Origin of the sequence: Solibacillus palustris (assembly GCF_022549215.1) — a bacterium.
In the GTDB taxonomy this organism is placed as follows: Bacteria; Bacillota; Bacilli; order Bacillales_A; family Planococcaceae; genus Solibacillus; species Solibacillus daqui.
The window spans coordinates 1-57,671 of the sequence record NZ_JAKZFC010000009.1 but is presented as its reverse complement, the minus strand read 5'-3'; the positions used below and the strand labels follow the sequence as shown (position 1 = coordinate 57,671).

The following is a 57,671-nucleotide window of genomic DNA, read 5'->3' as shown; positions in this document are numbered from 1 at the left end:
GCGAGCTTCATGAATGTGAAAACGGAGTTATTAATAATTGCACTCGTTATTTTAGGTGCGGCCTTTATTTATGGTTATCGATTATTACGTGATTTAGACGTAATGACTTTAGGGCGTGAAAATGCCATGAACCTAGGTGTTAACTACGATAATATCGTTTTAAAAGTATTAATTTTATCGTCTGTTTTAATTGCAACTTCTACCGCTTTAGTTGGTCCGATTACATTCTTAGGGTTAATCGTTTCGAACTTAGCATATCAATATTTTGCAACGTACAAGCATTCCGTTTTAATTGCGGGTGCAAGTTTAATTAGTATCATTGCACTTGTCGGTGGGCAGTTCTTAGTACTGCATGTCTTTGAGTTAAGTACAACAATTAGCGTGATTATTAACTTTGTTGGTGGTCTGTACTTTATTTATCTAATATTGAGAGAAAGTAGGAAAGCAGCATGATCGAAATAAAGGGGCTTTCTAAAAGCTTTGGAAAAAAACCAGTTGTTGAAGATGTTACATTAAAGATTCAGCCGAAAGCAATTACATCATTTATTGGACCAAACGGTGCAGGTAAATCAACATTACTATCAATGGTGAGCCGTCTGATGGATGCAGATACTGGTGAAGTATTATTAGATCAAAATAACGTCAAAAAAATGAAATCCAATGATTTTGCAAAGCGAGTAGCAATTTTACGTCAGTCGAATCATCTTAATGTTCGCTTGACGGTGCGTGAGCTTGTAGCATTTGGTCGTTATCCTTACTCAAAAGGTCGTTTAACACCAGAAGATGAAGAACATATAGACCGTGCAATTGAATATATGACGCTTGGTGATATGCAGGATAAATTTTTAGATGAGTTATCAGGTGGTCAAAAACAACGTGCATTTATTTCGATGGTTATTGCGCAAGATACGGAGTACATTTTACTGGACGAGCCGTTAAATAACTTAGACATGAAGCACTCAGTTCAAATTATGAAAATTTTACGTAAGTTAGTAGATGAGCTAGGTAAAACGGTTGTTATTGTCCTACATGATATTAACTTTGCCTCAGTATATTCAGATCGCATCGTTGCATTAAAAAATGGACGTCTTGTAAAAGATGGCCCGACACATGAAATTATTAACTCTGAAGCATTACGAGAAGTATATGACATGCATATTCCTGTTCAAGAACAAGATGGTTGTCGTATTTGCGTGTATTTTAATTCACATAGCTAATTAATGAATAAATGTATAAGTTTTTCTCGCTTATGCATTTATTTCTTGAAAATCGATTGAGAATGAATCTTGATTTCAAGAAAATGATTGACAATATTACACAGTTGCATTAGACTGACGTTAGTACGATGAAAACGATTATCACTATCAACTGGTGGTATCAATTTAGGAGGAAATAGTAGAAATGAAAAAGTGGAAATTCTTAACGGCAGCAGCCTTAACATTAATGTTAGCAGCATGTGGCTCGGATGAAGAGTCAAAAACAGAGGGTACAAACGATCAAGCGTCTACTGAGCAGAATGCAACTGATAGCAAAGAAAATGCAGCTACAGAAGCACCAGTATTCCCAATGACTGTATCTCCACTTACTGCAGGTAGTGAAACAGAAGACGGTAAATCAATTACTTTCGAAGATGTAACATTTGAAGAAGCTCCAAAAAACATTATCGTATTCGACTATGGCTTCTTAGATACACTTGATGCATTAGGCGTTGAAGGTATCGTTGGTATAGCAGCAAACGGTGGTAAAGGGAACATCCCAACTCACATTAAAGAAAAATACGTAAACGATTCAGTAGCAGACGTTGGTTCATTAAAACAAATTGACTTCGAAAAAGTAGCAGCTGCTAACCCAGATGCAATCTTCATCTCTGGTCGTCAAGCACCGTTCTATGAAGAATTAAAAGAGATTACGCCAAACGTTGTATTCATTGGTTCTGACAACGAAAACTATGTCGACGGTGTATTCGAAACTGTAGACTTAGCTGCTCAAATCTTCGGTAAAGAAGAAAAAGCAGAAGAGTTAAAAGCAAACTTACAAGCAAAAGTAGACCAAGTGAAAGAAAAAGCTGCTGGTTATGAAAATGCTTTAGTAGCAATGTACAACGACAAGAAAATCTCTGGTTTCGATAACGGTCCAGATTCTCGTTTTGCTTACGTTTACAATGACTTTGGCTTCAAACCATCAACAACTGAAATTACTTCATCTTCACACGGTTCGGATTTCTCTTATGAATCAATCCTTTCTGTAGACCCTGAAGTATTATTAATTATCGACCGTACAGCTTCTGATGTAGAAACAATCAAAGCTGATATCGAAAATGATATCATCAAACAAACTCGTGCTTATAAAGAAGGCAAAATCGTTTACCTTGATGGGGTAAACTGGTACTTCTCTTCTAACGGTGTAACAACTGAAGTTGACAAGTTAGATGAAATCTTAAACGAATTAAAATAATTTCATGAATACGGAGCATGTCTCAAACTTGAGGCATGCTTTTTTTAAAGGAGCGATTTTGATGTTCGTACAAATCCGTAAATGGACAGTAACAGAAGGCAATTCAGATAAAATTATTGAACGCTTTAGCAAAAAGCCCGATCAAGGTCCATCATTATTAGAGCAACGCGGAGGCTTCATCAGTCGCGAACTTTTAGTGAAAAATGTTCGTCGTGGGGAAGAAGAAGTTGTCATGATTATTCGCTGGGAATCAGAAGAGGCATGGAAGGCTTGGGAAAAGAGCCCAGAGCATATTGCTGGTCATAAAAAGAAAATTGCTGAGCACGGTGGTAAACCGCCGAAGCCAGAATTTGTGATTTCAATGGAACATGGTAACTATACAGTCGTAGAGTAATTTTATTGTCCAACTACTTCATCCGAACAAGAGGTGAAGTAGTTTTTTTATTTGAAAGGGACACTATGTTAAAATACATGTAAGAATTGTTAGTTTGGAAAGTAGGAAATAAATTTGAAAAAATGGGCATATCCATTAGCACTTGTTACATTCGCCGTTTTTTTAGTAATGGCATTTAATTTTAAATCATCAAGCTTTATGGCGTTTGACGAACGAATTGCATCTATACTGCGCGGTAATGAATTTATCGGGTTGTTTCATTATTTAGGTGAGACGGTGTTTGTTGTCATTGTGACTTTAATGGTGTTCTTTTATTTTTGGTTTAAGGAAAAAAATTACCGTGTAATGTTGTATGTTATGTTAACGATGGCAGCTGGAACGGCAATCAATCAGGGGCTTAAGGCATTTTTTGAGCGCCCACGACCTGAAATTGCAGAGCAATTAACATCTTATAGCTTCCCATCTGGACACTCGCAAATGAGTGTACTTTACTTGTTTATGTTAGCTTATTTATTTTCAAAAATAACAACGAACCATAAACGCACAACACTTGTATGGATTGCGGCCATTGTGTTAGCTTGCTTAATAGGTTTATCACGAATTGCAGAAAGCCGTCACTTTGCTACTGATGTGCTTGCAGGATGGAGTATAGGCTATACATGGTTTATTATTTGTGTGCTATGGTACGAGCTACGTGATCGAAGATATAAACAACTAAAAGAATGACGAAGAAGTAACTTTGACCACCGTAAAAAGAGGTTTATTATGGTATGAGACGAGACTGTTCAAAAGGGAAACACCTTTTGAACAGTCTTTTTTGCTATGAAATTTGGCTTATAACATAAGATGTTACCTTATTGAAAAAAGTTGAGTGAAGGAAACTTTGAGGTTATAATAAGACTAATTAATAGAATGGAGAAGGAGAATCATATGGATGATGACGTATTATTAGCGTTAGGTTTAACGCTCTTTGCTGGGCTTTCTACGGGGATTGGTAGTTTAATTGCCTTTTTTACTACCCGTACAAATAAAAGGTTCTTATCGATTGCATTAGGTTTTTCAGCAGGTGTCATGATTTATGTTTCACTTGTTGAAATCTTTGTGAAAGCAAAAGATGCATTAGTAAATGTTCATGGCGATAAAATGGGGTATTGGCTTACAATAGTTGGTTTTTTCGGTGGGATGCTTGTCATTGCAATAATCGACCGTTTTATTCCAAAGGGTAACAACCCACATGAAGTAAAATCAGTAGAAGATGTACAAAAAGCGCAAAGTCTTGGGCAGGAAGATATTGAAGCTGATCGTTTAATGAAAATGGGATTATTTACAGCACTTGCAATTGGGATACATAATTTTCCAGAAGGTATTGCGACGTTTATGTCAGTATTACAGGATCCTAGTGTTGGGATTGCAATTGCGATTGCCATAGCGATTCATAACATCCCAGAAGGTATTGCCGTGGCAATTCCAATTTTCTATGCGACAGGAAAGCGTATGAAGGCGTTTAAATGGTCATTCGCTTCAGGTTTATCTGAACCGATTGGTGCATTAATCGCCTATTTAATTTTAATGCAGTTTATGACTGATACAATGTTTGGGATTATATTTGCAGGGGTTGCAGGGATTATGGTATTTATTTCTATAGATGAATTATTACCTGCAGCAAAGAAATATGATGAAGCACATTCATCAATTTACGGCTTAATTGCTGGTATGGCCGTTATGGCAGTAAGTTTAGTACTGCTTGCATAATAAGGAATTTGAAAAAGCACAGAAATTTTACAGACTAAAAATTTCTGTGCTTTTATTTTTTAATAGTATAGAAAGTGTAAAATTTTCCAAAGTGCTTAGGTTAAGTCGCCAGCCCCTCGCACCATTAGAACCCTCCTGCTAAAGTGGTAGTACGTTTACCTTTGCGTCGGGCTCTCCAAAACTTGCGGCTCACACGATGTGAGTCATTGGGGGGGCATGCACATGGACGTGCGTTTTGCCCACTCGGGGCTGGAAGGGCGCTTTAGCGCTTTTCTTACTATTTAAGAAGCGGTCGTTACGTTTTCTGATGCAACGGTAAAGCTTGAGTTTTTATGTTCTTTATTTTCGATTTCATCTAATAAGGCTACGGCATAGTCTGCGTAACTTATATAACTATTAAATTGTGAGTTAACTAATAGTTTTTTATTGCCCGTTATATAATGTCCTGTACGTGGTCCATCTGAATCGAACATCGCAGAAGGAATGACAAAAGTCCAATGAATCGCGGAATTTTCTAAGTCTTGTAGATTTTGCAATTGTGCCTTAGCATTTGCGACGAGTTGTTCTGGATAGTCTTCAGTGTCCATCAAACGTTTTGTATGTGCCTTATCGACAAAGAGGCAGCCCGAGCTTCCAATGACAAATAGTGTTTTGTCGGTACCTTCTAATAACGATATTAAGTGCTTTCCAGCTGTAACATGTAAATGTGCCTCTCCTGGTAATGGGGCAAAGGCATTTACAATAATATTAAAAGGAGCAAGTTGTTCTTTTGTTAAATGGAATAAGTCACTTTCAATAATAGCTACATCCTCGACTTGTAACGTGGCGCTATTTTTAACGATGGCTGTAGCATCGTGGTTACGCATAATTGCCTCACGTAAAATATGAGTCCCTGCCTTTCCAGCAGCTCCAATCACAGCAATTTTCATATACATTACCCCTTTCAACTTGTAGATTACTTAATATACCCGTTTAGTAAGAGATGTATGCAAAAAGAGTAAAATGTCAGTCTTTAGTATGAGGAATGATTGAAGACGCATCAAAAAAGAAAGAGTGCATTAAAAGTTATAAAACCTCCAATGCACTCACACTTAATGTTTTTGTTCATATGCTACAACGCAAGAGCCTATAGCATCTGCTTGTGTTAAGACGATGCGATGTTCTGGAAACTGTGCGTTCATAGCTGTAAGGAATTGCTCTTGAATAGCGGTTGGTATAATAGAAATTAATGTTGGACCAGCACCGCTTAATGCTGTACCGTATGCGCCGGCTTGTTTAGCAGCTGAACGAATTTCAGAGTAGTTTGGAATTAGCTGTGCTCGAAATGGTTCATGGAACAGGTCTTGTTCCATATAATGACCGGTACGTACATAATCTTTTGCAATGAGTGATGCAGCTAGCATATTTGCATTAGCGCTTGCTCGTACTGCATAGCCCCGATTAAAGTCCTGAGGTAAAACCCCTCGTGAATCTGCTGTTTTTAGCTCAAAATTTGGAATGAACACGACAAAAGCTGCATCTACTTCTGGAATATGCAGTGTATCTACAATACCTTGTTCATCCATTGAAGAAATCGTTAATCCACCAAGAACAGAAGCTGTTGCATTGTCAGGATGTCCCTCAATTTGGGAAGAAATATTGAGCTTGTCTTGGATCGATAAGTTTAAACCTCCTAGAAGGTTTGCTAATTCAATCCCTGCAACAATTGCCGCAGCACTACTACCTAAACCACGCGCAAGTGGCAATTCGCTCGTCATTTCAACTTTACATGGTTTTAAGTTCGTATTGTACTGTGCGGCTACTTGCTGTGCAATTGTATAAATCAAATGTGTTTCAACTGTTGTGTCAGTAGGAACATGTTCACCAATATGAACAAATTCCCACTCGTTTTGCAATGTTACGTCTAACGTTAAGTAAAGAGAAAGTCCAAGTCCAATTGAGTCAAATCCAGGTCCTAAATTTGCTGTACTGCCAGGGACTTTGATTTGCCATTTACTCATAGATTAAATACGCCTTCGATGTAGTTACGGATTACTTGTTCATCGTTTTTAAGCGATACTAGGTCAACAGTTGAAACGCTCATTGCTGTATCAGGGTCTTTTAAGCCGTTACCTGTAAATACAGTAACAACGCGGCTACCCTCAGCGATTTTGCCTGCTTTTACAGATTTAATAACACCTGCTAATGATGCAGCAGAGCCTGGCTCAACGAAAATCCCTTCACGGCCTGCAATTAATTGATATGCTGCTAAAATTTCGTCGTCTGTTACTGAGTCGATGATACCGCCTGATTCGTCACGTGCGGCTTCAGCAAATTTCCAGCTAGCTGGGTTACCGATACGGATAGCTGTTGCGACTGTTTCTGGATTAGCAATAGGCTCACCTTTTACGATGGCAGCAGCACCTTCCGCTTCAAAGCCGTACATTTTAGGCAGGCCTGATTGTTTTACTTCATTATATTCCTTAAAGCCTTTCCAGTACGCAGTTATGTTACCAGCGTTACCTACTGGAATACATAAATAGTCTGGTGCTTGACCAAGTTGATCAACGATTTCAAAAGCAGCTGTTTTTTGTCCTTCGATTCGGTATGGATTGACCGAGTTAACAAGTGCGATTGGAGTAGTTTCACCAATTTTGCGCACAATATTAAGGGCATCATCAAAATTACCATCGATTTCGATAATTTTTGCACCGTACATGCACGCTTGAGCAAGTTTACCAAGCGCTACCTTTCCTTTTGGAATAACAACGATTGATTGAATACCGGCACGCGTTGCATAAGCAGCTGCTGCCGCAGATGTGTTACCTGTAGAAGCACAAATAACAACTTTTGAACCTTCTTCAATTGCTTTAGCTACAGCAAATACCATGCCGCGGTCTTTAAATGAACCAGTTGGGTTTGCGCCTTCGATTTTACCGTAAAGCTCAATTCCTAACTCTTTTGATAAGTTCACTAAAGGGATTAGAGGTGTGTTTCCTTCATTTAATGATAAAGTGGGTGTATTTTCTGTAACAGGTAAATACTGTTTATATTCTTCGATTAGACCTTTCCACATAGACAAATTAGCTCCTTATGTTCACACTAGGTGAACAGTTGTTTTTATATACAAGACATTTTAAACCTATAAGGTGTCTATTTCAATAGGAAAAAGTAAATTGTCTATACTATTCAATAAATTAGAAAGTTGTTGTCACTTTTGCGAAACAAATGTATGATAGATAATGTTAAGTCAAGTGTAAAGACACATGGAAGGTTGGGGAGTAAAATGGGGGAGCAAAAACAACAAGCACAGCCACTTTCACGCAATAAGCTGTTAGGTGTTGCAGGTGTTGGTTGGATGTTTGATGCAATGGATGTCGGTATTCTTTCATTCGTTATTGCTGCATTAGCGGTAGATTGGGGATTAAATAGTAGCCAAATGGGTTGGATCGGATCAATTAACTCTATAGGAATGGCTGTTGGTGCACTATTATTTGGCGTATTAGCAGATAAAGTTGGGCGTAAGCAAATTTTTATGTGGACGTTAATATTATTTTCTGTTGCAAGTGGGTTGTCAGCATTCACGACAACGTTAACAGCATTTTTATTGTTACGTTTCTTCGTAGGGATGGGGCTCGGTGGTGAACTACCAGTTGCTTCAACACTTGTTTCAGAAAGTGTAAAAGCAGAAGAACGCGGACGCGTCGTTGTATTATTAGAAAGCTTTTGGGCTGGTGGTTGGTTAATTGCCGCTATTATTTCATATTTTGTTATTCCAGCAGATTTCTGGCCAATTGAAGGCTGGCGTGTTGCATTATTACTAACAGCAATACCAGCGCTTTATGCAATATACATACGTATAAAGCTACCTGATTCACCGCAGTTTGTAGTAAAAGCTGAATCAAAAAAGCGTTCAGTTTTTCAAAATATTGCAGAAGTATGGAATAAGAAATATGCACGCAATACATTGATGCTATGGATTTTATGGTTTGCAGTTGTATTTTCATATTATGGTATGTTTTTATGGTTACCAAGTGTCATGGTTGGAAAAGGCTTCGATTTAATTTCAAGTTTTAAATATGTGTTAATTATGACGTTAGCACAATTACCAGGTTATTTTACAGCTGCTTGGTTCATCGAAAAGTTCGGACGTAAATTTGTACTTGTTACATATCTTTTAGGGACAGCTGCGAGTGCATTTGTATTTGGTGGTGCTGAAACGGCAACAACATTGCTTATTTCAGGCATGTTATTATCGTTCTTTAATTTAGGTGCATGGGGTGCATTATATGCGTACACACCAGAACAATATCCTGCAATTGTGCGCGGTACAGGTGCAGGGATGGCTGCGGCGATTGGACGTGTAGGTGGTATTTTTGGACCGCTACTTGTAGGATCACTGCTTGCGAAAGGCTATGATATTAGTTATATCTTTAAGATTTTCTGTGTAGCAATTGTTATTGGGGTACTGGCGGTTATCTTCTTAGGGAAAGAAACAAAGCAAACAGAATTACAATAATTGCTTTATTAGGGCTCATTTCATGCAGAAATGAGCCCTTTTAAACATCAAATATACACTATATTTAATCTAAGTATTTATATAAGAAAAGTGCACTCTTAGTAATTCTTTATGTATTCTTTTAACCTTTACAAAATTATGTCAATTTTATACATAAAAACATGGATTCTTTAGCTTGTTGAAGTTTTTTCTGAAAACTCATTGAATTCTATTAATATTCATGATAATGTATCCTTTATTATTAGGAATGTTGTACAGAATTTTACATAGCACTGTTAACTTACTCTAATTTAGGCGTGTACATATAAACTTGCTTAGGTTGGGGATTTATTTTATTCGAATTGGTAAGAGCCACAAATTTTATTGAGGTTAAATGGATAGTGAGAAAAGGAGAGGGAGAAAGTTGAGTATTTGTGATGAAATCAAAAGAAAGTACATTCATTTATCTAAAGGGCAGCGTAAAGTAGCCCAATTTGTAAGCGATAATCCGAATGTTGTAGCGACACAAATCGCTTCTGAAGTAGGCCGCTTAGCAGATGTTAGTGAGTCTACTGTTATTCGTTTTTGTTATGCGATGGATTTATCCGGTTTTAGTGAATTGCAAGATCAAATTAAGGCACACTTGATTGATAAAGGCGAAATGACCGCTGTAAAAAAAGCATTGCCTACGAAAAAAATAAAAAATCAACTTGGCGCACAAATTGTAAAACGTGATTTAGCGGGTATTTCAAAAACGTTTAACGGATTAGTGGAGCATGATGTCGAACAAGTGATTCAACTACTACATAGCGCTAAACGCATTCATTTCTTAGGATTTAGACAATCTGCACCAGCTGCGTTTTGGATGTACAATAATTTAAAGATGCTACGGGAGAACGTATTTTTTATACCCCATGAAGCAGACAAAATCGCACAACAGCTTGCGATGATGGATGAGCAGTCATTATTGGTAGTTTTTGCATTAGATGAAGAGTATGAAGATGTGGCGACTACAGTAGAAATCGCGAAACATAAAAATGTGAAGGTCATAGCTATTCGTGATAAACCTTTAAAAACAGATGAGCCTGCTAATATTGTTTTATACGTTCCGTCTGCGCAAGAAGGTGGCGCTACATGTACGATTGCGATTTTTGCATTATTACATGTGTTAGTTGAAGAAATGGTAAGTAAACAGCCACAGCAATATGAGGGATTTAAACTACAGCAAAAAAGAAGCCAATCAAAATTAATAGCGATTGGCCAATGAAAAAGACGTAAAGGTTATAGGGGACCTTTACGTCTTTTTTATTAAAAAATTTTACTATATAGTACTTCATCGACGAATTGTTCATCGATTTTAATTGCTTGAGTACGTGTTCCTTCTTTGGAATAATTTAACTTGTCGAACAAGTGATGTGCAATCGTATTTGTTATTGTCACACTTGCTTCTAAACGTGAAATCCCGTTTGTACGAGCCCATTTTTCAGCTTCTTTTAAGAGAACAGTAGCAAGGCCTTTTTGTTGGAAATCATTGTGGATAGCGATGCGCACGTTTGCAATATGTTTTGTACGAGAAGCTGTATTACCTAATAGCATTGTATAGCCCGCAAATTGTCCATTGTAAATGCAAATAAGTATGGTACTTGTTTTGTCTTTGCGCCAATCTGCAATTGTTTTGCGTACTTGTTGTACTGTTAAATTGCGTTCTTGAGGGGTATAATAGCCAAATGGAGACTGAGCGAATAATTCTTCTTGTAAATTGATATAAGCACGAGCATCATTGGCTTCAATTGGACGTGTAATATATGTACTTTGAGGCTTATCATCACTCACGACATCTTGTTCAGCGCATGAGAATGTTACAGAATGCCCTAAAGTTACATTAGTTACATAGTAATCACAGTTAATCCAAGCAAAAAAATGTGTTGAAGGTGCTTTTGTTTTTTTCCACCAGCTCACGTTTAAATACGCTGCATTTGGTAATTCATGACCCATAATATTTTGAATTTCTTCATATGTAAGAGTAAATGTACCTTGTGTACATGTTTCAAAAAACTGTGCCAATGGAATATATTTCTTTTCCATTTTTTTCATTTATTAATTCCTCATTTCTTTTCATTTCCAAAACCTATTGTATAACAAAATCATCAAAAATATCATAAATTTATCATAAAATATTAAATTTTAAACAGGAAACTACAAGAAAACTTCTATTCTTCTCTTCACAGCGTTATGTTAAAATGGTTATCGAAAAGCATTTCATATAGGAGGCTCAACTTATGAGTAAAACACTAGTTTTCGGACATAAAAATCCAGATACAGATACAATTACATCTGCTATCGTTTATGCATACTTAAAACAACAAGTAGGTGTAGATGCAGAAGCCGTACGTTTAGGTGAAATAAACAACGAAACACAATTCGCTTTAGATAAATTTGGTTTCGAAGCACCTCGCTTAATCGTTAACGTAAAAGACGAAGCAGCTCAAGTGATTTTAGTAGACCACAACGAATTCCAACAATCAGCTGATGGAATCGAAGACGTTCAAATTACCGAAGTAATCGATCACCACCGTATTGCAAATTTCCAAACAGCTGATCCACTATACTTCCGTGCAGAGCCAGTTGGATGTACAGCAACAATTTTAAATAAATTATTCAAAGAAAATAACATAGAAATTCCTGCAAACATAGCCGGTCTTATGTTATCTGCAATTGTTTCAGATACATTATTATTCAAATCACCAACTTGCACAGAGCAAGATGTGAAAGCAGGTGCTGAATTAGCAGAAATCGCTGGTGTAGAAGCTGCAGAATACGGTTTAGCTATGTTAAAAGCAGGGGCAGACCTTTCTGATAAATCTTTAGAAGATTTATTATCATTAGACGCGAAAGGCTTCGAATTTGGTGGATACAAAGCAACTGTTGCACAAGTAAACGCAGTGGATATCGAGGATGTATTAGGTCGTCAAACAGAGTTAGAAAGCTTATTAAACAAAAATGTAGCGGACAACGGTTTAGATTTATTCTTCTTCGTTGTAACAGACATTTTAAACAATGATTCAACGGCAGTAGCTACAGGTCAAGTGGCGGAAGCAGCTGCAAAAGCTTTCGGTGCAGAAATTGTAAATGGTCGTATTGCTTTACCAGGCGTTGTATCTCGTAAAAAACAAATCGTTCCAGTATTAACAGAAGGCTTAAAATAACAAGCAAAAAATCCGGTATTCCTTAAGTGGAATGACCGGATTTTTTTATGTCCAGTGGGTAGACAGCTGGCCCCTCGATTACTTGTCCTTCTTTATTGTATCGTGAGCCGTGGCAAGGACAATCCCATGTCTCATCGTTTTCATTCCATTTTGTTTTACAGCCTAAATGAGTGCAGCGCGGTGCATCTCTTCGCGTAAGATAACCCTTGATGAATTCCTTACCGATAAAGCTTCCGTTTTGCAACATAAAATATAATGCTTTCCCAAAATTAGACCGACTCGGTGAAAATAAGTCGCTAGCTGGATTTTTTATACCTTTGAATAAATCGCAAAATAATTGCCCCGCTACAAGTGATGAAGATAAGCCCCATTTATTAAAGCCTGTTGCAATATAGAGAGAGTCATCTGTATGATTCACTTGCCCAATAAATGGAATTTGGTCAAAAGTCATCATGTCTTGAGCGTCCCAGCAAAAGCTTGGTGCTGGCAATTCAAACAATGTCTGTACTTCTTGCTGAAGAGATTCATAGTAATTCACTTCTGAATGCGTTCCCACTATATGTGAATAGCCCCCGTATAGAAAATAAGGATTCCCATCAATACTTGCAGTACGAATTGTTCGACCGGGTGTATCAATGCTTAAATATTGGCCTTCAAGTAGTTCGTTGCATTTTGTGGCGGTTAAATAGGAACGGCTAACTTGTAATTTAAGCATAGTTAAATTTTTTATTGCCTCGATTGGGTAATGGGTGCATAAAATAAGCTTTTTGTAGTGAATAGAATGCGCCGAACTAGTTAATAAATGACGCTTTTTCAAGTCAATTCTTGTAATGCGTGTATTTAAGTAGAGCTCTGCCCCATGTTTTCTTGCCAATGATGCAAAGTGATTTGTAAAGGCGACTGGATTAATTTGCGCTTCGTCTTTTATACCGAGAGCGAGTTCAATTGAAAGTGAAAGCTCTGTGTCCTTTGTTGCGATGTGAGGGATACCTAATTGTTCATAGCGTCGCGCTTCCTCAGTCAATTGCTCTTTGCCTTGTTGAGTGGTGCTATATAAAAAGGATGTAGCGCGTGAAAAGCTCGCTGGGTTTTGCTCAATAACTTGTTCGATTGCTTGTCGATTTGCTTTGTAATAGAGTAGCCCATCTTCTAACGAAAGCTTGGAATAAATTAATTCGTGTTGTGTCGTTAATTTGCCAGTAGAATAGGCAGTTGTACCGTTAGCAAAGTGCGATAGTCCTTCGATTAGGACGACAGAAAAGCCTTGTTTAGCCAATAAATAGGCACTATAAACGCCATTAATACCCCCACCTACAATACAAATATCGCAAGTAATAGACTGTTGAACAGATGGGGCAGATATAGGTTGCTGGTCAGATAGCCAGAGCGATTGTTTCAAAGAATCACCTTTTATTTTCATTTTATTTTTCAGTATGATTATTTGAACGTTATTTTATACAAGTTTACTTAGTTGTACTTTTAAAGTGGACTCAGTACAATAAAATCGATAAGGAGTGAAGAAAATGAAAATAGAAGTATGGTCAGATTATGTGTGTCCGTTTTGTTATATTGGTAAGACACAATTAGAGCAAGTATTAGAGCAGGCGGGTTACGGAGAGGTAATTGAAGTAGAGCTGAAAAGTTATTTATTAGATCCAACAGTTAAAGAAGATGCGTCTGAGCCGGTTTATGAGAGCTTACAACAAAAGTATGGTATGCCAATTGAAGAAGTAAAAAAAATGACGCAAAATGTAGTAGCGCGAGCAAGTGAAGTTGGATTAGCTTTCAACTTTGACGACATGAAAAATGCTAATACAGTAAAAGCCCATCGTTTAGCTAAGTGGGCTGAAACGAAAGACAAGGGCAAAGCGTTTTCAGAGCGAGTATTACAGGCCTATTTTACAGAAGGTCAATTAATAGGACATGATGAAATATTATTAAATTTAGCTGAAGAAGTTGGTTTAGATCGTCAACAAGCACAATCAGTACTAGCAAACGATGACTATTTAGCGGAGATGCAACAAGATATTGCGATTGCACAGCAGCTAGGCGTGCGCGGCGTACCGTTTTTTGTCATCGATCAAAAATACGGTATTTCAGGAGCACAACCAAAAGAAGTGTTTGAACAAGCAATTGAAAAAGCAGCAAAAGAGGCAGGCTTACGTAAACCGTTAAAAATGCAGGGTGGAAATGGGATTACGTGTACGGACGAATCATGCGGAATTTAATTTCAGCCTAAAGTCTGAGGACAATCGTATTGATTTTTTACGGTTGTTCCTTTATTATATAAAAGTACCTCGAATTAGAGATACTTGTAACGGAGATATATAATTTCAAAACAAAAATATATGATATAGGGAGTTTTAAATAAAATGACAAACGTATTAGTAGTAAAAGCAAATAACCGTCCAGACGGAATTTCAACAAAAATGTATAACACTTTCATGGCTGAAGCAGCTACAGTTGAAGGTTTAAATGTAACAACATTTGATGTATTTGAAGAAAACTTAGCATACTTCGGTCAAGAATTATTCAATGCTTTCGGTAAATTACAAAATGGTGAAGCATTAACTGCTCTTGAGCAAGCTTCAGTTGATTCAATGAACAAATCTCGTGCAGCATTAGATGCAGCGGATGTAGTAGTATTTGCTTTCCCATTATGGAACTTAACAATTCCAGCAGCTTTACAATCATTCATTGATTACACTTACAGTGCTGGTTATTCATTCAAATATAATGAGCAAGGTCAATTAGTAAGCTTAATGACTGACAAAAAATACATCTTATTAAATGCTCGTGGTGGTTACTACTCTACGCCAGAAATGGCTCCTATGGAAATGTCAGTTAACTACATGAACAGTGTAATTGGTGGCGTTTATGGTATGCAAAAAGTAGAAGAAGTAATTATTGAAGGTCACAATGCAAACCCTGCAGAAGCAGAAAACATCATTGCTACTGGTTTAGAAAACGTTAAAGCAGCAGCTCAAAAATTAGCTACAGTTACAGCATAATTTTTGTATTAAATACTAGAAAAGGTCACTCGCGAAATGTAGCGAGTGACCTTTTTGCCTGTTATTTAAGTATATTCAGCTGTAATTCTACGTTAATGGTAACAAGTTCATCGATTAAAAGACCACCTGCTTCGAGCGCGGCATTGTATGTTAGACCAAAATCTTTTCGGTTAATAATAGTCGTGCAAGTAAAGCCATATGTATCATCATCCCAAGGATTTTTAACATGCCCTGTATAAATAACATCAAAAGTAGAAGGTCTTGTTATGTTTTTAATCGTTAGGTCCCCGTGAAGTTTAAAAGAATTATTTGTACCTTCAATCGATTTTTGGATAAAAATAATTTTTGGAAAACGATCAGTATAGAAAAAGTCAGCAGAAATGAGATGTTGATCCCTTGAAGTATCTCGCGTATTAACACTGGCTACATCTAATTCAAAGCGAATGAACGCATTTGTAAAGGTTTCAATATCATCTGCTTCAATATGTGCAGAAAACGAATCAAACGTGCCATTAATCTTTGTAATCATCATATGTTTTATTGAAAAGTTTATTGAAGAATGGAACGTGTCAACAGAATATGTCGTCATAATATCACTCCAAAATATGTAACAATTGTATAAATTAATCATAAGATATATCTCTAAAATATACAATGGTATTTTGTTCAAAGTAAGCTACTTACTTTTCGTAATTGAAAAAAGGTGTTAATATAAGATTATGCATTTAATAAGAAAAGAATTCGTAATATGTTAAATACGGGGTGATAATATGAAGGAAACAGCTTTATGTCCACGCTTGTCAAAAGCAATGGAACTGGTAGGGAAACGTTGGACGGCTTTAATTATTTATCAATTATTAGAAGGGCCGCAACGATTTAATGCGATTGAGGCTGCATTGCCAATTAGCGGGCGTTTACTATCAGAACGTTTAAAGGAGCTCGAAAAAGAAGAAATCGTCGAGCGTAAAGTATATTCGGAAGTACCAATTCGTGTGGAATACAATTTAACAGAAAAAGGATACTCATTGGAGCAGGCTGTTCGAGAAATCGAAGTTTGGTCGAAAAAATGGTTATAAGAGTCGTATTTTACTTGTAAAACAGGTGCTAAAAACAGATACTAATAAGGTATGAAGCTTTACAAGAAAGGAACGTATTATTTATGACTATTCAACAATGGGCAAATGATTTATTACAGTGGATTCCAACAACAAATATTAAGACCAATGAGTCGTTAAAAAAATATACAATGACAAAATTAGGCGGCAATGCGGATGTATTAGTACTTCCAGAAACAGAACAGCAGGTAATTGCAGTTATTAAATATGCACATGAAAACAATGTACCATTATTAATGCTAGGTAATGGCTCGAACATGGTTGTTCGTGATGGAGGCGTGCGAGGCATTGTATTACATTTCACGTTATTAAATGAAATTCGCGTAGAAGGCACTACGGTTTTTTCACGAAGTGGTGCATTAATTAAAGAGGTGTCAAAACAAGTAGCGTCACAAAGCTTAACTGGTTTTGAATTTGCGTGTGGCATTCCAGGATCTATCGGTGGTGCAATGGCAATGAATGCTGGTGCATATGGTGGAGAAATTAAGGATGTTGTTACATCTTGTACTGTTGTAACGAAAGAAGGCGAGCTACTTGTCTTATCGAATGACCAGTTGGAGCTTTCTTATCGAAAAAGCATTATCGCGAAAAATGGTTATTTTGTACTTTCGGCAACATTTGAATTAGCTAAAGGAAATCAACAGCAAATAGATGAAAAAATTGCTGATTTAACATTCCAACGTGAATCAAAGCAACCGCTTGAATATCCGTCAGCAGGTAGTGTCTTTAAACGACCACCTGGACATTTTGCTGGGAAACTTATTCAAGATAGCGAACTCCAAGGTCAAGGGGTCGGAGGGGCAGAAGTGTCGACAAAGCATGCTGGATTTATTGTAAATAAAAACAATGCAACAGCAAGAGATTACATTGAAACGATTCAAATGGTACAGCGTACAGTAAAAGAAAAGTTTGATGTTGATTTAGAAATGGAAGTAAAAATTGTTGGAGAAGATGAGGCTTAAAATCCTCCTAACTTATAAATACGAGTGTTCATTAGCTTCGGTGTGAATGAATACTAGGGCAAAAGATATTTTAGAAATTCATAATGCAAAAAGTATGATTTCGTACGATTATGTACGAAATCTATTTTTTCCGCTAAAATTTTATCCGAACATACAAAAAATTGTAGAGGGGGAGAAGGAATGAAGTTTGTTTCATGGAATGTAAACGGCATTCGTGCATGTGTTACAAAAGGATTTTTAGAATATTTCCACGATATAGATGCTGATTTTTTCTGTATACAAGAAACTAAATGTCAACAAGGGCAAATTGAGCTCCAACTCGAAGGCTACCATCAATACTGGCATGCTGCCGTTAAAAAAGGCTATTCAGGAACAGCTATTTTTACAAAGCATGAGCCGATTTCCGTACGTTACGGGATAGAAGGTGAGGTAGCTCCAGATGAAGGGCGTATTTTGACGCTTGAATATGCTAGCTTTTACTTAGTAAATGCGTATGTACCAAATGCTAAACGCGATTTAACGCGTATAGCAGAACGCCTTTTATGGGAAGATCGTATGGCGTTGTATTTAAAGGAACTTGATGCCAAGAAGCCTGTCATTTATTGTGGGGATTTAAACGTGGCACATGAAGAGCTCGATATAAAAAACGTGAAATCGAATATTGGAAATTCTGGCTTTACATATGAGGAACGCGGAAAGATGACCGATTTATTAGCGAGCGGCTTTACCGATACGTTTCGTCATTTTCATCCAAATGAAACAGATCACTTTACATGGTGGTCATATATGAATAAAGTGCGCGAACGTAATATCGGTTGGCGCATCGACTATTTTATTGTATCCAATCATTTAGTAGAGCAAGTACAAGAGGCAACGATTCATTCGCACGTGTTAGGTAGCGATCATTGTCCTATCGTATTAAAATTGAAAATAGTATAAAATAAAAAAACGTATTGGGTTAAAATTCCAATGTGTTTTTCTTCATTTAACTTGCTTCAGTGGGGGTTCAACCCTGGCTGAAGAGGTGAACTTATGCTGAAAGCGCCGCATCGACCCGCAAAGCCTAAGTGAACAACATCATGTTGGCCCAAAGCCTCTGGCAGATGTCACAGATTTTTAAAGGAGTTTTTCGAGCTGGCTCGAAAAAAATCTGGACGCAAACGCCGGGGCGTAATTGGTTTTCGGAAGCTTCTCTTTTAAAAAGGAGGAGCTTTTTTCATTCAAATAAACCTTTGAATGTGACGTTGCATAAGTTATAATACATTCAAATAGATCTTTGAATGAGGTGGATATTTTGAAGGATACGTGCGAAATTACAAAAATAAATGAGCAGGCTGTTGAAAAAGTGAAAATGCAAATGCCCGAGCTAGCCCATGTTTCAAAACTATTAAAGGTGCTTGCAGATGAAACAAGGTTAAAAATCGTGTACGCATTAACTATCGAGGAAAGGCTTTGTGTATGTGATGTCGCAGCGATTATTGATGCGAGCATTGCGACAACCTCTCACCATTTACGTAATTTAAAGGACAATGGCTTGGCGAAATCAATGCGTGAGGGCAAGCTTATGTATTATTCACTAGCAGATGAGCATGTTTATCAAATTGTAAAAATAGCTTACGAGCATTCAAAGGAGTGAGAACGATGGCTACGAAAACCGAGCAATATCGCTTAGAAAATTTATCTTGTGCAAATTGTGCTGCAAAGTTCGAGCGAAATATAAAAGAAATTGCAACAGTAACGGACGTACAACTTAATTTTGGTGCTGCTAAATTAACGGTTACGGGTGATGTATCGATTGCGCAATTAGAAGCGGCAGGTGCATTTGATGGAATAAAAATTTCAAAGGCAAGTGAACGAAAGGGAACGAAAAAGCAACCTTTCTTGAAAAAGAAAGAAAATCAATTGGCTTTATTTGCGCTTTCTTTCGTACTAATGGGTATACTTTGTAGTTTCTTCTTAGGAGAGGGACATCTTTTCGTAAATAGCATTTATGCAATTGCGATAATTGTAGGAGGTTACCCGATTTTTAAAACGGGTATAAAAAACTTACGCCACTTCGAATTTGATATGAAAACGCTCATGACGATTGCGATAATTGGAGCCGCGATAATTGGAGAATGGCAAGAAGCCGCAATCGTTGTATTCTTATTTGCAGTAAGTGAAGCATTAGAAGCGTATTCGATAAATAAAGCGAGACAGTCAATTTCACAATTAGTTGAACTTGCACCGGTAAATGCAATTATTAAACGTGCGCATGGAGAGCATGTTCATGAAATCGAAGTAGCAACTGAAGAGATTCAAATTGGGGATATTTTATTAGTAAAACCGGGGCAAAAAATTGCGATGGACGGTGTTGTAGTAGAAGGGAGCTCTACAGTCAACCAAGCTGCTATTACTGGAGAATCCATCCCTGTAACGAAAAATATAACAGACAATGTATTTGCAGGAACAATAAATGAAGCCGGTGCTTTAGAAGTAAAGGTAACGAAGCGTGTTGAAGATACAACAATTGCTAAAATTATTCATTTAGTAGAAGAAGCGCAAACACAAAAAGCCCCTTCTCAAAAATTTGTTGATCGTTTTGCGAAATATTATACACCGATTATTATGCTTGTTGCTCTTTTAGTAGCCATTATTCCAAGTATAATTACTGGCGATTGGACACACTGGATCTACCAAGGATTAGCAGTTCTTGTAGTAGGTTGCCCTTGTGCATTAGTTATTTCAACTCCGGTAGCCATTGTCACAGCAATTGGAAATGCTGCGCGCCAAGGAGTGCTAATAAAAGGCGGTGCTTATTTAGAAGAATTGGGTCGAGTTCAAGCGGTAGCCTTTGATAAGACGGGTACGTTAACAAAAGGGCAACCAGAAGTAATGGAAGTTATAACTGAAGTTGGTGAGGAGCAAACGTTACTCGCAAAAGTGGCTGCTGTTGAAAAGAAATCACAGCATCCATTAGCGCGTGCAATCTTATCAAAAGCATTCGATGAAAAAATTCACATTCCTCCTACTGAAAATTTTCAATCGGTTACGGGGAAAGGTGCCTATGCAACCGTAGAAGGTGACATTATATATGTAGGAAGTGTCAGCTGGATTAACTCTCTTGTCACAGTTTCCGAGCAGTCTATGACAAAGATAAAAAATTTATCTTCTAAAGGTTATTCTGTTATTGTGGCAGCAAGTACTACACAAGTGATAGGGGTAATTGCGATTGCCGATCAGGTTCGTCCAGAAAGCAAAACTGTGATTGAAATGCTTCATACTAATGGCATTCAACATACAGTAATGCTAACAGGCGATGCCCCACTAACTGCCGAAAAAATAGCGAATCAGTTAGCAATTGATGATGTACGTGCGAGCCTTTTACCAGAAAATAAACTTCAAGCAATGAAAGAATTGCAACAGCAATATGGTTCAGTTGCAATGGTAGGGGATGGGGTAAACGATGCACCAGCGTTAGCATCAGCCGATATAGGAATTGCAATGGGTGGCGCTGGTTCAGATGCAGCGCTTGAAACAGCACAAATTGTATTCATGCGCGATGATTTAACAAAGCTTCCATTTACAATGAAGCTAAGTAAACGAACACTGACAATTATTAAGCAAAATATCACGTTTGCACTTGGCTTGAAATTAATCGCAATATTACTTGTAATTCCAGGGTGGCTTACATTGTGGATTGCCATTTTTGCAGATATTGGGGCGACATTGATCGTCATTTTGAATGCCTTAAGATTGATGAGAAATGGCACAAAATAAATAATGTTTTATTCCTCGAAATGGTGATTTTATACTATTTAATACGCTGAAATGGTGATTTTTTATTTTAGATTTATAAAATCTTGAGTTATCCTTGAGAACGTTATATTATTAATTAGATAAAATAGAAGTCGAATGAGGCGAAGAATAGGGATGTCTAATTTTAAATTAGTAAATGTGACTGAAGAAATTGTTCGAGGACTTGTCAGCTTCCTTCTTCATGGTGTTGAGTATCAAACCTTTTGCCATTGTGAACAGTGCGAAATGGATGTAAATGCAATTGCACTTAATGCTTTACCCTCTCGCTATGTTGCTTCCGAAAAAGCAAGAGATGACGTGTTCAAACAACTTAATACATCAGAAAATATTGAAGAGATTAATAAGCAAATTATTCGTGCGCTTCATATGGTCGGTCGATATCCTCGCCATTAAAGAGAAATCCTTTTAAACTGGTTTAACTTGCTTCAGCAGATTCTTTTTGTACCATAAGCAAAGCGACAGGTACAGAAGTCTTTCACTTCTATAAGTGAGGTCTGAATAGAGGAACGAAGGCTAAAAACGTCACGTCCTGTGACAACATCTTCGTGATCAACGTCGTGTTGATCTAATGCCTCTTGTGGATGACACAGATTTTTAGAGTAGCTTCTCGAGAAGGTTCGAAAAAATCTGGACCTAATTACGCCGAGGCGTAATTGAGAATAGATAACTCTTTCATTGGTGGAAGCGTTCGAAGTTTTGCAACGGTTAAAAGTTGGATAAGGAAATGAAAAGAGACAATTCAAGTTTGAGCTATTACTTGGATCGTCTCTTTTATTTAGTATTACGGTTTTTCAGTTAACTTTTTGTCCAATATTGTAGTACACTTAAAAGAGCAATTGGAAAGAGAGGGAACAGTTATGCCAACACCTAGCATGGAGGACCACATTGAACAAATATATTTATTGATTGATAATAAGGGTTATGCGCGTGTGTCCGATATTGCAGAAGCTTTATCTGTTCTACCTTCCTCAGTAACGAAAATGGTACAGAAGTTAGATAAAGATGGTTACTTAGTCTACGAAAAATATAGAGGGTTAACATTAACGCCAAAAGGGCAAAAATTAGGTAAGCGGTTAGTACAACGTCATGAGTTACTGGAACAATTTTTGCGTTTAATCGGGGTTGATGAAGAACGAATTTATGAAGATGTAGAAGGCATCGAACACCACTTAAGCTGGAATTCAATCGATCGAATTGCAGACCTTGTGCAGCTTTTGGAAGATGAACCACAAGTGACAAGGAAGCTTGAAGAAATGAAATCAAATCATAGTATGTAATGATTGACAGGAAAAAGGAGAACAAAATGAATCAATTAATGAAATCAGGACAAGTTGTTAATTTAACGGTATTAGAGGAGCAAGGTTCACGCTATATTTTAACAAACGGTGATAATGAAATTCCGTTAAATGCCTCAGATGTAGTAGAGACAGTGGCGATTGGAGATACAATAAAAGTATTTCTATATACGGACCGTCGTGGCGACTTACAGGCAACAACAGCAATTCCTCATATTACAGAGGCAGATTACGGTTGGGCGCGTGTGTTAAAAGTAACAAAAGAAGGCGCTTATTGTGATATTGGAACGTCTCGTGAGGTGCTCGTACGCGCAGAAGACTTACCAGCAATCCAAGAGGTATGGCCAGAGCCAGGTGACCAATTATACATGACATTACGTACAGATCGTAATGGTGATTTATTTGGCCGTCTCGTTACAGAAGAAAAAGTAAATGACATGTACGAAGGCGCGTTAGAAGATATGTTCAACAAAACAATTTCAGCCCGCCCGTATCGTTTATTACCAGTAGGCTCATTTTTACTTGGTGTAGAAGCTCCGTATCGTATTTTTGTGCATGAATCAGAAATGATGGCTGAGCCACGTTTAGGTCAAGACGTAACCGTGCGTATTATCGACGTAAAAGAAGATGGATCACTAAATGGCTCATTTTTACCGCGTAAACATGAACGTTTAGGTGATGATGCTGAAAAGATTTTTGCTTATTTAGAAAGCGTTGGCGGCAAAATGCCATTCGGAGACAAATCAACACCAGAAGAAATTCAAGAAATGTTCAATATGAGCAAAGGGGCTTTCAAACGTGCATTGGGTACATTAATGAAAGCACGTAAAATTATGCAGCAAGATGGTTGGACAGAAATCGTTTAACTTACTTCAGCAGGGTTACAAACCTCGGCTGACTAGGGGAACAAAGGCTAATTAAAAATGTACGATGAAAAAAGTAAAAGGTAAATTATTCTAATGCAACCTTTTACTTTTTTTATTCGTATTTATAATTGAATGTACATGCGTATGCATATATATTTCGAAGGGGGAAAATATTATGAAACAAAAATGGATCGCACTAGTTGCTGCTCTTGCCTTAATGTTATCAATCGTACTGCCATTTAGTGCATCAGCTGCAACGACAGAAACAAAAAATCCAATTAATGAAAAATTAGGTGTACCAATTGTTGTTTATGGAGGTAACTTATCTGCAGATGAAAAGGAAACAGTCAAAACGGCTTTACGTGTAGATAAAGAAACTGAAGTAGATGAAATTACCATTACAGGTCAAGATTTAGCCAAATATATTAAAGATTCAAATCCAAGCTCACGCATGTTTTCTTCTGCAAAAATTACACGTCAAGATGAAGGAAAAGGGCTTGTAATTAGCATTGTAACACCAGAAAATATTACACAAGTTACTTCAGAAATGTATGCAAGCGCTATGTTAACAGCTGGTATTGAAGATGCCATCGTTGAAATTGCGGCACCGAAGCCAGTAACTGGACACTCTGCGCTAGTAGGGATTTATAAAGCCTACGAAGTAAAAACAGGTGAAACACTTGATATTGAGCGTACAGACGTAGCAAATGACGAATTATCAGTAGCAACATCACTTGCAGAATCTGCAGGGGTAACAGATGAGCAAGTAGCAGAATTATTAACACAAATTAAAAAAGTGATTGCTGAAAATAAACCAGAAACAAAAGAAGAAGTACAGCAAATTGTTGAAGACCAGTTGGCAAAATTCCAAATTAACTTAAGTGATGCGGACCGTCAATTATTAGTAGATTTAATGGATCGTATTAGTAACTTAAATATCGATTTTAGTAAATGGTCGGATCAGCTTTCAGATTTAACCGCTACATTTGATGAAAAATTCGGTGCGATATTAGAGGATGAAGGCTTCTGGCAAAGTGTAAAAAACTTCTTTAATAATTTAATCGATACTGTTTCTTCTTGGTTCTCAAAAGAATAATAGGTATAGAAAGCTCTCTATTTTTGGGAGCTTTTTTGTTTGAGTGAATCATGATTATGCTATAGTAAAAATAACAAGGAGGGAGAAATATGGAATTTACGTATCGAGACAAAGGAAATAATTATGGAGCTTTTGAGTATGAGTTAAATGGTGAACGCGTAGCAGAAATTACATGGATCTTGCGTGACGGGGTTATGAATATGGATCACACATATGTATCTGATGTACTGCGGGGGCAAGGGGTAGCGAAAAAATTATTAGACGCAGCAGCAGGTTATGCACGTGAAAACAATTTGAAAATGAATGCCATTTGTAGCTATGTTGTATCAGCATTTGAAAAAAGCGATACCTATGATGATCTAAAGGCATAAAAAAGGGGGTGTCCGAGAAGTGATTCTGGGACACCCCCTTTGCGCCGAGGATGGAGGCCAGCACGATGCTGGTCATGAATGCGTTGTCACACGATGTGACGGTTTTAGCATTCGTTCGTATTTCGACCACCGCGAAAAGCAGCCTGCAGCGGATAATTAATACACGAACGAAGCACTGCGCGAGAAGTATTTACTTTTCGCGTAGCCCCTTTTTTTAACCTACAAAAATGGAAATTACGAACGTCAGGAATGTCGCCACCCCTAATAAACTTAATACTTCAATGCCTTTGTATTGAATTTCTTTATTTTGGAACATGGTCAACACTCCTTTTAATCATATTATTTTTAAATTACCCATATTCGGTGTTTTTTAATCATATTTCTGAAGATGTTTGAATAAGCCTATGAAAGGGTATTATAAATAACGTGTAATAATCAAGATTTAGGAGGTAATTAACAATGGCTAAATTTAAAGGGAAAGGCGTTGTAGTTGCAGGATTATTAGCAGGAGCTGCCTCGTTTTTAAGTAAAAAGGAAAATCGTGATAAAGCGATGGACTTCCTTAATGATGCACGTGATAGAGCAACAAAAGCAGTAAACGAACAAAAACAAAACTTCCAAGGCACCAAGCAATATGCTACAGAAGAAGAACATATCCCAGTTGGCGATGTAGCAGGTGACGTTGCTGAAGGCGCGGCAAGTAAAAAGACTTTAACTATTGATGAGAATGAGTTCATTAGTGAAGGTGGCGCACAGCGAATGATTGATCAATACAATGAGCAGCAACATCAACAATAAAAATGCGATGCGGTTAGATTTCTCTACCGCATCGCATTTTATTATTGGAAAAAATTAAGCTTTTGCTACTTCTTTTTTCATTGTTTTGTTTTTAGCAAGGTTTACGTGCCAAGAAAGAGCTTCCTCTAAGATGTGAGGAGTGTGCGCGCCACCAGTTGCTTCGTAAGCACGGTTGTAGTAATCCCATAATTGCTCTTTGAAATCTGGGTGAGCACAGTTGTTGATAATTAATTCAACGCGCTCTTTTGGAGAAAGACCACGTAAATCCGCGATACCTTGTTCCGTTACGATTACATCTACATCGTGTTCAGTGTGGTCTACGTGAGAAACCATTGGTACGATTGAAGAAATCGCGCCACCTTTTGCGTATGATTTCGTTACGAAGATACCAAGACGAGCGTTACGTGCGAAGTCACCAGAACCACCGATACCGTTCATCATTTTTGTACCTGAAACATGTGTAGAGTTTACGTTACCATAAATATCTAACTCAAGAGCCGTGTTGATAGAAATTAAACCTAAACGACGGATAAGCTCTGGGTGGTTAGAGATTTCTTGTGGACGTAAGCAAATTTTATCAGCGTAAGCTTCTAAGTTACCGTAAACTTTATCTTGTAGCTCTTTTGTTAACGTAATTGAAGTTGCAGCTGCAAAACGTACTTTACCAGCATCGATTAAGTTGAATACTGCATCTTGTAATACTTCAGAAGCAACTACTAAGTTTTCGAACTCTGAATCAGCAAAGCCATCTAATACAGCATTCGCAACAGAACCTACACCAGATTGTAATGGCATAAGTTCATTTGTTAAACGACCCGCTTTAATTTCATCACGGAAGAAGTCTAATAAAATGTTTGCCATGTTTTGTGTTTCCTCATCTGGAGGAACGATTAATGAAGGAGCATCTGGCTCTTCAGAAATAACGATTGCTTGGATTTTCTCAACAGGAACGCGGATACCGATTTCACCGATACGTTGTTCAGCATTTGTCATTGGGATCGCTTCACGCTTACCTTGTTCACCTGGAATGTAGATGTCGTGGATACCGATTAATGCCTCAGGGTGAGAAATGTTTAATTCGATAATAATGTTCTCTGCATACTCAGCAAAGATTGGTGAGTTACCAACAGAGTTAGTTGGGATAATTAAACCATCTTCAGTAATTGCAACAGCTTCTAAAATTAAGTGTTTAATTGGACCGATAATACCTTGACGTACTAATTCAGCATTGTGAGAAAGGTGAGCGTCTACGTATTTGATGTCGCCTTTGTTAATTAAACCACGCATTACCGCATCACCTTGGAACGGACCGCGTTTATTGATAACACCAGCAGCTGCTAAGTGGTTATCTACTTCAGGACCTAAAGAAGCCCCTGTATATACGTCAATTTTAATTTGTTCAGTTTTAGCGCGTTCAACTAAAGCCATTGGAACTACTTTTGCATCTCCAGCGCGAGTAAATCCAGACATACCTACTACTGTGCCATCTTGAATTAAAGCAGCAGCCTCTTGTGCAGATACGACTTTATCTGCTAATTGTTTTAAACCTAAACGTTTCTCAACTCGTGGATCCATTAAAAAATCCTCCCCTAAAAAGTTTTTGATGGTTTGATCAAAAAGAAAATTTTTGTTGGAATTTTCTGTTTTTTCGCCAGCTCTTACACTGACATTTACGTTAATACTATCATCAAATTGTCACATTTTCTTCGTGGAATGTATAAAAGCGCTTAAAAAACGTTATTTAGAGATAAAATGCGACAATAACGACAAATTAAACGTAAGATGATATATAGAAAATGAGGGCGATGTAGCAAATTTATGCAATAATGACTGAAAAAAGCGATAAAAAGACCAACTGTTATATAACTATGTCATGAAAAAAAGCGACTTCTCTTGTGAGAAATCGCTTTTTATATATTAGAATCCTAATGAACGACGGAAGTAGCTAGCATAACGTTGGCTAACGGGAATGCGAGTACCATCTTTCATAATTAATAAGAATGTAGAATGAGAATCTGGTTGAATCTCATCAATGAAGTCAATATTAACGATGTAAGAACGGTGACAACGGATGAAAGAATCAGGCGCTAAAAATAGCTCTAAGTCGCTTAAATTTAAGCGGTGGTAACCTTCACGGTGCATCGTTTTTACGAAAGTTTTGCGTAATTGAGTTTCAAGGTAAATCACTTGGTTATGTTTAATTGGATACCAACAATCATCAATTTTAACTGTAATATAATTTGTTAAAAATGGTGAAGGCTTTTGAGGGAAGATCGCTGTAATAGCGCCTTTTGTCTCGCCTTCTTCAACTAATGGAATACTCATACCGTAGTATGGAACGCCAAATACATCAGATTCGATGTATGAATTGATTTTTTGACCATAAGCTAAAGCTTTAAAAGCAGCTGAACCTTCCTTAATTGGATCGCCAGGCTTGATTTTTAAATCTACCTTTTTGCTAGCTTGGTAGTATATATACTCATTTGTATCTGAAATAGCAATTGACGTATTTTCCGGGAAAAATTCTTTAATGACTTCCATAATTTCTTCTATTTGTTTTGGATCCACTCTCTAACACCTCTTTATAAGCATTTTATACAATTATGAACTATTTTACTACATATTTAAAGAAATTAGGTTAAGAAGATTTTTTTATTATTGAAAAATTATATATAACAAAGTAAAGTGAAGATTTTAGAAACTATAATTTGGATAATAATAACAAAACCCAATGCATGAAAAGATGCATGAAATCATTATTATTCAATGTATTCAGCGCATTATTTTCAAAAAAAGGGAAGTAACGTAATGATTTAGAACTACAATAATTGTTAAAATTAGGTTGAAAGGAAAACGTAAAATATGGTAATATTCTCTATAGTTACTAATAATGCAAACAATATTATATTAAAACATAATATTGTACGATGATTTTCTAGAATCGTATAAATAATCACTTTGCTTAATAAATTCGCGTTAAGTATAGACTACTTAACGAAATCTAATATTTTTATAAAATTGTAGGTAGATTGGTTGCTGCATTAAACACTTCTATCTGCATGTGTGAAAGACAGCATTAAAGTTTTTCGAACAAGAAACAGAATAGCTATTCTGAAGAAAGATGGGGTAATTTATGCAACTACATCAACGTTCAATCTCGGAAACAATTTCAAAACGCTACTTCCAAGAAATTGATAATATCAATCAATATGCTGGCATCGAAGATTTTTTCGTACTAGAATCAAAACTTTTATTTGAAGTGTATCATTTAGAGGCATCGAAGGCGAAAAAGACGTTACACGAAATTATTGATATATTGTCTTTACGTTTTGGAAAACAAGTTATTAAAGTAGTACGTCAATATTTTGTGATTTTATCTTCTATTGTTGCACGTAAGCTATTAGATAATCAAGTACCTTCAAAAAAGGCCTTTGCGTTTAATTTAGCATGTGCAGATATGGTTGAAAACAAAATGAAGGATGCAGAATTTTTACAGTTTGCAGATGACTTAATCGATTTTTACGTATATTTTATCGCAGATCGTAAGCAACCAACGTTCCGTCATCAAACGGTGAACAAAGTAATTATGTACATAAACGACGAGCTTGAAAATGACTTAACGGTAGAGAGCATCGCGGCCAATTTCCATATTAGTACGAGCCATCTATCACGCATTTTCCGTGAACACGTAGGTATTACTTTAGTAGAATATTTAAATGTTCGCCGTGTCGAAGAATCTCAATATTATTTACGTCATACGAATAAGAGCATTACATCTATTTCGGAGCAATTCCATTTCTGTAATCAAAGCTATTTCACACGTATTTTTAAAAAATACACAGGAGTTACACCAAAACACTTCCGCGACGAATTACATCATGAGTTTTTCCGCTTTGAAATGACAGAAGTTGAGTACGAAAACGTATAATGTTTCATTACATGTCTTCAATTATGTGATCCAAGCGTTGTAATTGTTTAAATTATGAAGGTCTTTTGATTGGAACGGATACTTTTTGTGCTGTATTTGAATTGCAATGGTCATGAACAATCGTATAAAACTCTCCATTAATATTACGCTCGGTTTTGTGCAATTTATTTGCATGATCGAGGCAAAAGGGTGGAGGGTTTTTTATTTTGGTATATAATCATGAATAATGCTATCAATATAATGTAAGGAGATTTTCATGAAGAAATATGAAAGAATGATTTCGCTCGTTTTAGTAGCGGCTTCGAGTTTATCGGCACTGTTTTTTATTATTAAGCAAAACATGGATGCAGCAATTTTATCGATGACAATTATGTTTACAATAACAAACTTTTTCCGCTCAAGAACGTTTAAAGAAAAGGGGCATGACAAAGAAGCAAATTGGATGCGTAAAATGTCAATGATCTTTGCCATTTTATCGGTATTAGTTGTTGTTATAATGTTAAATGGATAAAGTAAAAGAATTAAAGAAGAAGGCGAATGGTAATGAACTCAAAACAGAAAAAAAAGAGTCCTATTGTTGTGATTGTATCGATTTCATGTGTATTATTAATCGCGATTTTAGGCTCAGTCTATTATAAATACTATATTGCACAATCTTCTGTATTGCAAAATGATACTAAAAATGAGCAACAGTCAGAAGAATCGGATGAAGTGGATGGAACAAATAAGGTGGATGATCCAAACTCTGAATCAAGTGTTACTGAACCACCAGAAGACAATCCCGAAAAGAAACCGATAGATTCTACAACGGAATCTGAGCAACCTTCAACTGAACCAGAAGTTGTTAATGGCTATCTAGTGGAGCAACAGCCAGCAACAGAACCAACGTATGTTAAAGGTGTTCTGATTGTAAACAAAAAAATCCCGTTACCGGCAAACTACAATAAGGGTGAGGATCCTACTGCAGTAGCGGCATTTGAAAAGATGGCAGCAGCCGCAAAAGCAGAAGGTATCGAATTAGTGGCTTTCAGTGGTTTCAGATCCTATGAATATCAAACGTCACTTTATGATCGTTATGTAGCGAAGGATGGAAAAGATGCAGCGGACCGTTATAGCGCACGCCCTGGCTATTCAGAACATCAGTCAGGACTAGCATTCGATATTGGTGAAAAGGGGCGTGAGGATGTATGGTTAACGAGTGCCTTTGGAGAAACGAAGGCAGGGCAATGGCTTGTTAACAATGCCCACAAGTACGGTTTTATTTTACGTTATCCACTAGGGAAAGAGGATATTACAGGGTTTATGTATGAGTCATGGCATTTCCGCTATTTAGATGGCGACTTGGCCACAAAAGTATATGAAGCAGGCGTTACGTTAGAAGAATATTTAGGGATAGAGTAAAAAAGGGGGTGTCCGAGAAGTGATTCTGGGACACCTCCTTTGCGCCGAGGATGGAGGCCAGCACGATGCTGGTTATGAATGCGTTGTCACACGACGTGACGGTTTTAGGATTCGTTCTTTTATTTCGACCACCGCAGAAGCACCGCCTGTAGCGGATAATTAATACACGAACGAAGCACTGCGCGAAAAGTAAATACTTTTCGTGCAGCCACTTTTTTTAAAGTATTGGTGTTAAAAGTCGAGAAATAGATTCTTTAAATTTAATAATATTTGACCGATTTTTATAAAATTCATGTGTTAATTCTACGCTATCTAACATGTCACCCTCAAAAATTTCTGCAAGTTGATGTGCCAAAATGCGGTCATACAAAACAGCATTTACTTCAAAGTTTAAGCTAAAGCTCCGCACATCAATATTGGCAGTCCCAACAGATGCTACCTCATCATCAACAACAATCATCTTGGCATGAATAAAGCCTTTCTCATAATGATATACTTTCGCACCAGCTTCGACGAGTTGGCCGACATAGGAATAAGTCGCCCAGTAAACAAACATATGGTCCGGTTTATTTGGAATCATGATGCGTACATCAATCCCAGCCAGCGCCGCAACACGGACAGCATCAAAGAATGATTCATCTGGAATAAAATACGGCGTTTGAATATAAACATAACGTTTTGCATTGGTTATTAAGCGTAAATAATTATTTTTAATTACTTCCCAATCTGTGTCAGGCCCGCTTGAAATAATTTGTAATGCGGCAGTTCCTTTTTGCGGAATGATCGGGAAGTAACGCTCAGCATATTGAATATCATTTTTGGCACTTGCTTGATTCCAGTCTAAAATAAAGCGTGTTTGTAGTGGATGCACAGAGCTACCTTCAAGGCGCAAATGTGTATCGCGCCAATAACCAAATCGGTCGGACAATCCAAGATATTCGTCTCCTACATTAAAACCACCAATATAGCCAATTCGACCATCAATGACAACGATCTTACGGTGATTACGGAAATTTAAGCGTGGATTGATAAGCGGTAAAATAGATGGGAAAAATACTTCTACCTGACCACCTAAATCAAGCAGCTCTTTAAAGTGACGTTTCCGTACACCACGTGAGCCCATTTCATCATATAAAATCCGTACCTTGACACCTTGTTTTGCTTTTTTTAATAAAGCGTTATAAATACGTTGACCTAAATTATCGAGTTTGAAAATGTAGTATTGAATATGAATATGATTTTTTGCTGTAAGAATATCTTTAATAAGCGCTTCGAATTTATCGGCACCATCATCAAAAATATGTACGGAATTATCTTGTGTTAAGACGGCATTATTTGTCGTTAAATTCATATATATAAGATGGTTGTATTCTTTTACATGATCGGTACGATATTCGAGTTGGTCATTTTTAATTGCTTCGATTTGATAATTTATGAGGCGGTCAATACCAATATCCTTTTTTCCATCCCAGCGGAATAAATGTTTTTTACGTAACTGGCGACCTAGAAGTAAATACAATAAAAATCCAACAAACGGTAAAAAGAAAAGCACGAGTAGCCAAGCCCAACTGGATGAAGGTTTTTTGCGCTCTAAAAAGATGACGGTAATCGCAAAGATGACATTAATGAAGAGAACGATTGGAACAAGATAATATTTATCAATAATCGCACTCAAAAAGTTCACCTACTTTTTTTTATTTTGCATACGTTGTGTTTAATCTAAAAAGATAAGCATGCATAACTCTTTTATAAGCTGTCTAAGCTAAAGTTTATGTCCCTTCAATCTTTTCGGTCACTTTTACAAAAGTGGTAGTGCGTATACTTTCGCAGGAAGAATATCCAATGTCTGAGGCTCACGCGATGTGAGTCATGGGGGCATGCCACATGGATGTGGCGTTTTGCCCACTCAGTGCAGGGCGGGAGCTTTAGCATTGTTCTTATTATAACGTAAAATGTTTGAACGCAAAAAGAAACACTCGGCTCTTTATTTGCCCAGTGTAACAAGTATCGTTTAATCGTATTCTTCGATATGGAAGTAAATGTCTGAAAAATCCTGATTTGCAAGTTTTTTAGAGTTGATGAAGAAGCTAATAATACCACTATCGCCCCACATAATATGTTGTTCATCATTCGATACAATTTGTAATAATAATGTATCGTAATGCTGTAAATAGTAGGATTGTTTACGGAAATCTTCATGAATAAAATAAGGATAACCACCAATTTTATGTTCGGCTGCTAAATAGCTTTCTAAATAAACATCTTCGAATGAACGTTCATCTAAAGTAATAGAAGCTGTCATAATTTCTGGATTGAAATAGTCAATTAATCGGTAATCTGTAGCAGAAACGGGCTCGAATTGTGTTGTAGCATGCAGCTTCATTTCCTGCTGAATTGGAAAATGCGTTAAATTGACATCTCTCAAATACGTAAAGTCATGGAGACAATTGTTATAGTCTTCCTGATGAGGTAAAAATTGTAATTTGAAATGGCAATACTGTGAATGAAATTTAACCTTATCGTAGCATTGTTGGGAAATATAAAATTGTAAAATGCCGTCCTCTGGAAAAGGCTGCTCTAGTTTAAATTCGGCAAAATTGATTTGTGCTAACAATAGCATATATTGGTTGTATTCATCTTTTGGATGTTCCAACTTATGTGTTAAAAATGGTAGTCCTGCAAATTTACTTTCATGCAAAAAAGCCGGTTGTGAAACAGGGGTTAAAATCGCCACTTGTTCAGCAGACCGAGTTAAACAAGTATGGAAATTTGTTAATTCTTTAGGAATGTATATATTTTTTTCATAATTGTTCATCATGAAGCACCTCCTATTAAACTTTGGTTAAGTAAGAAGACGTAATGTATCATATTGAGATGCGGAGTTAATTATTCTTAAATGAAATATAACGACAAAATGTTCCTTCTCTCTACAATATTTCCACCTATAATGTTTGCTAAACATCCATTAATTTAAATTACCTATCGTTTTTACTGTGAACATAGTGTAAATTATTAATTAAAAAGAAATGCAGGGGAATAATCTAAATTTTATTTCATTCGTTTATTTCGTGATGAATTGGTTAATAATAATTTAGAGAATTATTTTTGTAACAAAACTGATAAATTTAGACCTTGATTGTTGTGGTAATATATAGAGGTACAAGGTCTGACCTTTGAAAATGAAACTTTTTAGAATCGAATTCGTTATATAAATTACATTAGGAAAGCTTGAGGTGTACCGAATGGCGAAAGAATTAGATTTAAAACGAATTGTTACCAATTTAGCAAAAGTCGGTGTTACAGCGACAGTTACAAAATCGCGTCTTGAGCTCTTAAAAGTATTAACACCACCAACGCAAACTCCACATACACAAAACTAAAAAAGCGACCGCAAGTTATAGACTGCGGTCGCTTTTTATATTCATTTTTTATTCATCGTCTGGATCATTTGATGTAAACATGTATGTGCGGTAATGGAATTTCATACTATAGACTAGACCAATTGCGAGTGCATTTCCCATCATCGAACTACCACCGTAGCTTATGAATGGAAGTGGAATACCGGTAATTGGTAATAGTTGAATCGTCATCCCGATATTTTCGAATACGTGGAACGTAATCATTGCAATAATCCCTGCACAAACATACGTACAAAACGGATCTTTTAAAAGAAGCGTTGTTTTTGTTAAATGATAAATCAGTAAGAAGTATAAGCAAATAACGGCACTTGCACCAATAAAGCCCCATTCTTCCCCAATGACAGCAAAAATAAAGTCAGTATGGTTTTCGGCTACATACACCTCACGTGACATAAAGCCTTTCCCAAAAATTTCACCAGAGCCAATTGCATTTAGTGATGTAATTAAGTGATAGCCGTCTGATGTTGCATATGAATAGGGATCTATCCAAGAATAAATTCGCGCAAATTGGTACGGTTGGAAGCCAAATGTTTTTTCAAGGAAATCTTGCATATACAGCGCCATCCAAAGAAGTGAGCCACCAATAACGGCTACCCCACCAAATAGCGGTAAAATAATTTTCCATGTAACTCCTGCAACGATAACAAGCGCCGCAGTAATGGCGATAAATACAAGACCTGAGCCTAAGTCAGGTTGCAGCATAATTAATGCTAAAGGAACGATTAATGTTGCCCCGATTTTACCGAGCAACATAAGATCTGTTTTAACGGTTTTGTTCGGATTTTTTTCGTGATGCTTACTAATTAAGTAAGCAGTCGCCAAAATGTAAAAGGTTTTCATAAATTCGGCGGGTTGAATGTTCCCAATTGGTGTTTGGAACCAGCTTTGTGCACCGTTTCGTTCCACGGTAATACCAGTGGAGGTTGGGATAGCTACAACAGCGATTAAAAGTACTAGACCAAAGCCATAAAGTGGCCATGCGAGTTTTTTGTATTGATCTGGATCAAAGTACATAACAAAACCAGCAATAAACGCAAAAATTACGTAGTTAATAATTTGCTTTGGTACGAAGTTTGTACCATATTGCCCAGAAGTTTGAGCAGATGCAATGGCAAGGAGACTGACTCCAAGAAATAAAAATAAAATGATGGTAAGCGGCCAATCGAAACGCTTATTAAAATTATAATTGTTTGAATCCATATCGTTTCACCTTATGTTTTTTTTACTTTCTTCAGCATATTTTACTGTACCGTAAGCAAAGCGACAGGTACAAAAGTCCTCCACTTCTATATGTGTGGGTTAAATGCTAAGTATATCCGCAATTACGCCAAGGCGTAATTGATTTATCACTCCAGGGGTTAAAGATACTAACAAATTAAAGAATGTATTTTTTGTATCTACCTAAAATAATTAATAGATTACTCTACATTGTGTAAGTATCTCTACTCATTGTATTGAGGCACTACTTTATGTAAAGTAGAATAAGTGCAGAAAACAAAGCTTTTTGCTTTATTTACTGTATCATATTCTTAGGGAAAATACTTGAACTTCTTTTGACTTAAATGTTGGACGAAACGAAGGATAAAATGTTTCAAATTTGCACAAGAAGTCATATAATAAATCTATTATTCGTATTAAAGGAGTGTGTATTTCGTGGCGAAGAAAATGAAGGCAGCAGAAGATTTTATGCATCATATCTATATACATATGAACGATGTCGAACATTTTGTCGTATATAGCGGGTTATCAGTAAAGCAATTTATTACTTCTGTTGAGCCCATGAAAAATATTTTGCTGTTGAATCACGCTTACGAAGATGGCTCGTTTAATATGCATACGCAATTCGATTTTGTAACGAATGATGATATGTCAGGTTTTTTAAAAAAAGAAATTGATTTAAAGCGGGATTTATGCTGGGTTGATTTTGCATCTGAAAAAAATGTCAATGCACTAACACCGCTTGAACAGGCAGAGCTGCTGTATTTAAGTCATAAGCGTGAGCCACTCGCGACACCGTTCTTTAGTAAATTACAAAACCGTTATACGTACTATTCATCCGTTGCAGATAAAATGACGAAAGTTTATTATCGTTTTATCGGGGATTCTGAAATACTCGTGTCGAATTTATTTAATCAGATGATTAAAGAAAAAGAAGGCGCAGGGAATTTTTGGCGAAGAAAAAGTAAAAATAATTCACCAGCAATTGATCCTTCAACATTACGATTATATAGACCTTATGTGAAGGAAGGCGCGTTACTGTCACTATATAAATTAGATAAGCCTAATGCGCATTATGGAGTCGAAGTCCGAATGCTTAGTGACTATGATTACCCAGATGAAGTATGGGACGACTTAAATGAAATTTTAAAACTAAGCTATGATGAATTAATACAAATTAGTTAACACTCACAGCAAAATAAGCAGTGGGTGTTTTTTATGACGAATGCTCGATAGCGTTTTAACTTGATTCAGTGGGGGTTCAAACCCCGACTGAAGTAGAGGAACTCAGGCTAAGACCGCCGCATCGTGCGACAACGCCTGAGTGACCAACATCGTGTTGGTCCAATGCCCCGGCGGATGTCCCAGATTTTTTAGAGGAATTTTTCAAGTGAACTTGAAAAAAATCTGGACAAAAGTTAGCCGAGGCGTAATTGAAAGAAATGGTACACTAGAAAATAGTGAAAACTGGAGGTCAAAGAAATGAAAAAAAGAATCGGTTTATTATATGGTGGTAAGTCCGCCGAGCATGAAGTATCACTATCTACAGCGAGGGCAGTAACACAAGCTTTAGATTTTAGCGAGTTTGATGTCTTTCCGATTTTTATTACTTTAAATGGTGAATGGCGTGTAGGACCTCAACTAACAGAAGCCGCACAATCAATCGAACAATTACAATTTACATCGACATCAGAGAAATCTGATAATAATATTATGCAATTCATTTCGGCACATATGGCAAATCCATTCGAGGTGATTTTTCCATTATTACACGGAACTAATGGTGAGGACGGTACGGTACAAGGATTTTTAGAAGTATTAAATATTCCTTACGTTGGTAACGGTGTACTTGGTTCTGCTGCTGGGATGGATAAAGTAACGATGAAGCAGCTATTTGAAATGGCAGGCTTACCTCAAGTACCATATGTACATTTTATTCGCAGTGAGTGGGAAAGCAACAAGCAAGGCTATACAGCGAAATGTGAAGAAGCATTAGGCTATCCGATGTTTGTAAAACCTGCAAATTTAGGTTCAAGTGTTGGTATTAGCAAAGCTTCAAATGCTACAGAGTTAGAAAGAGCAGTTGCATTTGCTTTACAATATGACCGCAAAATCGTTGTTGAACAAGGAGTTACAGCACGTGAAATTGAGCTAGCTGTGTTAGGAAACGATGCTCCACAAGTATCGGTAGCCGGTGAGATTAAGCCGATGACTGATTTTTATGATTATGATTCAAAATATAAAGACGGTTCAACAGCGTTAATTATTCCAGCCCCTTTAGAAGAGCAAGTGTATGCGAACTTAGTAGACATGGCGAAAAAGGCATTTAAAGCAATTGATGGAGCTGGATTAGTACGTGCAGACTTCTTCGTTACAGAAAACAATGAAATTTTTATTAATGAAGTGAACACTTTACCAGGCTTTACACCGGTAAGTATGTATCCATTATTATGGCAACATACAAACGTGCCATATCCAGAGCTAATCAAAAAATTAATCGCGCTTGCAGTTGAGCGTCATACCGAAAAACAACGACTTCAATACAACAGAGACTAAGTGGGGGAAACCGTGAAGAAGAATTTACAACAGCTAGCAAATTGGCTAAACATTGAAAATCAAGCATTTCCAGAAACCGTTGTAACAGGTATTTCGATTGATACACGTACAATCGAGCAAGGAGATTTATTCATTCCGTTTCGAGGAGAGGCTGTAAATGGTCACCGCTTTGTTGAGCAAGCGTTTGAAAAAGGGGCAGCGGCAGCTTTATGGATGAACGATGAACCAAATCCACCGCAGCACTTACCGCTAATTTTTGTCGACAATCCAGAAATTGCGCTACAGGAAATGGCGAAGGGCTACCGTAATGAGCACAAAGCAACATTTATTGGCATTACAGGTTCGAACGGTAAAACATCTTCGAAAGATATTTTAGCAAGCTCACTAGCACCATATTATAAAGTACAAAAAACAATCGGGAACTTTAACAACCAATTAGGCTTACCAATTACGATTTTACAGCTAGATGAAGACACAGAGATTTCAGTGCTTGAAATGGGTATGAGCGGCTTTGGTGAAATTGAGTTTTTAACGAAGTTAGCGCGCCCTCACTACGCGATTATTACAAACATCGGTGAAGCGCATATGCAAGATTTAGGCTCTCGTGAAGGCATTGCACAGGCAAAGTTTGAAATCATTCAAGGTTTAGATGACAACGGTGTATTATTCTTTGATGGTGATGAGCCATTATTGCAAAACCTTATTACAAAACAGCCGACTTTAAGCACCCAATCAGTTGGCTTTACACAAGGTTTAGATTTAGTTGCATCTAATATTGTGGCAAACGCTGAAGGGAGCAACTTCCACGTTGAAGGTACAATCGACGGAGATTTCTTCATTTCGGTATTAGGTGAGCACCAAGTGAAAAATACGCTAAACGCGATGCTTGTAAGTAAAGCACTCGGTTTGACAGACGAGCAAATTCGAGCGGCATTAAAGCAAGTCGTGTTAACAGATATGCGTATGCAGCTGATTCCTGTAGGCGATGTGTTATTCATTAATGACGCTTACAACGCAGCACCGACAAGCATGCATGCAGCAGTTCAATTTGTGAATCAAACATCGATTCGCGGCGATAAATGGTTAGTACTAGGAGATATGTTGGAGTTAGGTGATGACGAGCAACAAATGCATGAAGAAATCGCCCAACATATCGATTCGGACGTTGTGAGCTATGTATGCTTATATGGCCCACGCATGAAATGGTTATATGAAAAGCTACAAGGTCAATTTAATTCGGAACTTCTTGTTTATTCAGAAGCGGATTATGCGCCGATTATTGAAACGATCAAACAGTACGCAACGAACGATACACTCATTTTAGTAAAAGGTTCACGCGGCATGAAACTTGAAACGATTATACAAAACGTAGCACAATAATTGATTAACAAAAGGCGTGGAGCCATCAGCATTTAAGCTGTGATTCCACGCCTTTTTGCTTGTTAAAATTTGAATCGATGAATGAGTTTAGATAAGCCTTCTGAAGCTTGTTCTAATGATTTTGCAGAAGCTGTAATTTCCTCCATTGCAGCTAGCTCTTGATCTGAAAGTTGGGCTGTGCTCGTCGCTTTCATAGCCGATTGCTCAGCAATTGCGCTTGTTTTTAATGTGACCTGGTGAATGCTTTGAATGCTTGATTCGATTTGATCAGTTAGCTGTACAATTTGTTTAAATTGAATGTTTTCAGATTGAATGGAGTCATGAATTTCAGAGAAGGTATGTTCCGTGTTACTAACAACTTGAATACCAGAAGTGACTTCCTGAGAACCCTTTGACATCATATGAACCGCTTTATCTGTATTTGATTGAACCGCAGCGATTAGATCTGTAATTTGATGCGCGGAGTTTTTGGATTGCTCCGCTAAAATGCGTACTTCTTCAGCAACAACCGCGAAGCCTTTACCATGTTCACCTGCACGAGCTGCTTCGATGGCTGCGTTTAAGGCAAGCAAGTTTGTTTGGTCTGCGATATTTGTAATGACATCCGAAATTAGACCAATTTCATTCGATTGCTCGCCTAATTGTTGAATAACTTTTTCGCTCTCTAATACTGACCAGCGAATCGATTCCATTTGTGTTACAACCATTTGAATGGCGTCATTACCAGCGGCTGCTTGGTTTGAAGTGTGGATTGTAGACTGTTCGATACGTTCGATAGCTTGTCCAACTTGATTGATATTTTCATGTAATGAGTTAATGTCATTTTCGCTTTGCACTGTAATTTTACGTTGTGTCTCTGCACCTTTTGCTACTTCATGCAGCGAATTCGTAATATCGTTTGTGAAATTTGTAGATTGAGCGGCACTTTCGAATAAATCTTCGCAGGATATAGTCATTTCTTCAGCGGTATTGGAAATTTCACTCATCATCTCGCGTAACTTCGCTAACATATCATTGAAGGAATTAGCTAGATCACCGATTTCATCATTCGTTTGTACTTGAAGGGTTTGTGTTAAATCGCCTTCTCCTTTAGAAATACCGTAAAGTTGCTTACGAATTGTTTTAATAGGTGCTACAATTCTACGTACAACAAATATGCTAATAGTGATAGCAAAGATGCCTACTACTGAGATAATGATTAAAATGATATTGCGTACATTGGCAATGGCACTATCAATTAATTCAATTGATTCGCCAACAAACCACATGCCGATTACGTTGCCATTTTTATCTTTAATGGGTGTGTACACGGTTAAATGCGGTACATTGACTACATCTGCTGTTCCAATATAGGTTTCACCGTTTAATACTTTTTGAGAAACTTGTTTAGAAGCTGTTGTACCGACAGCGCGTTTACCATCGATTTTGACATTCGTCGCGATACGAGTATCATTTAAGAAAATGGTTGATACAATGCCCATATCTGATAAAAAGAGATCAAGTTCATCGTTCATGTTTTCAACATTTTCCTCGCCTTTAAATAGCGAGCCATTTTCAACATGCCAATCTCCCTTGAATAATGTATCTAAATATTGATTGTTACTATACGATAAATTCAATAAATTCTTTTCATACGTGTGTAATAACGTTTTTTCGACAATTTGAATGACACCAAAGCTTACAGCAAGTGTAATTAACGCGATACTAGCGATTATTAATCCATTAATTTTTGTTGTGATCGATAAAGATTTCATATTCTATTCCTTTCTTCTTTTATTTAATAAAGTATACAATTTTATTGGAAAAAATAAACAAAAAAATTATGAATTTAGGTGATGTTGTGTCGACAGGTATACTTTTTTTACATGGATTTTCAGGTGGCCCTTATGAGGTACAACCTTTAGTAGATTTTCTTCAGCAGCGTACAACGTGGGAAGTAAGTATCCTAACTTTTTCAGGACATGGTGAGGCAGAAGAGTTGGCGATGAAAGGCTATAAAGCGGAACATTGGATGATGGAGGCGGAAGTTGCCTATCGAAATTTAAAGAAAAAGGTTGATGATGTTATCGTAGTTGGATTTTCAATGGGTGGGGTTATTGCGATGTATTTAGCAATTCGTTATAAGGTGAAAAAGTTAGTCTTACTTAGTGCGGCGGCAAAATATATTAGTCCAACACAACTTATAAAAGATATTCGTTTAATGGCAGAAGATTTTATGCATCATCAATTGGGGGACAATGAATTATTTGCACGCTACAAATTTAAGTTTAAGCATGTTCCATTATCTGCCACGGTAGAATTTACACGTGTTGTACAAAAAACAGCACCGTACATTCAAAATATAAAGTGTCCGACATTTATTGTACAAGGGAAATTGGATGGGATTGTCCCATTTTCTACAGCAGCTTATTTGCAAAATTTACTTCAATCTTCAGAAAAAAGACTGTATATTTCTGAGCAGGGAAAACATCACATTTGCTATAGTGATGACTGCGAAAGCTGGTTTCAAAAGGTCTTTCAATTTTTAAATGATGCATAGTATATAACAATTCACATAAGCATAAACGTTGCATACCGAGAACTCCCGTGTTAGACTATGTAAAGCAATGGATACATTTTGTGCAAAGACTCTTCAAGCGTTTTAGGTGAAGAGTGCTTTTTTTTGATAACGGTTTTATTCTATTTTTTAAAAATGCATTGCAATTAAGAAACTGTAGAATCGAACCGCTCGGCAATGACCGGGCTTTCCTTTCATATAAGAGACTCTACATTTTGTAAGTAGAGAGAATTTTTTAGTAACGGAAACGTTCCAATTACAATGGCTCGAAATTTGCCGCCATTTTATCTGAAAATGTAACCATTTGTCAACTTAATAGGAAAAAGGAGATTGAAGAGTTTGACAAATTTTTCAGAATTAAACATTAGTGAATCTACATTACGTTCAATTAAGCGTATGGGGTTTGAAGAAGCAACACCAATCCAAGAAGGAACAGTTAATTTTGCCATGGCTGGCCGCGACGTATTAGGTCAAGCGCAAACAGGTACTGGTAAAACAGCTGCATTCGGTATTCCATTAATCGAGAAAATCGACCCTAAAAATCCGAATATCCAAGCTTTAGTAATTGCTCCAACTCGTGAATTAGCAATCCAAGTTTCTGAAGAACTTTATAAATTAGGTTATGATAAGCGCGTAAAATTATTATCAGTTTACGGTGGACAAGAAATTAGTCGTCAAATCCGTGCGCTTAAAAATAAACCACAAATTATCGTAGGTACACCTGGTCGTATTCAAGACCATATTAACCGTCGTACTATGAAATTAGACGAAGTACAAACTTTAGTATTAGACGAAGCAGATGAAATGTTAAACATGGGCTTCATTGATGACATTAACGCGATTTTAGAGTCTGTTCCATCTGATCGTCAAACGTTATTATTCTCAGCAACAATGCCACCTGCAATCCGCAAAATTGCTGAAACATTTATGAAAAACCCAGAAATCGTTAAAATCAAAGCAAAAGAATTAACAATGGAAAACATTGAGCAGTTCTTTGTAAAAGCTACTGAGCGTGAGAAGTTCGATGCACTTTCTCGTTTATTAGATTCTCAAAAACCAGAGTTAGCGATTATCTTTGGTCGTACAAAACGTCGTGTTGATGAGTTATCTCAAGCGTTAGGTTTACGTGGTTTCTTAGCAGAAGGAATTCACGGTGACTTATCACAAGCAAAACGTCTTTCTGTATTACGTCAATTTAAAGAAAGTAAAATTGACATCTTAATCGCAACAGACGTTGCTGCTCGTGGTTTAGATATTTCTGGTGTAACACATGTTTACAACTTCGATATCCCACAAGATCCAGAATCTTACGTTCACCGTATTGGTCGTACTGGCCGTGCTGGTAAACAAGGTACTTCTGTAACATTCGTAACACCTCGTGAAATGGGTTACTTACGTATCGTAGAAGAAACTACGAAAAAACGTATGAATCCTTTACGTCCACCAACATCTGAAGAAGCTTTAGTAGGCTTACAAGAAGATGCAATGCAATCGTTGGTGGAATTAGTGCAAAACAATGATTTAGGCAACTACCGTGAATTAGCAGCTCAGTTATTAGCAAATAACGAAGCGTTAGATTTAGTGGCAGCTGCACTTAAATCAATTACAAAAGAGCCAGATGCAACGCCTGTTTCATTAACAGAAGAGCGTCCATTACCAATGCGTCGTGAGCGTTCTAATGGTGGTGGAAACCGTGGGCGTGGTGGTAATGACCGCAACCGTGGCGGAGGTAGCCGTGGTGGAGACCGTCGTGGTGGTAATGGCGGTGGAGATCGTCGTCGTGAAGGTGGTCGCGGTGGCGAACGTCGTGATGGCGGTCGTCGTGAAGGAAGCGGACGCCGCGAAGGTTCATCTTCTCGTGACCGTCGTCCTCGTCAACGTCGCGAAGACTAATTTATACAATCCAAAACACATCTGCGTTAATTCGCGGATGTGTTTTTTAACATGAAAATAAAATAATTGTAAAGTTTCAAGAACATGGAAGTTTTATAGTATGATAAAAGTGAAACGAAATATCATTTAAATCGTATATCTAGATAGAGAAAACGAGGTGTAAATAAAATGAGAGCACAACCACAAAACCAATTACCGAAAAAAGCGGTAACTGTTTGGCGTTTGTATGGATTTTTTCAAACGATGATTTTAGCATTACTTGCAGCTGGTGCCGTATTTCTAACAATTAAATTCAATTGGCCAGTATGGATTCAATGGCTCATGATTGCAATTGTTGTATTATCAATCATTTGCTCAATTATAATTTTCCCGAATATTCGTTGGAAAATTTGGCGCTATGAAGTACGTGAACAAGAAATTGAAATTCAAAGCGGCTTATTTATTGTGACACGTACTTTAATTCCGATGGTGCGTGTACAGCATGTTGACACAGAGCAAGGTCCGATATTAAAAAAATACAATTTGGCAAACATTTCAATATCGTCAGCGGCAACAGTTCATACCATTCCGATGCTAGAGTTAGAATATGCGGATATGTTACGTATGAAAATTTCGGAATTAGCAAGGGTGGCGGATGATGATGTCTAATGAAAAATTTAAACTTCATCCTGCGGCAGTTTTAATTAATGTTGTGAAGGCACTGAAGGACCTATTAGTGCCAATTGCTATCATTATAGTGGCGAATGGATTTAACTTTAATTTTGATTACCGTAGTAAAGACTTTTTTGGAGAAATGGTACCATTAATGATTCTATCTGTTGTTTTACTTTGGACGATCATTAATGGGGGAATTAAATGGTGGACTTTCGTTTATTGGTTTGAGGATAGTGAACTCCGCGTTGAATACGGTCTATTTGTAAAAAAGAAGCGATATATTCCATTTGAAAGAATTCAAAACTTAAATTATAAAGAAGGTATATTTCACCGAATTTTTAAGCTTGTTGAAGTACAAATTGAAACAGCTGGTAGCAAAAATGGGAAACCAGAAGCGGAATTAACAGCTGTAACACGTGCAGCAGCCGATGAAATTGAAATTCGAATGAAGTATGCGAAAAAACAACAAGCTATAATAGAAGAAAACGAACAGACGATTATTGAAAAAGTTCCGTCAACGGTCGTACATAAAATGCAAATTCCGGAGCTATTGTTACTTGCGACGACATCAAGTGGTATGGGAGTAGTGCTAGCGGGGGTATTTGCAGCTGTTTCGCAATTTGCGGAGTTTATACCGTTTGATGCGATCTATGATGAAGTGGCATTTTTGATAAAATATAGTTTTATTGCGGTGGCGATTATTATTGCGCTCGTACTACTTTTAACGTGGGTTATTTCGGTTGGTTTTACATGTTTGAATTACTATAATTTCACGGTGTCAAAAGAGCAAGAACGATTAATTATTACTCGTGGCTTAATTGAAAAAAAGCGTGTGACTATTCCGTTGAACCGCGTTCAAGCTATTAAAATTGTTGAAAATCCATTTCAACAATTACTAGGTCTTGCTTCAGTAGCGGTAGAAAGTGCTGGTGGCGGTTTTAGCGGAGAACCAAATAAAAAAATTATTTTGTTTCCGTTAATTGCAAAGAAAGGGCTACTTACACCGCTTGAGGAACTGTTCCCAGATTATGATTTTTCATTATCCTCACATGTGAAGCCGCCAAAAAAAGCACTTCCATTTTTTTATCGAATTGATTTTATCTGGTTTGTGCCGCTCGTTGGACTTATTTCGTACTTCTTTTATCCGTATGGCTTAATGTCGTTATTACTAATAGTGCCGATAATTTTATTAGGTAGATGGCAGTTCAAAACAACAGGCTACACACTTTACGACAACCAAATTACGATTGTGTCTCGTGTAATTAGTCGAGTTACTTTTCTTGCGGTGAAAAAGCGTATTCAAGTGACACAAGGCCGTCAAACCTATTTTCAAAAACGACGCGATATTGGTTCGGCGAAAATTGTAGTGATGTCTGGAATGACAGGAGCATCGGCTACAGTACGTCATATTGACCAGCAAGAAGTTGAAAAGATATTATGTTGGTATGAAAAATAAAAAAGACCGCTCTCGTTTTGGGGCGGTCTCATTTGCTTTCTATTTTACACGTCGAATATTTTTTTCGCGCCAACGTACCATATTTTTCGGGTTGAAATAGACAATTCCTAAAATAAAGCCGGCAATTAGCCCTCCAAGATGGGCAGCGATATTAATATTTGGCATTAAAAATGTCATAATAACACTAATGACGATTAACGGTAAGATGATTTGCTTTAGCTGAGGGAATAAATGCCTTGTGTAATAGACAAGAGCGGCAAATGCACCGAAAATCCCATAAAGCGCACCACTTGCACCAACACTTGCATAGGTCGGTTCTTGCGTTAAAAATGTTGCTGCATTACCAAAAATGCCGGCTAAAAAGTAGATTGTTAAAAAGCGCATCTTGCCTGCAATTTTTTCGAGCTCAGGACCAAATAAAAATAATGAAAACATATTAAAAAGCACATGGGTAAAGCCTACGTGTAAAAACATAGATGTAATGATGCGCCACCATTCACCTTGAGCGATCAAACCATTTACGCTCATTCCAGTATATAAAAGTCGCTCACCAAAGCCAGGAACTAATGTCAGTAAAAAAACGATGAAATTGATGGCAATAATTGACGACACAACTGGATATAACGTAATGAATTGTTTAAAATTTTCTCTACGAATAAACATATTCCACCTCGATAATGTCCTACAAAAAACGAATTATTTTTATTATACATTGGAATATTACGTAAAAGAAAGGGAGAGCCTTCAAATGATTAAAGGAATAGGATTAGATTTAATTGAATTAGAGCGTATCGAAAAAATGATGTTGCGCTCAAAAAAGTTTGTCGAACGTATATTAACCGTAAGAGAGTTAAAAATTTTTGAACCGCTTTCGCACGCACGAAAGGTCGAGTTTTTAGCGGGGCGATTTGCAGCGAAAGAAGCGTACTCTAAAGCAAATGGAACAGGGATAGGGAAAGACTGCGAACTGATGCAAATTGAAATATTAAAAGATGAGATAGGGAAGCCCGTGCTTTACTTTGACGGAGAACTGGTGAATGGTTTTATTTCCATTACACATACGAAAACGACAGCTGCTGCACAAGTAATCTTAATGCAATAATACATACATGCCTTCTTTCTTTCATATGTTGTTTTATCGAGAACAGATGAAGGAAAGGGTGGAGCAGTGAAAATTCGATTGCTCGTAGTTGTCGCATTTTGTATTTTTCTAGCGGCTTGTGGCAAGGTGACGCAGGAAGAAGTGATTGAAGATGTCAATAAAAAGTGGAGTGAAGCAAAAGGCTACGAATTAACGGCATCTATGGAAGTAAAAACAGGAAGCGAACCGAGGATTTATGATGTAAATGTATGGCATACGAAACCAGATTTTTACCGTGTATCGGTTAACCCACAAGGTGAAACAGAGCAGCAACTAATTGTTCGCAATGAAGAAGGGGTTTTTGTTGTTACACCAGCATTACGTAAAACACATAAGTTTCAAAGTGAATGGCCGAAGCAAAATGGCCAGGGGTATTTAATTGGTGCGTTAGCAGAAGATTTAATAGCGGATAAAAATTTAGTAATGACAGAAGATGAAGAAAACTTTGTATTTGAACTTGAAACGCGAAATGTGGACCGTACTGCATTACCGGTTCAACAAATTTCAATTAACAAAAAAACGATGTTGCCTACAAAAGTGAGTGTGTTAGACGGGGAATTACAAGAGCAAGTTGTTATTCAATTTAAAGATATTAAATTAGGTGTACAACATAAGGCAGAAGAATATGCTGTAGAAAAATTTTCAGATAATGAGGAAAAAAAGGCAGCTAGTGCCGATATAGTTAACACAGAGTTCAAAGTATATTATCCAACTGTGGATTGGGCTCATACAAAATTAACAGAAGAGCTTGAAGTGCAGGAAGATGGAAATTCACGTGTCATTTTAACATTTGAAGGGGAAAAGCCATTTACAATGATGCAACAGCCAATAAATTATAATGAAAGTATACTACCTGTGTTTTCTACAGGAGATCCGGCTGATTTAGGGGATACGATCGGCGCTATTACAGAGCATTCGATTCAGTGGGACAAAGATGGCATGTCATTTTTCATTGCATCGACAAAACTTTCAAAAGAAGAATTATTAGAAGTAGCAGCAAGTGTTCAAGAAGGTAGCCAAAAATAATTTACGAAATTATGTTTAAATTTACAAAAAGAGGGTAAAATTATAATGGATATTCAAACAAATTATCGACCTACAAAAGCAGTAATCGATTTACAAGCAATTGAACATAATGTTGCGTCATTACGTCAGCACCTCCAACAAGGTGTGCAAATTATTGCCGTCGTAAAGGCAAACGCATATGGGCATGGTGACGTTGAAGTCGCAAAAGCAGCAATCAAAGCAGGAGCGACAATGCTCGCAGTTGCAACGCCGGATGAAGCAGTACATATGAGAGCACATTTCCCAAAAACTGATATGCTAATACTAGGGGCAACACCACCTAACTTTATTCCATATGCTGCAAAGGAAAATATTACCCTTACTGTTTTTTCAACTGACTGGTTAGAGCGTGCGGCTGCATATTTACCGCAGTCACAACCAGTGAGGTTGCACATTAAAATTGATTCAGGTATGGGGCGTATCGGTGTGAATTCGAGAGAAGAGCTAATACCTTTATACGAATCGATCATAGCTTCACCGCATTTTATTTTAGATGGGATTTTTACACATTTTGCAACGGCTGATGAGGAAGATTCTTTGTACTTTGACAACCAAGTATCCTTATTTAAGGAATTGTTGATGGCATTGCCATCGAAGCCAAGACTAGTACATGTTGCAAATACAGCAACTGCGTTAGTAAAAGATACATCTTTACAATATGACGCAGTACGTTTTGGGATTTCAATGTACGGTTTACTTCCTTCATCATATATTGGAGAAATTTTACCTTTCCCGATTCAACCTGCTTTTTCGTTACAAACGGAGTTAGTTCATGTAAAGCAGCTTAAAGCAGGACAGTCATTAGGGTACGGCGCGACATTTACAGCAGAGGAAGATATTTATGTTGGTACAATTCCAATCGGTTATGCAGATGGGATGATTCGCAAGCTCAGTGGGCAAGAGGTACTTGTAGGTGGCGAGCGTACTAAAATAATTGGACGAATTTGTATGGATCAAAGTATGATTTTACTACCAAAGGCATATAATGTTGGAGAACCTGTTGTTTTAATCGGTCATCAAGGGCAAGAGAGAATTACGTTAGATGACTGGGCCAATAAGTTAGGAACAATTAACTATGAAGTACCTTGTGTAATAACAGCCCGAGTTCCTAGAGTATATAAGTAATTGTAATGTGAGTTTTGTCGAAATAATGCGGATTAAAATAAGTACTTTCACTTATTTGTCATTTCCTACTGCGAGAATTGTCAGTTTTTTTACTTTCTTGTCTTTTCTTCGTAGCCATTCAATGCTAGAATGGTATGGAAATGGAATGTTCGGTGGAGGTGCTTGTTTTGTACGCAAAAGAAATTATTGATCTAGAAGAAGTAGTAATTAATATTCCTAATGAGTTAATTGTACAATTTGAAAGTAAGTTTGGTCGTGGTACGAATAATGGTGGCATGATTACGTATTTAGCTGCTAAGGAATATACAAAGCATATGCAACCAAATCAAATACGGGAAGCTTTAATGAAAGGCTATGTGGAAATGTCGCAAATTAATCTGACGATTTGCAGTGAGTGCTTACATGCAGAATATGAAGCGGAACATATGGTGGAGCGTCTCGTAAGCGGGGGATGACAATTTGATTGTAAAACGTGGAGACGTTTTTTTTGCTGACCTATCACCAGTTATAGGTTCGGAGCAGGGTGGTACAAGACCTGTTCTTATTATTCAAAATGATATAGGTAATCGTTTTAGTCCAACAGTCATTATCGCTGCAATTACTGCGCAAATTCAAAAAGCAAAATTACCTACCCATGTTGAAATCGATGCTAAAAAGTATGGTTTTGAACGTGATTCGGTAATTTTGCTTGAACAATTGCGTACTATTGATAAATCTCGATTAACAGATCGAATTACACAGCTAGATGCCAAATTAATGCATGAAGTGGACATGGCACTTGGTATTAGTTTAGGACTTGTAAAATTTTAATACATAAAAAAAACATCGGAACATAATAGTTTCGGTGTTTTTTTAATAGGCTAAAATCAATACAATGCTAAGGGCTTTTATGATTCTTAATTAAAAGAATGGACACTATAAATCGAAAATCAATCTATTGCTCAGTATATCCTCTTAAAAAATCAATAATTTAAAAAAACAGTTAATTGAAGTATATTTTGGGGACAAATACCAAAATATATTATGCATTAACAAGTTTTAAATAGTGTAAAAAGTAGAATTATGCAGTAAAATGGAAAATAACCATCTGTATATTTTTGCAAAATTTAGATTATTCCTATAAATGACACAGAGAGTGATGAGGTTTGTTATAATTAATTGACTATTTAAAATTTTTATGTTACTCGTTAATTCCCCTAAAGAAAACTTAAGGAATTGGAGGCGCTATGATGGATTCAAAAGCTACCGTAGAGATTATAACAGAATGGGATATTGTAGCTGCACGCCAACTAGGAAGGAACGAAGCGAAGGCGATAGGCTTTGGTGCGGTAGATCAAGCTCGAATTACGACTGCAATTAGTGAACTTGCTCGAAATATTTATTTATATGCTCGTGCAGGAGAAGTAACGATGGAACGTATTAATGAAGGGGACAAAATGGGAATACGTATTATCGCTGCTGACAAAGGCCCCGGTATAAATAATTTAAAAAAAGTGATGGAAGATGGCTATTCTACCTCGGGCGGTCTTGGTGCAGGTTTACCAGGCGTCAAAAGGCTGATGGATTCGATGGATATTCAGTCAACTAAGGGTAAAGGGACAATCGTTGTAATTGAAAAATGGGTGTAGTAGGAAGTGATGATAATTGAAAGAATTACAAATTCAATATCAGAAAATATTATCTGATTACTTAGAAAATCAAACTGAACGAAATTTGTATATCGGACAAAATTTTATTCGACAATTGATTCAGAAAAAGGTAACGCCTGAAGAAGTGATTAATATTCATAAATATGCGATTGAACATATTTATCCGAATTTGTCGGAGGATGTTTCACATAGCTTTGATTTTTTAATCGAAATCATGGTGCATTTTGGGCTGACATTAAAAGAGCATCAAAGTTTACTAGAACAACAAGAAGAATTACGAATTGAGATGAATGTAGCAACGAAAATTCAAGATATGATTCTTCGGACAACAATTCCGAAAATTGAAGCCATCGATATTGGTATGGTGTCCATTCCGATTCGTAAAATGAATGGCGATTATGTGCATTTTTTAAGTAATGATGAACATTATGTTAGCGTGGCTGTGACAGATGTAGTAGGCAAAGGTGTACCAGCAGCGCTATGTATGTCAATGGTTAAATATGGTTTGGATACGTTAGAATATGCAACGAATGAGCCATCGTATATTTTAGGTGTTTTAAATCGCATCATTGAAAAAAGTGTTGATGATAGTATGTTCGTCTCGATGTTTTATGGCACATATGATGTTGAAAACAGTCTGTTTACATATGGTTCTGCTGGTCATGAGCCGGCAATTTACTATTGTGCGAGTGAACAAACTTTCTATGATTTAGAGTCTAAAGGTTTGTTGTTAGGTGTAATGCCTGAAGTTAACTACCCTCAATATGAGATTGAAATGGGGGACAACGATTTTATTTTAATGATTACTGATGGTGTGACCGATTTCCGCAAACGGGGAGATATAGATCCGCGTGATGTCATAAAAAAATTGGCGTTAAGTTATAACCATCTTACGGCACAAGAAATGTGTGAGCAAATGTACGCTTATTTAAAAGCTATGCCAGAATTTGATTTAGAAGATGATTTTACTGTGGTTTTTATAAAAAAATAATCTCAGAAAATGGGTTTAATTACACGAAAAAAGGGAATTTTAATATAATTCAGTAGATGGAGGTGTCTAATAATGAATGTCAATGTTCAGTTTAGAGAAGATGGCAACGTGCTACGAGGTTATATTGAAGGGGAAATCGATACGTTTACAGCCCCTATATTACGTGAAGAGTTAGAAACCGTTAGAGTTGTAGAAGGACGAAAGATTGAGTTAGATTTATCGAACGTGAATTATATGGATAGTACGGGTTTAGGAATTTTCGTGGCATTTTACAAAAAGATAACACGTGAAAACGCATCGTTAAAATTAGTCAATTTATCTAGTCGTTTAGTACGGTTATTTGAGATTACAGGATTAAGTGAATTAATGAGTATTGAAACCGACGAGGAGTTGGAGATGAAATGATGAAAGCATTTGATTATATCGAAATCAGAGTGCCGGCTAAATCGCAATATGTTAGTGTCATTCGTTTAACGATTTCTGGTTTAGCTGTGCGTGTTGGATTCACTTATGACGAAATAGAAGATTTAAAAATTGCAACAAGTGAAGCGGTAACGAATGTTGTTCATCATGCTTATAAAGGCGAAAGTGGAGAAGTAGTAATTGGCTGTGCACTTTACGATGACAAAATTGAAATTATGGTAGCAGATTACGGCGTAAGCTTTAACTTTGAAGAAGTAAAATCAAAAATCGGCCCATATCATGAGGATGAAAACGTAGCACTTTTACGTGAGGGTGGATTAGGGATTTACTTAATGGAATCTTTAATGGATGAAGTGAAAATAAATAATGAAGGCGGCGTAACGGTTTTCATGACAAAGTATGTCTCGAGAGAGCAGGTGAAGGGGAATGTCGAAAGAATCACTACCTAGAAATTCATCAAAAGAAGAAGTACTAAATTGGATTGCAGAATTTCAAGAGCATACCAGCGAGGAATCACAGACAAACTTAGTACTTCATTATCAACAATTAGTAGAGTCAATTGCTCGTAAATATTCTCATGGTAAATCTTATTATGATGATATTGTACAAGTTGGTATGCTTGGCTTATTAGGTGCGATTCGACGATTTGATCCTTCTTTTGGCAGAAGCTTTGAAGCATTTGCCGTGCCAACAATAGTTGGTGAAATTAAACGGTTTTTACGAGATAAAACATGGGATGTTCATGTACCAAGGCGAATTAAGGAGCTTGGACCACGCATTAAATCAGCAGTAGAAGCACTAACAACAGAGTTGCAGCGTTCACCTTCGATCTGTGAGATTGCAACTTATTTAGAAGTGCAAGATGAAGACGTGCTTGAAGCGATGGAGATGGGGCGTAGTTATCAAGCGTTATCGATGGATCATTCGATTGAATCAGATTCAGACGGTAGTACAGTTACCTTATTCGATGTCGTTGGTAAAGAGGATGACGGTTATGAAATAACGAATCGTCGTATGATCGTAACGGATGTAATGAATGTGTTAAATGAGCGCGAGCGTCAAATTATCCAATTTACCTATTTGGATCAGCTAAGCCAGAAAGAAGCTGGTGAACGACTTGGCATTTCACAAATGCATGTTTCGCGTATTCAGCGCAAGGCGATAAAAAAATTACAAGAAGCTATTGTTTCAAGTGGCGGAATATCATCATAACCGTTTAGAGTCTACTGATTTTTTGCACAAGTGGACTTTTTTTTTGTGGGTGAAATTGCGAATTTTCAAGAGTAACAACGGATTGTTAGTGGTAAACTAAAAGGAGTTCAAACGTAAAGGAGTGGCACGATGGAACAGAAGAAAATGCTACAAATGATTGCACAAGATGCAAATGTACAACCAAAACAAGCACAAGCAGTTATTGACTTATTAGAAGAAGGGAATACCGTACCGTTTATTGCGCGTTATCGTAAAGAAGTTACAGGTTCTCTAGATGAAGTACAAATAAAAGCCATTGAAGATCGCTATCATTACATACAACAATTAGAAACGAGAAAAGAAGAAGTAGTACGCTTAATTGCTGAGCAAGGCAAGTTGACAGCAGAATTACAACAAGCCATCCAAGCGGCAACAGTATTACAACGTGTTGAAGATTTATATCGACCATACAAGCAAAAACGACGTACGAAAGCAACGATTGCCAAAGAACGTGGGTTAGAACCACTAGCTGAGCACATATTAAAATTTACAAAGCAATCAGTAGAGCAACTAGCTGCTAGTTATATAAACGAAGAAAAAGGTGTTACATCTATAGAAGATGCATTAGCAGGTGCGCGTGATATTTTAGCGGAGTATTTTGCAGATGATGCCACAATTCGTGAAAAGCTGCGTAAATTATCTTGGCGTGAAGGTAAGCTCGTAACAGCTGTAAAAAATGCAGAAAAAGACGAAAAACAAGTATTCGAAATGTATTATGAATACGAAGAGCCGGTTTCTCGTATAGCACCTCACCGTACATTAGCAGTAAATCGTGGGGAAAAGGAAGACATATTGCGTGTAACAATTGACGTACCTATCGAGAAGGCAACAACACAAATGGAATTGCACTTCATTCCGAAAAACTTTGTTGGTCCATCTGTCGAACAAGTGACATTAGCGATATTAGATAGCTATAAACGCCTGATTAAACCGTCCATTGAAAACGAATTGCGCTCAGAGTTAACCGAAAAAGGTGAAACACAGGCAATTCATATTTTCTCGGAAAACTTACGTAACTTATTACTACAACCACCAATGCGCGGTAAAATGGTATTAGGTGTTGACCCGGCTTATCGTACAGGCTGTAAATTAGCTGTAGTTGATGAAACAGGGAAAATGATTGAAATTGGTGTAATTTATCCGCATACGACATCAGATACAACGAAATCAAAAGCAACGATTATAAAATTATTGAAAAAGTATCCAATAAGCATTATTGCAATTGGAAATGGGACCGCTTCACGTGAGACAGAGCAATTTATTGCGGAAGTGTTAAAAGAAATAGATGAGCAGGTTGCATATGTAATTGTCAATGAGGCGGGAGCTTCCGTTTATTCAGCTTCAGATGTAGCACGTGCTGAGTTCCCGGATTTACAAGTAGAGCAGCGTAGCGCAGTATCGATTGCACGTCGCTTACAAGATCCCTTATCTGAATTAGTAAAAATTGAACCAAAAGCAGTTGGTGTCGGACAATATCAGCATGACGTATCTCAAAAACAGCTAGCTGAATCACTAACATTTATCGTAGAGACAGCTGTAAACCAAGTAGGTGTTGATGTAAATACAGCGTCAGCTTCACTGTTACAATATGTTTCGGGCTTATCAAAAACGGTAGCAGAAAATATCGTAATAATGCGCGGTGAAAACGGAAAATTCACATCACGTGCGCAACTGAAAAAAATTCCACGTTTAGGTGCAAAAACTTATGAGCAAGCAATCGGTTTCTTACGTATCCCAGAGGCAAAAAATCCACTCGATACTACAGGTATTCACCCAGAAAGTTATAAGCTGGCTGAAGCAATTTTAGAGGCGGCTGCATTAACAAAAAAAGACGTTGGTACACCAAAGGCAGAACAAGCGATTAGCGAATTGAGTTTATCAGAATTAAGTGCAACACTAAATGTTGGTGAAGTAACATTAAAAGATATTGTAGATACTTTAATGAAGCCATCTCGTGACCCGCGTGATGCATTCCCACAACCGCTACTAAAAACAGATGTCTTACAAATGGAAGATTTACAAGTAGGGATGGAATTACAGGGAACCGTACGTAACGTAGTAGATTTCGGCGCATTTGTAGACATAGGTGTGAAGCAAGATGGCCTTGTGCATATTTCGAAACTTCAAAAAGGTCGCATCAAGCATCCTCTAGATGTAGTTGCATTAGGGGACATTGTAACCGTTTGGGTTGAAAAAGTAGAAGCAAATAAAGGGCGTATTTCCTTAACAATGCTTCCACCCGAACAACAATTAAACGTTTAAAATTTGCTAGAGTTCTTTATAATTGAAGGAAATGTTTGAGAACTAATTTTAGAACATTTCTTTCGAGTGGATGATGGATACTAGCGCGGTGTTGTCATTCACCCATTAAATTCTCACCAACACAGTTGCACCACTTAAAGCGAATTATTAATACATGATAAGAGCACTGTCCAAGGAGCATTCACTTTTTGGGCAGCCTCTTTATTTTTGGGGAAATGGAGTGATGGTGATGACAGATGAGCAAGCACAACAGCTAGTTGAACAATTATCTATACAGTATTTTAATCGGCCTTTTATACACAAGGCTTATTTTAATAGTCGCTTAAAATCAACAGGTGGCCGCTATATGTTGACTAGTCATAACATTGAACTAAATAAAAAGTTGTATGATCATTTTGGAATAGTAGAGTTAGAGGGAATCATTTTACATGAACTATGTCATTATCATCTACATATTTTAGGGATGGGATATCAACATCGAGATGCCGATTTTAAAAATTTGTTAAAGCGTGTAGGTGCACCGAGGTTTTGCTCTCGTATTGAACCCCCTATCACTATTAAGAAGAAAGCGGTCATTTATTTTTACCGTTGTGTGAAATGTGGGCAAGACTATAAACGAAGAAGAAAGATGGATGTTAGTAAATATTGCTGTAGTATTTGTCAGGGGAAAATTAAATTCATAAAAAGTGAACTTTAATGTGAATTGGGTGTTTAAATTTAATTTATAGGGAGAAAATACCCTTTATCGTCATATAGAAATAAAATTTATATAATAGGTAGTGATTTTTTTGTTGGAAAAAATCAATAAAAAGTATTGACGAATCAATAGTCGGTCTCTATAATAGAAAAAGTCGACAAGATGATATCGACGAAACACAGTAATTATTCCGAAGTAGCTCAGTTGGTAGAGCATCCGGCTGTTAACCGGCAGGTCGCAGGTTCGAGTCCTGCCTTCGGAGCCATTGTATGGCCCGTTGGTCAAGTGGTTAAGACACCGCCCTTTCACGGCGGTAACACGGGTTCGAATCCCGTACGGGTCACCACTTAATTTTATAGTTTTTTACTTATGGTCCCGTGGTGTAGCGGTTAACATGCCTGCCTGTCACGCAGGAGATCGCCGGTTCGATCCCGGTCGGGACCGCCATTTTTGGGGTATAGCCAAGCGGTAAGGCAACGGATTTTGATTCCGTCATGCCCTGGTTCGAATCCAGGTACCCCAGCCATTACGAGAGCCATTAGCTCAGTCGGTAGAGCATCTGACTTTTAATCAGAGGGTCGAAGGTTCGAGTCCTTCATGGCTCACCAGTTTTCATATTGACAAAAATTCTCGGAGTTGTATAATGAGAAATGTCAGATGAAGCGGTCGTGGCGGAATGGCAGACGCGCTAGGTTGAGGGCCTAGTGGGGGCAACCCCGTGGAGGTTCAAGTCCTCTCGGCCGCACCAAGTAATCATTTTATGCGCCCGTAGCTCAATTGGATAGAGCGTCTGACTACGGATCAGAAGGTTATGGGTTCGACTCCTGTCGGGCGCGCCATAATAATTTAATATGCGGGTGTAGTTTAGTGGTAAAACCTCAGCCTTCCAAGCTGATGTTGTCGGTTCGATTCCGATCACCCGCTCCAGTTTTAAAAAAACTTTTTAAAAACTGTTGACATCTGAAAGTAGATGTTGTAGAATTTGAGAAGTTGTCCCCTGTGACAACGAT

58 protein-coding genes and 8 tRNA genes (1 of these 66 running past the window's edge) are annotated in these 57,671 nt (G+C 37.2%); 53 read left to right on the top strand and 13 right to left on the bottom strand.

Annotation, left to right across the window (positions count from 1 at the left end; genetic code table 11):
• The 6 genes from LZ480_RS17565 to zupT all read left to right on the top strand — a co-directional run.
• On the top strand, positions 1-453 hold the 3' portion of the coding sequence (locus tag LZ480_RS17565) for an iron chelate uptake ABC transporter family permease subunit (protein ID WP_241370842.1). It extends 504 nt beyond the left edge of the window; the window shows 453 of its 957 coding nt (coding positions 505-957); its start codon lies off the left edge, out of view; the stop codon is at positions 451-453.
• Positions 450-1,217, top strand: coding sequence for an iron ABC transporter ATP-binding protein (locus LZ480_RS17560; protein ID WP_241370841.1), 768 nt, complete (start codon positions 450-452; stop codon positions 1,215-1,217). The genes LZ480_RS17565 and LZ480_RS17560 overlap by 4 nt, the downstream gene beginning before the upstream one ends.
• A 184-nt stretch (positions 1,218-1,401) precedes the next feature.
• Positions 1,402-2,454, top strand: a complete 1,053-nt coding sequence (locus LZ480_RS17555) for a siderophore ABC transporter substrate-binding protein (protein ID WP_241370840.1) — start codon at positions 1,402-1,404, stop codon at positions 2,452-2,454.
• A gap of 61 nt (positions 2,455-2,515) precedes the next feature.
• Positions 2,516-2,848: an antibiotic biosynthesis monooxygenase family protein gene (locus tag LZ480_RS17550; RefSeq protein ID WP_241370839.1), complete on the top strand. Its 333-nt coding sequence runs from the start codon at positions 2,516-2,518 to the stop codon at positions 2,846-2,848.
• A 114-nt stretch (positions 2,849-2,962) separates the two neighbouring features.
• Positions 2,963-3,574, top strand: coding sequence for a phosphatase PAP2 family protein (locus tag LZ480_RS17545; protein WP_241370838.1), 612 nt, complete (start codon positions 2,963-2,965; stop codon positions 3,572-3,574).
• 204 nt (positions 3,575-3,778) lie between these two features.
• Positions 3,779-4,600: a zinc transporter ZupT gene (gene zupT / locus LZ480_RS17540; RefSeq protein WP_241370837.1), complete on the top strand. Its 822-nt coding sequence runs from the start codon at positions 3,779-3,781 to the stop codon at positions 4,598-4,600.
• A 281-nt stretch (positions 4,601-4,881) separates the two neighbouring features.
• On the opposite strand, the gene LZ480_RS17535 is transcribed toward zupT, so the two are convergent.
• From LZ480_RS17535 to thrC, 3 genes are all read right to left on the bottom strand, one after another.
• Positions 4,882-5,529, bottom strand: a complete 648-nt coding sequence (locus LZ480_RS17535) for an NAD(P)-dependent oxidoreductase (protein WP_241370836.1) — start codon at positions 5,527-5,529, stop codon at positions 4,882-4,884.
• Positions 5,530-5,691: 162 nt separating this feature from the next.
• Positions 5,692-6,600, bottom strand: coding sequence for a homoserine kinase (thrB, locus tag LZ480_RS17530; RefSeq protein WP_241370835.1), 909 nt, complete (start codon positions 6,598-6,600; stop codon positions 5,692-5,694).
• Positions 6,597-7,655, bottom strand: a complete 1,059-nt coding sequence (gene thrC / locus LZ480_RS17525) for a threonine synthase (RefSeq protein ID WP_241370834.1) — start codon at positions 7,653-7,655, stop codon at positions 6,597-6,599. Before thrC ends, thrB begins: the two co-directional genes overlap by 4 nt.
• A 210-nt stretch (positions 7,656-7,865) precedes the next feature.
• Between thrC and LZ480_RS17520 the strand changes: the two genes are divergently transcribed.
• Complete coding sequence (locus LZ480_RS17520) at positions 7,866-9,098, top strand: MFS transporter (protein ID WP_241370833.1); 1,233 nt, start codon at positions 7,866-7,868, stop codon at positions 9,096-9,098.
• 403 nt (positions 9,099-9,501) lie between these two features.
• Positions 9,502-10,344 carry a MurR/RpiR family transcriptional regulator gene (locus LZ480_RS17515; RefSeq protein WP_241370832.1) on the top strand — a complete coding sequence of 281 codons (843 nt, stop codon included), beginning with the start codon at positions 9,502-9,504 and terminating at the stop codon, positions 10,342-10,344.
• Between the two features lie 41 nt (positions 10,345-10,385).
• On the opposite strand, the gene LZ480_RS17510 is transcribed toward LZ480_RS17515, so the two are convergent.
• Positions 10,386-11,171, bottom strand: coding sequence for a GNAT family N-acetyltransferase (locus tag LZ480_RS17510; RefSeq protein ID WP_241370831.1), 786 nt, complete (start codon positions 11,169-11,171; stop codon positions 10,386-10,388).
• 185 nt (positions 11,172-11,356) lie between these two features.
• Here LZ480_RS17510 and LZ480_RS17505 point away from each other — a divergent pair, with 185 nt between their 5' ends.
• Complete coding sequence (locus LZ480_RS17505) at positions 11,357-12,283, top strand: manganese-dependent inorganic pyrophosphatase (protein ID WP_241370830.1); 927 nt, start codon at positions 11,357-11,359, stop codon at positions 12,281-12,283.
• Between the two features lie 22 nt (positions 12,284-12,305).
• Here LZ480_RS17505 and LZ480_RS17500 read toward each other — a convergent pair whose 3' ends face one another.
• On the bottom strand, positions 12,306-13,682 hold the full coding sequence (locus LZ480_RS17500) for an FAD-dependent oxidoreductase (RefSeq protein WP_241370829.1): 1,377 nt from the start codon (positions 13,680-13,682) through the stop codon (positions 12,306-12,308).
• Positions 13,683-13,806: 124 nt separating this feature from the next.
• Here LZ480_RS17500 and LZ480_RS17495 point away from each other — a divergent pair, with 124 nt between their 5' ends.
• Both LZ480_RS17495 and LZ480_RS17490 read left to right on the top strand, forming a co-directional pair.
• Positions 13,807-14,511 (top strand): DsbA family oxidoreductase, encoded by a 705-nt coding sequence (locus LZ480_RS17495; protein ID WP_241370828.1) that lies wholly within the window; start codon positions 13,807-13,809, stop codon positions 14,509-14,511.
• A 144-nt stretch (positions 14,512-14,655) separates the two neighbouring features.
• Positions 14,656-15,294: an FMN-dependent NADH-azoreductase gene (locus LZ480_RS17490; protein WP_241370827.1), complete on the top strand. Its 639-nt coding sequence runs from the start codon at positions 14,656-14,658 to the stop codon at positions 15,292-15,294.
• 61 nt (positions 15,295-15,355) lie between these two features.
• Here LZ480_RS17490 and LZ480_RS17485 read toward each other — a convergent pair whose 3' ends face one another.
• Positions 15,356-15,883 carry a YceI family protein gene (locus tag LZ480_RS17485; RefSeq protein ID WP_241370826.1) on the bottom strand — a complete coding sequence of 176 codons (528 nt, stop codon included), beginning with the start codon at positions 15,881-15,883 and terminating at the stop codon, positions 15,356-15,358.
• 181 nt (positions 15,884-16,064) lie between these two features.
• Here LZ480_RS17485 and LZ480_RS17480 point away from each other — a divergent pair, with 181 nt between their 5' ends.
• The 11 genes from LZ480_RS17480 (at position 16,065) to LZ480_RS17430 (ending at position 25,595) form a co-directional block, all read left to right on the top strand.
• On the top strand, positions 16,065-16,370 hold the full coding sequence (locus LZ480_RS17480) for a winged helix-turn-helix transcriptional regulator (protein WP_241370825.1): 306 nt from the start codon (positions 16,065-16,067) through the stop codon (positions 16,368-16,370).
• 83 nt (positions 16,371-16,453) lie between these two features.
• Positions 16,454-17,371 (top strand): UDP-N-acetylmuramate dehydrogenase, encoded by a 918-nt coding sequence (gene murB, locus LZ480_RS17475; protein ID WP_241370824.1) that lies wholly within the window; start codon positions 16,454-16,456, stop codon positions 17,369-17,371.
• 180 nt (positions 17,372-17,551) lie between these two features.
• Complete coding sequence (locus tag LZ480_RS17470; RefSeq protein ID WP_241370823.1) at positions 17,552-18,310, top strand: exodeoxyribonuclease III; 759 nt, start codon at positions 17,552-17,554, stop codon at positions 18,308-18,310.
• 352 nt (positions 18,311-18,662) lie between these two features.
• Positions 18,663-19,007 carry an ArsR/SmtB family transcription factor gene (locus LZ480_RS17465; RefSeq protein WP_241370924.1) on the top strand — a complete coding sequence of 115 codons (345 nt, stop codon included), beginning with the start codon at positions 18,663-18,665 and terminating at the stop codon, positions 19,005-19,007.
• A gap of 5 nt (positions 19,008-19,012) precedes the next feature.
• The gene (locus tag LZ480_RS17460) at positions 19,013-21,130 is read left to right on the top strand and encodes a heavy metal translocating P-type ATPase (protein ID WP_241370822.1); all 2,118 of its coding nucleotides are present in this window, start codon (positions 19,013-19,015) and stop codon (positions 21,128-21,130) included.
• A gap of 153 nt (positions 21,131-21,283) precedes the next feature.
• Complete coding sequence (locus tag LZ480_RS17455) at positions 21,284-21,562, top strand: late competence development ComFB family protein (protein WP_241370821.1); 279 nt, start codon at positions 21,284-21,286, stop codon at positions 21,560-21,562.
• Between the two features lie 464 nt (positions 21,563-22,026).
• Positions 22,027-22,446, top strand: a complete 420-nt coding sequence (gene mntR, locus LZ480_RS17450; RefSeq protein ID WP_241370820.1) for a transcriptional regulator MntR — start codon at positions 22,027-22,029, stop codon at positions 22,444-22,446.
• A gap of 26 nt (positions 22,447-22,472) precedes the next feature.
• A complete protein-coding gene (locus LZ480_RS17445) occupies positions 22,473-23,330 on the top strand; it encodes a CvfB family protein (protein WP_241370819.1) in 858 nt (285 codons plus the stop codon).
• A 175-nt stretch (positions 23,331-23,505) separates the two neighbouring features.
• Positions 23,506-24,426, top strand: a complete 921-nt coding sequence (locus LZ480_RS17440) for a DUF1002 domain-containing protein (RefSeq protein ID WP_241370818.1) — start codon at positions 23,506-23,508, stop codon at positions 24,424-24,426.
• 89 nt (positions 24,427-24,515) lie between these two features.
• Entirely contained in the window at positions 24,516-24,797 is a 282-nt protein-coding gene (locus LZ480_RS17435) for a GNAT family N-acetyltransferase (RefSeq protein ID WP_241370817.1), read from the top strand.
• 459 nt (positions 24,798-25,256) lie between these two features.
• Positions 25,257-25,595 carry a 3-oxoacyl-ACP reductase gene (locus tag LZ480_RS17430; RefSeq protein WP_241370816.1) on the top strand — a complete coding sequence of 113 codons (339 nt, stop codon included), beginning with the start codon at positions 25,257-25,259 and terminating at the stop codon, positions 25,593-25,595.
• 54 nt (positions 25,596-25,649) lie between these two features.
• On the opposite strand, the gene LZ480_RS17425 is transcribed toward LZ480_RS17430, so the two are convergent.
• The gene (locus LZ480_RS17425; RefSeq protein WP_241370815.1) at positions 25,650-27,170 is read right to left on the bottom strand and encodes a succinate CoA transferase; all 1,521 of its coding nucleotides are present in this window, start codon (positions 27,168-27,170) and stop codon (positions 25,650-25,652) included.
• 342 nt (positions 27,171-27,512) lie between these two features.
• Positions 27,513-28,163 (bottom strand): LytTR family DNA-binding domain-containing protein, encoded by a 651-nt coding sequence (locus tag LZ480_RS17420; protein ID WP_241370814.1) that lies wholly within the window; start codon positions 28,161-28,163, stop codon positions 27,513-27,515.
• A gap of 565 nt (positions 28,164-28,728) precedes the next feature.
• On the opposite strand from LZ480_RS17420, the gene LZ480_RS17415 reads away from it, so the two are divergent.
• From LZ480_RS17415 to LZ480_RS17405, 3 genes are all read left to right on the top strand, one after another.
• Positions 28,729-29,523, top strand: coding sequence for a helix-turn-helix transcriptional regulator (locus LZ480_RS17415; protein ID WP_241370813.1), 795 nt, complete (start codon positions 28,729-28,731; stop codon positions 29,521-29,523).
• Positions 29,524-29,779: 256 nt separating this feature from the next.
• Positions 29,780-30,034 (top strand): hypothetical protein, encoded by a 255-nt coding sequence (locus tag LZ480_RS17410; RefSeq protein WP_241370812.1) that lies wholly within the window; start codon positions 29,780-29,782, stop codon positions 30,032-30,034.
• A gap of 32 nt (positions 30,035-30,066) precedes the next feature.
• A complete protein-coding gene (locus LZ480_RS17405; RefSeq protein ID WP_241370811.1) occupies positions 30,067-30,924 on the top strand; it encodes a M15 family metallopeptidase in 858 nt (285 codons plus the stop codon).
• A 217-nt stretch (positions 30,925-31,141) separates the two neighbouring features.
• Here LZ480_RS17405 and cls read toward each other — a convergent pair whose 3' ends face one another.
• Both cls and LZ480_RS17395 read right to left on the bottom strand, forming a co-directional pair.
• Positions 31,142-32,608: a cardiolipin synthase gene (cls, locus tag LZ480_RS17400; RefSeq protein WP_241370810.1), complete on the bottom strand. Its 1,467-nt coding sequence runs from the start codon at positions 32,606-32,608 to the stop codon at positions 31,142-31,144.
• Positions 32,609-32,935: 327 nt separating this feature from the next.
• Positions 32,936-33,742: a YwqG family protein gene (locus LZ480_RS17395; RefSeq protein WP_241370809.1), complete on the bottom strand. Its 807-nt coding sequence runs from the start codon at positions 33,740-33,742 to the stop codon at positions 32,936-32,938.
• Between the two features lie 424 nt (positions 33,743-34,166).
• Here LZ480_RS17395 and LZ480_RS17390 point away from each other — a divergent pair, with 424 nt between their 5' ends.
• Complete coding sequence (locus tag LZ480_RS17390) at positions 34,167-34,304, top strand: Lmo0850 family protein (RefSeq protein WP_241370808.1); 138 nt, start codon at positions 34,167-34,169, stop codon at positions 34,302-34,304.
• Positions 34,305-34,352: 48 nt separating this feature from the next.
• Here the strand turns inward: LZ480_RS17390 and LZ480_RS17385 are convergent, their stop codons facing one another.
• A complete protein-coding gene (locus LZ480_RS17385; RefSeq protein ID WP_241370807.1) occupies positions 34,353-35,543 on the bottom strand; it encodes an FtsW/RodA/SpoVE family cell cycle protein in 1,191 nt (396 codons plus the stop codon).
• Positions 35,544-35,996: 453 nt separating this feature from the next.
• Between LZ480_RS17385 and LZ480_RS17380 the strand changes: the two genes are divergently transcribed.
• The 3 genes from LZ480_RS17380 (at position 35,997) to LZ480_RS17370 (ending at position 39,497) form a co-directional block, all read left to right on the top strand.
• Positions 35,997-36,746, top strand: a complete 750-nt coding sequence (locus tag LZ480_RS17380; protein WP_241370806.1) for a hypothetical protein — start codon at positions 35,997-35,999, stop codon at positions 36,744-36,746.
• Positions 36,747-37,043: 297 nt separating this feature from the next.
• Positions 37,044-38,117: a D-alanine--D-alanine ligase gene (locus tag LZ480_RS17375; protein ID WP_241370805.1), complete on the top strand. Its 1,074-nt coding sequence runs from the start codon at positions 37,044-37,046 to the stop codon at positions 38,115-38,117.
• Between the two features lie 12 nt (positions 38,118-38,129).
• Positions 38,130-39,497 (top strand): UDP-N-acetylmuramoyl-tripeptide--D-alanyl-D-alanine ligase, encoded by a 1,368-nt coding sequence (locus LZ480_RS17370; protein ID WP_241370804.1) that lies wholly within the window; start codon positions 38,130-38,132, stop codon positions 39,495-39,497.
• A gap of 62 nt (positions 39,498-39,559) precedes the next feature.
• Here LZ480_RS17370 and LZ480_RS17365 read toward each other — a convergent pair whose 3' ends face one another.
• Positions 39,560-41,251 carry a methyl-accepting chemotaxis protein gene (locus LZ480_RS17365; RefSeq protein WP_241370803.1) on the bottom strand — a complete coding sequence of 564 codons (1,692 nt, stop codon included), beginning with the start codon at positions 41,249-41,251 and terminating at the stop codon, positions 39,560-39,562.
• Positions 41,252-41,337: 86 nt separating this feature from the next.
• Between LZ480_RS17365 and LZ480_RS17360 the strand changes: the two genes are divergently transcribed.
• The 4 genes from LZ480_RS17360 (at position 41,338) to LZ480_RS17345 (ending at position 46,057) form a co-directional block, all read left to right on the top strand.
• Positions 41,338-42,036, top strand: coding sequence for an alpha/beta hydrolase (locus LZ480_RS17360; protein ID WP_241370802.1), 699 nt, complete (start codon positions 41,338-41,340; stop codon positions 42,034-42,036).
• A 357-nt stretch (positions 42,037-42,393) separates the two neighbouring features.
• On the top strand, positions 42,394-43,947 hold the full coding sequence (locus LZ480_RS17355; RefSeq protein WP_241370801.1) for a DEAD/DEAH box helicase: 1,554 nt from the start codon (positions 42,394-42,396) through the stop codon (positions 43,945-43,947).
• A 168-nt stretch (positions 43,948-44,115) separates the two neighbouring features.
• A complete protein-coding gene (locus LZ480_RS17350; RefSeq protein WP_241370800.1) occupies positions 44,116-44,595 on the top strand; it encodes a PH domain-containing protein in 480 nt (159 codons plus the stop codon).
• Positions 44,588-46,057, top strand: coding sequence for a PH domain-containing protein (locus tag LZ480_RS17345; RefSeq protein WP_241370799.1), 1,470 nt, complete (start codon positions 44,588-44,590; stop codon positions 46,055-46,057). Before LZ480_RS17350 ends, LZ480_RS17345 begins: the two co-directional genes overlap by 8 nt.
• 39 nt (positions 46,058-46,096) lie before the next feature.
• On the opposite strand, the gene LZ480_RS17340 is transcribed toward LZ480_RS17345, so the two are convergent.
• Positions 46,097-46,720, bottom strand: a complete 624-nt coding sequence (locus LZ480_RS17340) for a rhomboid family intramembrane serine protease (RefSeq protein WP_241370798.1) — start codon at positions 46,718-46,720, stop codon at positions 46,097-46,099.
• 85 nt (positions 46,721-46,805) lie between these two features.
• Here LZ480_RS17340 and acpS point away from each other — a divergent pair, with 85 nt between their 5' ends.
• The 20 genes from acpS to LZ480_RS17240 all read left to right on the top strand — a co-directional run bounded on the left by acpS (position 46,806) and on the right by LZ480_RS17240 (position 57,588).
• Positions 46,806-47,159, top strand: a complete 354-nt coding sequence (gene acpS / locus LZ480_RS17335; RefSeq protein ID WP_241370797.1) for a holo-ACP synthase — start codon at positions 46,806-46,808, stop codon at positions 47,157-47,159.
• A gap of 66 nt (positions 47,160-47,225) precedes the next feature.
• A complete protein-coding gene (locus tag LZ480_RS17330; RefSeq protein ID WP_241370796.1) occupies positions 47,226-48,224 on the top strand; it encodes a LolA family protein in 999 nt (332 codons plus the stop codon).
• A 45-nt stretch (positions 48,225-48,269) separates the two neighbouring features.
• Positions 48,270-49,388: an alanine racemase gene (gene alr, locus LZ480_RS17325; RefSeq protein ID WP_241370795.1), complete on the top strand. Its 1,119-nt coding sequence runs from the start codon at positions 48,270-48,272 to the stop codon at positions 49,386-49,388.
• Between the two features lie 167 nt (positions 49,389-49,555).
• Positions 49,556-49,843: a transcriptional regulator gene (locus tag LZ480_RS17320; RefSeq protein ID WP_241370794.1), complete on the top strand. Its 288-nt coding sequence runs from the start codon at positions 49,556-49,558 to the stop codon at positions 49,841-49,843.
• A gap of 4 nt (positions 49,844-49,847) precedes the next feature.
• Positions 49,848-50,198, top strand: a complete 351-nt coding sequence (locus LZ480_RS17315; protein WP_241370793.1) for a type II toxin-antitoxin system PemK/MazF family toxin — start codon at positions 49,848-49,850, stop codon at positions 50,196-50,198.
• Between the two features lie 419 nt (positions 50,199-50,617).
• Entirely contained in the window at positions 50,618-51,016 is a 399-nt protein-coding gene (locus LZ480_RS17310) for an anti-sigma regulatory factor (protein ID WP_241370923.1), read from the top strand.
• Positions 51,017-51,032: 16 nt separating this feature from the next.
• On the top strand, positions 51,033-52,028 hold the full coding sequence (locus LZ480_RS17305; protein WP_241370792.1) for a PP2C family protein-serine/threonine phosphatase: 996 nt from the start codon (positions 51,033-51,035) through the stop codon (positions 52,026-52,028).
• Positions 52,029-52,100: 72 nt separating this feature from the next.
• Positions 52,101-52,433: an STAS domain-containing protein gene (locus tag LZ480_RS17300; RefSeq protein ID WP_241370791.1), complete on the top strand. Its 333-nt coding sequence runs from the start codon at positions 52,101-52,103 to the stop codon at positions 52,431-52,433.
• Positions 52,433-52,900: an anti-sigma B factor RsbW gene (gene rsbW / locus LZ480_RS17295; protein ID WP_305037336.1), complete on the top strand. Its 468-nt coding sequence runs from the start codon at positions 52,433-52,435 to the stop codon at positions 52,898-52,900. The genes LZ480_RS17300 and rsbW overlap by 1 nt, the downstream gene beginning before the upstream one ends.
• Positions 52,878-53,663: an RNA polymerase sigma factor SigB gene (gene sigB / locus LZ480_RS17290; protein ID WP_241370789.1), complete on the top strand. Its 786-nt coding sequence runs from the start codon at positions 52,878-52,880 to the stop codon at positions 53,661-53,663. Before rsbW ends, sigB begins: the two co-directional genes overlap by 23 nt.
• A gap of 129 nt (positions 53,664-53,792) precedes the next feature.
• Positions 53,793-55,964, top strand: coding sequence for a Tex family protein (locus LZ480_RS17285; protein WP_241370788.1), 2,172 nt, complete (start codon positions 53,793-53,795; stop codon positions 55,962-55,964).
• A 229-nt stretch (positions 55,965-56,193) separates the two neighbouring features.
• Positions 56,194-56,661 (top strand): SprT family protein, encoded by a 468-nt coding sequence (locus LZ480_RS17280; protein WP_241370787.1) that lies wholly within the window; start codon positions 56,194-56,196, stop codon positions 56,659-56,661.
• Positions 56,662-56,850: 189 nt separating this feature from the next.
• Positions 56,851-56,926, top strand: a tRNA-Asn gene (locus tag LZ480_RS17275).
• A 6-nt stretch (positions 56,927-56,932) separates the two neighbouring features.
• Positions 56,933-57,007 (top strand) — tRNA-Glu (locus tag LZ480_RS17270).
• A gap of 25 nt (positions 57,008-57,032) precedes the next feature.
• A tRNA-Asp gene (locus LZ480_RS17265) sits at positions 57,033-57,108 on the top strand.
• 4 nt (positions 57,109-57,112) lie between these two features.
• A tRNA-Gln gene (locus LZ480_RS17260) sits at positions 57,113-57,187 on the top strand.
• 6 nt (positions 57,188-57,193) lie between these two features.
• Positions 57,194-57,269 (top strand) — tRNA-Lys (locus tag LZ480_RS17255).
• A gap of 54 nt (positions 57,270-57,323) precedes the next feature.
• Positions 57,324-57,409, top strand: a tRNA-Leu gene (locus LZ480_RS17250).
• A gap of 14 nt (positions 57,410-57,423) precedes the next feature.
• A tRNA-Arg gene (locus LZ480_RS17245) sits at positions 57,424-57,500 on the top strand.
• Between the two features lie 14 nt (positions 57,501-57,514).
• Positions 57,515-57,588, top strand: a tRNA-Gly gene (locus LZ480_RS17240).
• The last annotated feature ends 83 nt before the right edge of the window (positions 57,589-57,671 follow it).

Coding starts and splice junctions, on each gene's coding strand:
- LZ480_RS17560 (WP_241370841.1), top strand. CDS start 450: ATGATCGAAATAAAGGGGCTTTCTAAAAGCTTTGGAAAAAAACCAGTT.
- LZ480_RS17555 (WP_241370840.1), top strand. CDS start 1,402: ATGAAAAAGTGGAAATTCTTAACGGCAGCAGCCTTAACATTAATGTTA.
- LZ480_RS17550 (WP_241370839.1), top strand. CDS start 2,516: ATGTTCGTACAAATCCGTAAATGGACAGTAACAGAAGGCAATTCAGAT.
- zupT (WP_241370837.1), top strand. CDS start 3,779: ATGGATGATGACGTATTATTAGCGTTAGGTTTAACGCTCTTTGCTGGG.
- LZ480_RS17535 (WP_241370836.1), bottom strand. CDS start 5,529: ATGAAAATTGCTGTGATTGGAGCTGCTGGAAAGGCAGGGACTCATATT.
- thrB (WP_241370835.1), bottom strand. CDS start 6,600: ATGAGTAAATGGCAAATCAAAGTCCCTGGCAGTACAGCAAATTTAGGA.
- thrC (WP_241370834.1), bottom strand. CDS start 7,655: ATGTGGAAAGGTCTAATCGAAGAATATAAACAGTATTTACCTGTTACA.
- LZ480_RS17520 (WP_241370833.1), top strand. CDS start 7,866: ATGGGGGAGCAAAAACAACAAGCACAGCCACTTTCACGCAATAAGCTG.
- LZ480_RS17510 (WP_241370831.1), bottom strand. CDS start 11,171: ATGAAAAAAATGGAAAAGAAATATATTCCATTGGCACAGTTTTTTGAA.
- LZ480_RS17505 (WP_241370830.1), top strand. CDS start 11,357: ATGAGTAAAACACTAGTTTTCGGACATAAAAATCCAGATACAGATACA.
- LZ480_RS17495 (WP_241370828.1), top strand. CDS start 13,807: ATGAAAATAGAAGTATGGTCAGATTATGTGTGTCCGTTTTGTTATATT.
- LZ480_RS17490 (WP_241370827.1), top strand. CDS start 14,656: ATGACAAACGTATTAGTAGTAAAAGCAAATAACCGTCCAGACGGAATT.
- LZ480_RS17485 (WP_241370826.1), bottom strand. CDS start 15,883: ATGACGACATATTCTGTTGACACGTTCCATTCTTCAATAAACTTTTCA.
- LZ480_RS17480 (WP_241370825.1), top strand. CDS start 16,065: ATGAAGGAAACAGCTTTATGTCCACGCTTGTCAAAAGCAATGGAACTG.
- murB (WP_241370824.1), top strand. CDS start 16,454: ATGACTATTCAACAATGGGCAAATGATTTATTACAGTGGATTCCAACA.
- LZ480_RS17470 (WP_241370823.1), top strand. CDS start 17,552: ATGAAGTTTGTTTCATGGAATGTAAACGGCATTCGTGCATGTGTTACA.
- LZ480_RS17460 (WP_241370822.1), top strand. CDS start 19,013: ATGGCTACGAAAACCGAGCAATATCGCTTAGAAAATTTATCTTGTGCA.
- LZ480_RS17455 (WP_241370821.1), top strand. CDS start 21,284: ATGTCTAATTTTAAATTAGTAAATGTGACTGAAGAAATTGTTCGAGGA.
- mntR (WP_241370820.1), top strand. CDS start 22,027: ATGCCAACACCTAGCATGGAGGACCACATTGAACAAATATATTTATTG.
- LZ480_RS17445 (WP_241370819.1), top strand. CDS start 22,473: ATGAATCAATTAATGAAATCAGGACAAGTTGTTAATTTAACGGTATTA.
- LZ480_RS17440 (WP_241370818.1), top strand. CDS start 23,506: ATGAAACAAAAATGGATCGCACTAGTTGCTGCTCTTGCCTTAATGTTA.
- LZ480_RS17435 (WP_241370817.1), top strand. CDS start 24,516: ATGGAATTTACGTATCGAGACAAAGGAAATAATTATGGAGCTTTTGAG.
- LZ480_RS17430 (WP_241370816.1), top strand. CDS start 25,257: ATGGCTAAATTTAAAGGGAAAGGCGTTGTAGTTGCAGGATTATTAGCA.
- LZ480_RS17425 (WP_241370815.1), bottom strand. CDS start 27,170: ATGGATCCACGAGTTGAGAAACGTTTAGGTTTAAAACAATTAGCAGAT.
- LZ480_RS17415 (WP_241370813.1), top strand. CDS start 28,729: ATGCAACTACATCAACGTTCAATCTCGGAAACAATTTCAAAACGCTAC.
- LZ480_RS17410 (WP_241370812.1), top strand. CDS start 29,780: ATGAAGAAATATGAAAGAATGATTTCGCTCGTTTTAGTAGCGGCTTCG.
- LZ480_RS17405 (WP_241370811.1), top strand. CDS start 30,067: ATGAACTCAAAACAGAAAAAAAAGAGTCCTATTGTTGTGATTGTATCG.
- LZ480_RS17395 (WP_241370809.1), bottom strand. CDS start 33,742: ATGATGAACAATTATGAAAAAAATATATACATTCCTAAAGAATTAACA.
- LZ480_RS17390 (WP_241370808.1), top strand. CDS start 34,167: ATGGCGAAAGAATTAGATTTAAAACGAATTGTTACCAATTTAGCAAAA.
- LZ480_RS17385 (WP_241370807.1), bottom strand. CDS start 35,543: ATGGATTCAAACAATTATAATTTTAATAAGCGTTTCGATTGGCCGCTT.
- LZ480_RS17375 (WP_241370805.1), top strand. CDS start 37,044: ATGAAAAAAAGAATCGGTTTATTATATGGTGGTAAGTCCGCCGAGCAT.
- LZ480_RS17365 (WP_241370803.1), bottom strand. CDS start 41,251: ATGAAATCTTTATCGATCACAACAAAAATTAATGGATTAATAATCGCT.
- LZ480_RS17350 (WP_241370800.1), top strand. CDS start 44,116: ATGAGAGCACAACCACAAAACCAATTACCGAAAAAAGCGGTAACTGTT.
- LZ480_RS17345 (WP_241370799.1), top strand. CDS start 44,588: ATGTCTAATGAAAAATTTAAACTTCATCCTGCGGCAGTTTTAATTAAT.
- LZ480_RS17340 (WP_241370798.1), bottom strand. CDS start 46,720: ATGTTTATTCGTAGAGAAAATTTTAAACAATTCATTACGTTATATCCA.
- acpS (WP_241370797.1), top strand. CDS start 46,806: ATGATTAAAGGAATAGGATTAGATTTAATTGAATTAGAGCGTATCGAA.
- alr (WP_241370795.1), top strand. CDS start 48,270: ATGGATATTCAAACAAATTATCGACCTACAAAAGCAGTAATCGATTTA.
- LZ480_RS17310 (WP_241370923.1), top strand. CDS start 50,618: ATGGATTCAAAAGCTACCGTAGAGATTATAACAGAATGGGATATTGTA.
- LZ480_RS17300 (WP_241370791.1), top strand. CDS start 52,101: ATGAATGTCAATGTTCAGTTTAGAGAAGATGGCAACGTGCTACGAGGT.
- rsbW (WP_305037336.1), top strand. CDS start 52,433: ATGAAAGCATTTGATTATATCGAAATCAGAGTGCCGGCTAAATCGCAA.
- sigB (WP_241370789.1), top strand. CDS start 52,878: ATGTCGAAAGAATCACTACCTAGAAATTCATCAAAAGAAGAAGTACTA.
- LZ480_RS17285 (WP_241370788.1), top strand. CDS start 53,793: ATGGAACAGAAGAAAATGCTACAAATGATTGCACAAGATGCAAATGTA.
- LZ480_RS17280 (WP_241370787.1), top strand. CDS start 56,194: ATGACAGATGAGCAAGCACAACAGCTAGTTGAACAATTATCTATACAG.